This is a genomic window from Blastococcus saxobsidens DD2, assembly GCF_000284015.1.
Taxonomy (GTDB): Bacteria; Actinomycetota; Actinomycetes; order Mycobacteriales; family Geodermatophilaceae; genus Blastococcus; species Blastococcus saxobsidens_A.
Genome location: NC_016943.1, coordinates 1,541,806 through 1,598,827, shown reverse-complemented (window position 1 = coordinate 1,598,827; position 57,022 = coordinate 1,541,806). Strand labels below are relative to the sequence as shown.

At 71.4% G+C, this 57,022-nt stretch carries 55 protein-coding genes, 1 tRNA gene and 1 pseudogene (1 of these 57 cut by a window edge); 26 read left to right on the top strand and 31 right to left on the bottom strand.

The genetic code is table 11. The annotated features are described in order from the left end of the window. Window positions 1–346: 346 nt before the first annotated feature. On the bottom strand, window positions 347–1,483 hold the full coding sequence (locus BLASA_RS07525; protein ID WP_231839572.1) for an aminotransferase class V-fold PLP-dependent enzyme: 1,137 nt from the start codon (window positions 1,481–1,483) through the stop codon (window positions 347–349). Between the two features lie 308 nt (window positions 1,484–1,791). On the opposite strand from BLASA_RS07525, the gene BLASA_RS07520 reads away from it, so the two are divergent. Next, window positions 1,792–2,949 carry an aminotransferase class V-fold PLP-dependent enzyme gene (locus BLASA_RS07520; RefSeq protein ID WP_014375478.1) on the top strand — a complete coding sequence of 386 codons (1,158 nt, stop codon included), beginning with the start codon at window positions 1,792–1,794 and terminating at the stop codon, window positions 2,947–2,949. A 63-nt stretch (window positions 2,950–3,012) separates the two neighbouring features. Further along, window positions 3,013–3,495 carry a GntR family transcriptional regulator gene (locus tag BLASA_RS07515; RefSeq protein WP_166486503.1) on the top strand — a complete coding sequence of 161 codons (483 nt, stop codon included), beginning with the start codon at window positions 3,013–3,015 and terminating at the stop codon, window positions 3,493–3,495. Between the two features lie 234 nt (window positions 3,496–3,729). Here the strand turns inward: BLASA_RS07515 and BLASA_RS07510 are convergent, their stop codons facing one another. Beyond that, window positions 3,730–4,473, bottom strand: a complete 744-nt coding sequence (locus tag BLASA_RS07510; protein WP_231839571.1) for a DsbA family protein — start codon at window positions 4,471–4,473, stop codon at window positions 3,730–3,732. Between the two features lie 21 nt (window positions 4,474–4,494). On the opposite strand from BLASA_RS07510, the gene BLASA_RS07505 reads away from it, so the two are divergent. Next, the gene (locus BLASA_RS07505; protein WP_014374930.1) at window positions 4,495–5,802 is read left to right on the top strand and encodes an IS256-like element ISBsa1 family transposase; all 1,308 of its coding nucleotides are present in this window, start codon (window positions 4,495–4,497) and stop codon (window positions 5,800–5,802) included. A 205-nt stretch (window positions 5,803–6,007) separates the two neighbouring features. Here the strand turns inward: BLASA_RS07505 and BLASA_RS07500 are convergent, their stop codons facing one another. Further along, on the bottom strand, window positions 6,008–6,481 hold the full coding sequence (locus BLASA_RS07500; protein WP_014375475.1) for a MauE/DoxX family redox-associated membrane protein: 474 nt from the start codon (window positions 6,479–6,481) through the stop codon (window positions 6,008–6,010). Between the two features lie 56 nt (window positions 6,482–6,537). Next, window positions 6,538–8,070 carry an MFS transporter gene (locus tag BLASA_RS07495; RefSeq protein WP_014375474.1) on the bottom strand — a complete coding sequence of 511 codons (1,533 nt, stop codon included), beginning with the start codon at window positions 8,068–8,070 and terminating at the stop codon, window positions 6,538–6,540. Between the two features lie 349 nt (window positions 8,071–8,419). On the opposite strand from BLASA_RS07495, the gene BLASA_RS07490 reads away from it, so the two are divergent. From BLASA_RS07490 to BLASA_RS07475, 4 genes are all read left to right on the top strand, one after another. Next, window positions 8,420–8,629 (top strand): heavy-metal-associated domain-containing protein, encoded by a 210-nt coding sequence (locus BLASA_RS07490; RefSeq protein ID WP_014375473.1) that lies wholly within the window; start codon window positions 8,420–8,422, stop codon window positions 8,627–8,629. Between the two features lie 79 nt (window positions 8,630–8,708). Continuing rightward, the gene (locus BLASA_RS07485; RefSeq protein ID WP_014375472.1) at window positions 8,709–8,990 is read left to right on the top strand and encodes a metal-sensitive transcriptional regulator; all 282 of its coding nucleotides are present in this window, start codon (window positions 8,709–8,711) and stop codon (window positions 8,988–8,990) included. Between the two features lie 76 nt (window positions 8,991–9,066). After that, a complete protein-coding gene (locus tag BLASA_RS07480; RefSeq protein ID WP_014375471.1) occupies window positions 9,067–10,047 on the top strand; it encodes a hypothetical protein in 981 nt (326 codons plus the stop codon). Between the two features lie 43 nt (window positions 10,048–10,090). Further along, window positions 10,091–12,436: a heavy metal translocating P-type ATPase gene (locus tag BLASA_RS07475; RefSeq protein WP_014375470.1), complete on the top strand. Its 2,346-nt coding sequence runs from the start codon at window positions 10,091–10,093 to the stop codon at window positions 12,434–12,436. Between the two features lie 356 nt (window positions 12,437–12,792). On the opposite strand, the gene BLASA_RS07470 is transcribed toward BLASA_RS07475, so the two are convergent. Both BLASA_RS07470 and BLASA_RS07465 read right to left on the bottom strand, forming a co-directional pair. Continuing rightward, complete coding sequence (locus BLASA_RS07470) at window positions 12,793–13,350, bottom strand: NUDIX hydrolase (RefSeq protein ID WP_419761016.1); 558 nt, start codon at window positions 13,348–13,350, stop codon at window positions 12,793–12,795. 216 nt (window positions 13,351–13,566) lie between these two features. Next, the gene (locus BLASA_RS07465) at window positions 13,567–14,634 is read right to left on the bottom strand and encodes an LLM class flavin-dependent oxidoreductase (protein WP_014375468.1); all 1,068 of its coding nucleotides are present in this window, start codon (window positions 14,632–14,634) and stop codon (window positions 13,567–13,569) included. Between the two features lie 95 nt (window positions 14,635–14,729). Here BLASA_RS07465 and BLASA_RS07460 point away from each other — a divergent pair, with 95 nt between their 5' ends. The 6 genes and pseudogenes from BLASA_RS07460 (at window position 14,730) to BLASA_RS07440 (ending at window position 18,437) form a co-directional block, all read left to right on the top strand. Next, complete coding sequence (locus tag BLASA_RS07460; RefSeq protein WP_014375467.1) at window positions 14,730–15,320, top strand: CGNR zinc finger domain-containing protein; 591 nt, start codon at window positions 14,730–14,732, stop codon at window positions 15,318–15,320. Window positions 15,321–15,447: 127 nt separating this feature from the next. Continuing rightward, a complete protein-coding gene (locus BLASA_RS07455; RefSeq protein WP_014375466.1) occupies window positions 15,448–16,053 on the top strand; it encodes an MBL fold metallo-hydrolase in 606 nt (201 codons plus the stop codon). Window positions 16,054–16,650: 597 nt separating this feature from the next. Further along, a pseudogene (locus BLASA_RS26555) lies at window positions 16,651–16,833 on the top strand (rhodanese-like domain-containing protein); the annotation flags it as partial. Between the two features lie 47 nt (window positions 16,834–16,880). Next, window positions 16,881–17,168 carry a YgaP family membrane protein gene (locus BLASA_RS25525; RefSeq protein WP_014375463.1) on the top strand — a complete coding sequence of 96 codons (288 nt, stop codon included), beginning with the start codon at window positions 16,881–16,883 and terminating at the stop codon, window positions 17,166–17,168. Window positions 17,169–17,172: 4 nt separating this feature from the next. Continuing rightward, window positions 17,173–18,063 carry a sulfite exporter TauE/SafE family protein gene (locus BLASA_RS07445; RefSeq protein ID WP_014375462.1) on the top strand — a complete coding sequence of 297 codons (891 nt, stop codon included), beginning with the start codon at window positions 17,173–17,175 and terminating at the stop codon, window positions 18,061–18,063. Between the two features lie 107 nt (window positions 18,064–18,170). Continuing rightward, entirely contained in the window at window positions 18,171–18,437 is a 267-nt protein-coding gene (locus tag BLASA_RS07440) for a metal-sensitive transcriptional regulator (RefSeq protein ID WP_014375461.1), read from the top strand. A gap of 381 nt (window positions 18,438–18,818) precedes the next feature. Here the strand turns inward: BLASA_RS07440 and BLASA_RS07435 are convergent, their stop codons facing one another. Continuing rightward, window positions 18,819–20,852 carry an NADH:flavin oxidoreductase gene (locus BLASA_RS07435; protein ID WP_014375460.1) on the bottom strand — a complete coding sequence of 678 codons (2,034 nt, stop codon included), beginning with the start codon at window positions 20,850–20,852 and terminating at the stop codon, window positions 18,819–18,821. Between the two features lie 165 nt (window positions 20,853–21,017). Between BLASA_RS07435 and BLASA_RS07430 the strand changes: the two genes are divergently transcribed. The 6 genes from BLASA_RS07430 (at window position 21,018) to BLASA_RS07405 (ending at window position 29,661) form a co-directional block, all read left to right on the top strand. Next, entirely contained in the window at window positions 21,018–22,598 is a 1,581-nt protein-coding gene (locus tag BLASA_RS07430) for an FCD domain-containing protein (protein ID WP_014375459.1), read from the top strand. Between the two features lie 203 nt (window positions 22,599–22,801). Then, window positions 22,802–24,613, top strand: a complete 1,812-nt coding sequence (locus BLASA_RS07425) for a BCCT family transporter (RefSeq protein ID WP_014375458.1) — start codon at window positions 22,802–22,804, stop codon at window positions 24,611–24,613. A gap of 116 nt (window positions 24,614–24,729) precedes the next feature. Beyond that, entirely contained in the window at window positions 24,730–26,007 is a 1,278-nt protein-coding gene (locus BLASA_RS07420; RefSeq protein WP_014375457.1) for a M24 family metallopeptidase, read from the top strand. 190 nt (window positions 26,008–26,197) lie between these two features. Further along, window positions 26,198–27,463, top strand: a complete 1,266-nt coding sequence (locus tag BLASA_RS07415) for an aromatic ring-hydroxylating oxygenase subunit alpha (protein WP_014375455.1) — start codon at window positions 26,198–26,200, stop codon at window positions 27,461–27,463. Between the two features lie 41 nt (window positions 27,464–27,504). Next, window positions 27,505–28,362, top strand: a complete 858-nt coding sequence (locus BLASA_RS07410; protein ID WP_014375454.1) for an IclR family transcriptional regulator — start codon at window positions 27,505–27,507, stop codon at window positions 28,360–28,362. Window positions 28,363–28,554: 192 nt separating this feature from the next. Beyond that, a complete protein-coding gene (locus tag BLASA_RS07405; RefSeq protein WP_051004888.1) occupies window positions 28,555–29,661 on the top strand; it encodes a hybrid-cluster NAD(P)-dependent oxidoreductase in 1,107 nt (368 codons plus the stop codon). A 72-nt stretch (window positions 29,662–29,733) separates the two neighbouring features. Here the strand turns inward: BLASA_RS07405 and BLASA_RS07400 are convergent, their stop codons facing one another. From BLASA_RS07400 to BLASA_RS07390, 3 genes are all read right to left on the bottom strand, one after another. After that, complete coding sequence (locus BLASA_RS07400; RefSeq protein WP_041775665.1) at window positions 29,734–30,483, bottom strand: IclR family transcriptional regulator; 750 nt, start codon at window positions 30,481–30,483, stop codon at window positions 29,734–29,736. Window positions 30,484–31,199: 716 nt separating this feature from the next. Then, window positions 31,200–31,982 (bottom strand): phospholipase, encoded by a 783-nt coding sequence (locus BLASA_RS07395; protein WP_014375450.1) that lies wholly within the window; start codon window positions 31,980–31,982, stop codon window positions 31,200–31,202. Next, a complete protein-coding gene (locus tag BLASA_RS07390; RefSeq protein ID WP_014375449.1) occupies window positions 31,979–32,158 on the bottom strand; it encodes a hypothetical protein in 180 nt (59 codons plus the stop codon). Before BLASA_RS07390 ends, BLASA_RS07395 begins: the two co-directional genes overlap by 4 nt. Window positions 32,159–32,428: 270 nt before the next feature. On the opposite strand from BLASA_RS07390, the gene BLASA_RS07385 reads away from it, so the two are divergent. The 3 genes from BLASA_RS07385 to BLASA_RS26550 all read left to right on the top strand — a co-directional run bounded on the left by BLASA_RS07385 (window position 32,429) and on the right by BLASA_RS26550 (window position 35,044). Next, on the top strand, window positions 32,429–33,415 hold the full coding sequence (locus tag BLASA_RS07385) for a site-specific integrase (protein WP_014375448.1): 987 nt from the start codon (window positions 32,429–32,431) through the stop codon (window positions 33,413–33,415). Window positions 33,416–33,503: 88 nt separating this feature from the next. After that, a complete protein-coding gene (locus BLASA_RS07380) occupies window positions 33,504–34,811 on the top strand; it encodes an IS256-like element ISBsa1 family transposase (RefSeq protein ID WP_014374930.1) in 1,308 nt (435 codons plus the stop codon). After that, the gene (locus BLASA_RS26550; RefSeq protein ID WP_083877960.1) at window positions 34,808–35,044 is read left to right on the top strand and encodes a tyrosine-type recombinase/integrase; all 237 of its coding nucleotides are present in this window, start codon (window positions 34,808–34,810) and stop codon (window positions 35,042–35,044) included. Before BLASA_RS07380 ends, BLASA_RS26550 begins: the two co-directional genes overlap by 4 nt. Window positions 35,045–35,255: 211 nt before the next feature. On the opposite strand, the gene BLASA_RS07375 is transcribed toward BLASA_RS26550, so the two are convergent. Further along, window positions 35,256–35,328, bottom strand: a tRNA-Asn gene (locus BLASA_RS07375). A gap of 138 nt (window positions 35,329–35,466) precedes the next feature. Between BLASA_RS07375 and BLASA_RS07370 the strand changes: the two genes are divergently transcribed. After that, window positions 35,467–35,676: a hypothetical protein gene (locus BLASA_RS07370; protein WP_014375446.1), complete on the top strand. Its 210-nt coding sequence runs from the start codon at window positions 35,467–35,469 to the stop codon at window positions 35,674–35,676. A gap of 13 nt (window positions 35,677–35,689) precedes the next feature. Here the strand turns inward: BLASA_RS07370 and BLASA_RS07365 are convergent, their stop codons facing one another. The 6 genes from BLASA_RS07365 to dusB all read right to left on the bottom strand — a co-directional run bounded on the left by BLASA_RS07365 (window position 35,690) and on the right by dusB (window position 43,386). After that, window positions 35,690–36,247 carry a hypothetical protein gene (locus BLASA_RS07365; protein WP_014375445.1) on the bottom strand — a complete coding sequence of 186 codons (558 nt, stop codon included), beginning with the start codon at window positions 36,245–36,247 and terminating at the stop codon, window positions 35,690–35,692. After that, window positions 36,244–38,130 carry a DNA primase gene (gene dnaG, locus BLASA_RS07360; RefSeq protein ID WP_014375444.1) on the bottom strand — a complete coding sequence of 629 codons (1,887 nt, stop codon included), beginning with the start codon at window positions 38,128–38,130 and terminating at the stop codon, window positions 36,244–36,246. The genes BLASA_RS07365 and dnaG overlap by 4 nt, the downstream gene beginning before the upstream one ends. A gap of 14 nt (window positions 38,131–38,144) precedes the next feature. Continuing rightward, complete coding sequence (locus BLASA_RS07355; RefSeq protein WP_014375443.1) at window positions 38,145–38,768, bottom strand: YdcF family protein; 624 nt, start codon at window positions 38,766–38,768, stop codon at window positions 38,145–38,147. A gap of 77 nt (window positions 38,769–38,845) precedes the next feature. After that, complete coding sequence (ppdK, locus tag BLASA_RS07350; RefSeq protein ID WP_014375442.1) at window positions 38,846–41,578, bottom strand: pyruvate, phosphate dikinase; 2,733 nt, start codon at window positions 41,576–41,578, stop codon at window positions 38,846–38,848. A 166-nt stretch (window positions 41,579–41,744) separates the two neighbouring features. Beyond that, a complete protein-coding gene (locus tag BLASA_RS07345; RefSeq protein ID WP_014375441.1) occupies window positions 41,745–42,188 on the bottom strand; it encodes a hypothetical protein in 444 nt (147 codons plus the stop codon). Window positions 42,189–42,225: 37 nt separating this feature from the next. Further along, window positions 42,226–43,386, bottom strand: coding sequence for a tRNA dihydrouridine synthase DusB (gene dusB, locus BLASA_RS07340; RefSeq protein ID WP_014375440.1), 1,161 nt, complete (start codon window positions 43,384–43,386; stop codon window positions 42,226–42,228). Window positions 43,387–43,551: 165 nt separating this feature from the next. Here dusB and BLASA_RS24530 point away from each other — a divergent pair, with 165 nt between their 5' ends. Continuing rightward, window positions 43,552–44,634, top strand: a complete 1,083-nt coding sequence (locus BLASA_RS24530; RefSeq protein WP_014375439.1) for a type IV toxin-antitoxin system AbiEi family antitoxin domain-containing protein — start codon at window positions 43,552–43,554, stop codon at window positions 44,632–44,634. 87 nt (window positions 44,635–44,721) lie between these two features. Here the strand turns inward: BLASA_RS24530 and BLASA_RS07330 are convergent, their stop codons facing one another. Continuing rightward, window positions 44,722–46,140 carry a glycine--tRNA ligase gene (locus BLASA_RS07330; RefSeq protein WP_051004883.1) on the bottom strand — a complete coding sequence of 473 codons (1,419 nt, stop codon included), beginning with the start codon at window positions 46,138–46,140 and terminating at the stop codon, window positions 44,722–44,724. Window positions 46,141–46,275: 135 nt separating this feature from the next. On the opposite strand from BLASA_RS07330, the gene BLASA_RS07325 reads away from it, so the two are divergent. After that, window positions 46,276–46,887, top strand: a complete 612-nt coding sequence (locus BLASA_RS07325) for a carboxymuconolactone decarboxylase family protein (protein ID WP_014375437.1) — start codon at window positions 46,276–46,278, stop codon at window positions 46,885–46,887. Here BLASA_RS07325 and BLASA_RS07320 read toward each other — a convergent pair. The 5 genes from BLASA_RS07320 to BLASA_RS07300 form a co-directional block, all read right to left on the bottom strand. Then, window positions 46,884–47,162, bottom strand: a complete 279-nt coding sequence (locus BLASA_RS07320; protein WP_231839570.1) for an antibiotic biosynthesis monooxygenase — start codon at window positions 47,160–47,162, stop codon at window positions 46,884–46,886. The genes BLASA_RS07325 and BLASA_RS07320 overlap by 4 nt on opposite strands. Window positions 47,163–47,223: 61 nt before the next feature. Then, on the bottom strand, window positions 47,224–47,988 hold the full coding sequence (locus BLASA_RS07315) for an isoprenyl transferase (protein WP_014375435.1): 765 nt from the start codon (window positions 47,986–47,988) through the stop codon (window positions 47,224–47,226). Continuing rightward, the gene (gene recO, locus BLASA_RS07310) at window positions 47,978–48,772 is read right to left on the bottom strand and encodes a DNA repair protein RecO (protein WP_014375434.1); all 795 of its coding nucleotides are present in this window, start codon (window positions 48,770–48,772) and stop codon (window positions 47,978–47,980) included. The genes BLASA_RS07315 and recO overlap by 11 nt, the downstream gene beginning before the upstream one ends. A gap of 2 nt (window positions 48,773–48,774) precedes the next feature. After that, window positions 48,775–49,692: a GTPase Era gene (gene era / locus BLASA_RS07305; RefSeq protein ID WP_014375433.1), complete on the bottom strand. Its 918-nt coding sequence runs from the start codon at window positions 49,690–49,692 to the stop codon at window positions 48,775–48,777. A gap of 62 nt (window positions 49,693–49,754) precedes the next feature. Then, entirely contained in the window at window positions 49,755–49,955 is a 201-nt protein-coding gene (locus tag BLASA_RS07300; RefSeq protein WP_166486501.1) for a hypothetical protein, read from the bottom strand. Window positions 49,956–50,130: 175 nt separating this feature from the next. On the opposite strand from BLASA_RS07300, the gene BLASA_RS07295 reads away from it, so the two are divergent. Continuing rightward, complete coding sequence (locus BLASA_RS07295) at window positions 50,131–50,673, top strand: hypothetical protein (RefSeq protein WP_166486500.1); 543 nt, start codon at window positions 50,131–50,133, stop codon at window positions 50,671–50,673. Here BLASA_RS07295 and BLASA_RS07290 read toward each other — a convergent pair. From BLASA_RS07290 to BLASA_RS07255, 8 genes are all read right to left on the bottom strand, one after another. Then, window positions 50,670–51,002, bottom strand: a complete 333-nt coding sequence (locus BLASA_RS07290) for a hypothetical protein (RefSeq protein WP_014375430.1) — start codon at window positions 51,000–51,002, stop codon at window positions 50,670–50,672. The genes BLASA_RS07295 and BLASA_RS07290 overlap by 4 nt on opposite strands. 6 nt (window positions 51,003–51,008) lie before the next feature. Then, window positions 51,009–52,367, bottom strand: a complete 1,359-nt coding sequence (locus BLASA_RS07285; protein ID WP_014375429.1) for a hemolysin family protein — start codon at window positions 52,365–52,367, stop codon at window positions 51,009–51,011. Next, window positions 52,364–52,900, bottom strand: coding sequence for an rRNA maturation RNase YbeY (gene ybeY / locus BLASA_RS07280; protein WP_014375428.1), 537 nt, complete (start codon window positions 52,898–52,900; stop codon window positions 52,364–52,366). The genes BLASA_RS07285 and ybeY overlap by 4 nt, the downstream gene beginning before the upstream one ends. A 5-nt stretch (window positions 52,901–52,905) precedes the next feature. Next, on the bottom strand, window positions 52,906–53,889 hold the full coding sequence (locus BLASA_RS07275) for a PhoH family protein (protein ID WP_014375427.1): 984 nt from the start codon (window positions 53,887–53,889) through the stop codon (window positions 52,906–52,908). A 288-nt stretch (window positions 53,890–54,177) separates the two neighbouring features. Then, entirely contained in the window at window positions 54,178–54,999 is an 822-nt protein-coding gene (locus tag BLASA_RS07270; protein ID WP_014375426.1) for an enoyl-CoA hydratase/isomerase family protein, read from the bottom strand. Between the two features lie 50 nt (window positions 55,000–55,049). Further along, entirely contained in the window at window positions 55,050–55,409 is a 360-nt protein-coding gene (locus BLASA_RS07265; RefSeq protein ID WP_014375425.1) for a histidine triad nucleotide-binding protein, read from the bottom strand. Between the two features lie 111 nt (window positions 55,410–55,520). Beyond that, window positions 55,521–56,243 carry an ABC transporter ATP-binding protein gene (locus BLASA_RS07260; protein WP_014375424.1) on the bottom strand — a complete coding sequence of 241 codons (723 nt, stop codon included), beginning with the start codon at window positions 56,241–56,243 and terminating at the stop codon, window positions 55,521–55,523. Further along, window positions 56,240–57,022, bottom strand: the end of a protein-coding gene (locus BLASA_RS07255; RefSeq protein ID WP_014375423.1) for an ATP-binding cassette domain-containing protein. Its footprint extends 1,035 nt past the window's final position; the window shows 783 of its 1,818 coding nt (coding positions 1,036–1,818); its start codon lies beyond the right edge, outside the window — the gene reads right to left on this strand; the stop codon is at window positions 56,240–56,242. The genes BLASA_RS07260 and BLASA_RS07255 overlap by 4 nt, the downstream gene beginning before the upstream one ends.

The window sequence follows — 57,022 nt, the reverse complement described above, 5'->3', positions numbered from 1 at the left end:
CCACCCGCGGAGGTCGGCGACCAGCCGTGGCGAGAACCTCTCGGTGCGCGATGAGGTCGTCCGGTCTCCAGACCCGGCCACTCAGCGCCGTAGTCCGGGAAGACCCGCACGAGCGTCAGCTCCGGCTCGTCGTCCACGACCGGCGAGAGTGCGACACCAGGGCAGTCGTCGATGCTGGCGAGCCGACACCACTTAGTCGCCACGCGGTGTGCAGTGACCGCCCATCCACGGCTGTTCTACATCCCAGACGACGATCGCTGAGCGGGGCGGCGTCGTATGAAGGTCTGGTCGCAGGGCGGCTCCCGAAGTGGGTCGAGCAGACGACCTGACGATGGGGTCAAGGTGCTCAGGCGGTGGTGCCCTCCAACGCGCGGAGCGCGACAGCGATCTCTTCGGTGGTGTTGTAGTAGTGCGGCGATAGGCGCACCAGGTCCGGCAGGTTGCGCGCGGCCGCGTCCAGCGGTGTGGAGGTCGGCGGAGTGACCGAGGCGTTGATGCCGCTGCGCGCGAGCGCTTCTTTGACCTGCTGGGCCGGGACGGCGTCGTGGCTGAAGGTAATGATGGCGGACTGGTGCTCACCCAGGTCGCGCACGGTGACGCCACTGAGCTGCTGCAGCCCGGTGCGCAGTTGCTCCGCCAGCTGGGTGCAGCGGCGCTCGATCTGCTCCGGCCCCCAGCTCATCGCGTACTCGGCCGCGGCTCCCAGAGCCAGGCGTGTGGAGTAGTTGGTCTCCCACGTCTCGAAGCGGCGGGCGTCCGGGCGCAGCTGGTAGCCGCCGGGGGCGCTGTAGGGGGCGCCGTAGAGGTCGATGAAGGCCGGTTCGAGGTCGCGCAGGAAGTCTTGCGCCACGTAGAGGAAACCGGTTCCTCGCGGAGCGCGCAGGAACTTGCGGCCCGTGGCGGTGAGCATGGTGCAGCCCAGGGCTTCGACGTCGATGGGCATCTGTCCCACGGCCTGGCAGGCGTCCAGCAGGTAGGGAATGCCGTGCCGTCGTGCGATGCGACCGACGGCGGCGGCGGGGTTGCGCAGACCACCGTTGGTGGGCACCCATGTGATGGAGATCAGTTTGACGCGTTCGTCGATCATCGACTCGAGCGCGGCGGGGTCCAACGCACCGGAGGCGTCGTCAGGAATTGTCTCCACGGTGACGCCCTTGGTGCGCATCGCCTGCAGGTAGGAGACGTAATTGGAGGCGAACTCGGCGGTGGTGGTCAGGATGCGGTCGCCGGCGCTCAGCGGCAGGGAGTAGAAGAGTCGCTGCCAGGCCAGCGTGGCGCTGTCGGCCACGGCAATCTCGTCGCGGTGGCCGCCGACGAGGCGGGCCAGGCTGTCATAGACGCCCTCGACGCGGTCGGCGGCCTCGGCGTGGGCTTCGTAGCCCCCGATCGCTGCCTCGCGCTCGACGTGCTCGATCAGGGTCTGGACCACCACGGCCGGCATGAGCGCTGCCCCGGCGTTGTTCAGGTGCACCCGGTTCGCCACGCCAGGGGTGTCCCGGCGCGCTCGCTGCACGTCGGAGTCCGCGAACTCACCGTCCGTGACCATGCCGCGAGTATCCACGGTCCGGTGCAGGCCCGATGTTCCTCCCGAGTTCGGTGGGCACTGGCCCGCAGCGTGGCGGCTGCTGCATGGACACGTGTGGGCGGGCCAGGCACCAAGCCGCCGTCCTACTGCCCGTCCAGCAACGTTCGTCCCTGGGGAGCGGCTTCGGAGACATGGAGAGCTGGCCGCGAACGTGCTTCGGGTAGACGCCCCTGGCCAAACTGCTCGGCCAGGTAGGTTCCGCGGTCATGACCAGTCCCGACAGTGAGCCGCCGCCGCTGACCTGGGAGCAGGTGCGGACGCTCTATCCGGGGACGGCGGACGTGTCGTACCTCGATGCGGCGGCCGTCGGCTTGATCTCGTCCCGCGTCCGGGAAGCCATGACGGGGGTTCTCGTGGCCCACGAGCGAGGAGGCATCGCGGCTGCGCCGGGCTGGCGTGTGCACGCCGAATCAGTGCGTGCCTCCGTGGCCCGTCTGGTCGATGGCCGAGCCGAGCAAATTTCCTTCACGCAGAACACCAGCACCGGCCTGGCGACGGTGACCAACGGCGTGGACTGGCGCGACGGCGACAACGTCGTCGTTCCCGCCGGCGAGTTCCCCAGCAACTTCTATCCGTGGTTGCAGCTGCGGCGTCGAGGTGTCGAGGTCCGCGAGGTGCCCATGACAGGTGGCCTGGCCGCGGTGGACGACGTGCTGACGGCCTTGGACGACCGCACCAGGGTGCTGGCGATCAGCGCGGTGCAGTACTCCTCAGGTCATCGCTACGACCTGGCCGCGTTTGGGGATGCCTGTCAGAGCAGCGATGTGCTGCTGGTCGTCGACGGCACCCAGGCCGTAGGAGCAGTCACCGTGGACGTCGAGCGCCTGGGCATCGACGTGCTCGCCGTGAGCGCGCACAAGTGGATGCTGGGCCCCTTCGGCATCGGCTTCATCCACCTGTCGCGGCGGGCCATGCAGCGCCTGAACCCGTCCACGGTGGGATGGCTCAGCGTCGAGGACCCGTTCGCATTCGACCACGAACCGCGTCTCGCCGAGGACGCCCGCCGCTTCGAGTCCGGCACGGAAAACAGCGCTGGAATCGCGGGCCTCGGCGCCACCGTCGACCTGGTGCACGAGCTCGGTCGGCAGCGGGTCGAGAACCGGATCCTCGAGCGGGCCGAACACCTCGCGGCACTTCTGGAGGAAGCTGGGATGGACGTCCACCTCCCACAGGAGCGGGACCGCCGCTCGGGCATCGTCATCGCCAGCAGCCCCACCGATGCGCCCCACGTTCTGCACGAACGTCTGCTGTCGCGGGGCGTCCGCTGCTCACAGCGCGGCAATGGCCTGCGTTTCTCGCCTCACTACTTCACAGACGATTCGGACCTGCACCGGGCCGCACACACGCTCCGCCACGGCAGCTAGCCCCATCGCGCTCGTGGCCCTGAGTGGCCGCCTTCGGCGCCGCCGATTACGCCTGGCGGCTCAGTGCCCGGGGCTAGACATTCGAGCCGACGGCATGTTCGCCGTTGTCCTGGCCTGGAGAAGTCGACACCGCTGTTCCACCTGGAGCGGCTCGGGCTGGCCGACGGTGTGCCGCCCGCGCTGGGCCGGGTGTGGATGCCCGCGGCGATCGGTGAACCGCTGACGACCGTCGGCTTCACGGACACCAGCGTCTACGACCAACTCCAGGCCACCGGCATCGTGGTGACCGGCGGAGACGAGACGGTCCGGGCGGTCGTTCCTTCCCACGCGGAGCACGCGGCCCTCGGCCTGACACCCTCGTCCGCCGCGTTCTCCGTCCGCCGGATCGCCACGAGTCAGAGTCAGGGGGTCGCTATCGAATGCCGGCACACGTTGATCCGTGGGGACCTCTTCTGCCTCACGAATCCGATGACCGTGCCCGTCGGTCGCGACCGCGACGAGTCGGGCCCCACGCCACCGCTCGCCCTCGCGCCCACGGTCGGTTGAGTCCGGCGTCGCTGCCCGTCAGCCACCTGCCCACGCTTCGAGGAAGCGAAAGCGCGTGAGGGACGGCCCGCGCGATCTTCCACCGCGGGAGCGTCTCGACAGCCCGCGCCGGCCGCGCCGGATCCCATTTCCCTCACGCGGCCGGAGCGTCGCGGCCGACTGCCGGAGCGGATCTCCGACGTTCCGCACCTTCTGGGAGCGGGGGAAGCTCACGACCGGAACTGCTCCTGCAACTCAGTCCGCTGCGGCGGCCCGGACGGCGTCCTCGAGTCCTTGGGGCGTCCGCACGTCGAGCACCTGGCCGTCGACGAACACGGTCGGCGTGCCGTTGACGCCGTCGCGGCTGGCTTCCTCGGTCACGCGCTCGGTCCAGTCCTCGTAGACCAGCCCGCTGATCCCGGACTCGACGGCCTCACCGGTGGCGCCGGCACGCTCGGCGAGGGCGATCAGGTCCTCGTCGGAGAGGCCCGGGCCGCCCTCGGTCGGCTGGTTGGCGAAGAGCAGGTCGTGGAAGTCGAGGAACGCCTCGGGGCCGGCGGCGTCGGCGACGACCCCGGCAGCGTTGAGAGCGCGCGTGGGATAGGCGTCGGGCGACATGCGGTCGAGGATGGCGATCGGTCGGTATTCGACCGCGGTGGCACCTTCCGCCACGAGGTCGGCCAGGGTCGGGCCCAGGACGTCCTCGAAGGACTTGCAGGCCGGGCACAGGAAGTCCTCATAGACGGTCACGGTCACCGGTGCGTCGGAATTCCCGATGCGGACGGCGGTGCCATCGGCGACGGTATTGCCCGGCACGGCGGCATCAGCGGAGGTGGCCGTCCGCTGACTCTGCACAACGCCGACGACGATGATCGCGACGAGCACGACGACGGCGGCGATCGCCCCGCCGAGAGGTTGTCCCGGGTCTCGTAGAAGTTGAGGTGGCGGTCCCCCGCCCGCACCGGCCGTGAGGTAGGTGTTGGGCGTCCGCCAAGACACCACTTCGAGCAGGGGACCGCCGTGACCAAGAAGTACCAGAAGGACAAGATCGACACGCCTACCGGCGACGGAGTCGTCGTGCCGGAGCGGGTGAATGTGGCGATGGCCGAGATCGCCGGCACGATGCGTGAGGGCCTGCTCGCCCTCGCGGTCGGCGCCGGCCTGCAGGTGATGCAGGCGCTGATGGAGGCCGACGTGACCGGGATGGCCGGGCCGAAGGGCAAGCACGATGCCGGTCGGACCGCGGTCCGGCACGGCTCCGAGCGCGGGTCGGTGACCCTGGGCGGGCGGCGGGTGCCAGTGAGCCGTCCGCGGGTGCGCGCCGCTGACGGCTCCGGCGAGCTGTCCGTGCCCACCTACGAGCTGTTCAGCGGCACCGAGATCCTCGGGTCGATGGCGATGGAGCGGATGCTGGCCGGCCTGTCCACCCGCCGCTACCGGGTTGGCCTGGAACCGGTCGGCGACCACGTCAGCGCGGCGGCGAAGGCGACGAGCAAGTCGGCGGTGTCCCGGAAGTTCGTGGCGATGACCGAGACCGCCCTGGCCGAGCTGCTTGCCGCGGACCTGTCCGCATTGGACCTGGTCGCGCTGATGGTCGACGGGGTGCACTTCGGCGAATCCTGCTGCGTCGTCGCGCTGGGCATCGACTCCGAGGGGGTCAAGCACCCCCTCGCCCTGGTCGAGGGGGCGACGGAGAACGCCACGGTGGTCACCGACCTGCTGGTCGGCCTGCGCGATCGGGGGCTGGACGTGAGCCGGCCGATCCTGGTCGGCATCGACGGGGCGAAGGCGCTGCGCAAGGCCGTGGTCGACGTCTTCGACCACCCGGTGATCCAGCGCTGCCAATTGCACAAGATCCGAAACGTTCAGGACCGACTACCGCAGCGGCTACGCGGCCCGGTCGGCACGAAGATGCGCGCGGCCTACCACGCCGACTCGGCGCTAGAGGCCGAGGCGGCGCTGACCGGGCTGGCCCGGGAGCTGGACAAGACCCACCCGAGCGCGGCTGCCAGCCTGCGCGAAGGCCTGCACGAGACGCTGACCGTGCTGCGCCTGGGGGTGCCGCCCACGCTGGCCCGCACGCTGCGCTCGACCAACGCGATCGAGTCGATGATCTCCATCTGTCGTGATCACGCCCGCAACGTCAAGCGCTGGCGGGACGGGCAGATGGCCCTGCGCTGGTGCGCCGCCGGCATGGTCGAGGCCGGCAAGCAGTTCCGCCGGGTCAACGGCCACCTGCACCTGGCGAAGCTGCGCGCCGCGCTCGACGCCGAGATCACCGGAACTGTCACACCCGCCGTGCATGATGAGGAGGTCGTCGCAGCCTGACGCACAACGGGCCGCCACCGAAGTTCTACGGAACTCGGGACATCCTCCCCCGCCGATGAACGTGCGGCTGCGCCGCTGCGCCGATGCGCGCGCCGCAGCCTCGACGGCACGGCGAGCCTCCTGGCGCTGACGGGCGGCGGTGTTCGAGCGGGTGCGGGTGTTCTCAGTGGGCACGAGGAAGCTCCGTTTCAGTGCGGTTAGCGGTTCAGTGGGTGTCGTAGGTGGTGCCCAAGGCCAGCCGCGATCGGGGCCAGCGGACCAGGGCCAGGGCGAGCAGCAGGAGTGCCAGGTCGCGGACGATCTCGCTGCCGTACTCGGTCTCACCGGCCGCGACCTGACCGCCGTCGCCGAAGCAGCCGCAGTCGATCTGCAGGCCTCGCGCCCAGGCCGCCGCGATGCCGGCGATGAAGACCACCAGCAGGACGCCCGACGCCAGCGCGGCCGTGCGCACGAAGACGCCAGCCAGCAGAGCCAGGCCGACGGCGATCTCCAGGACCGGCAGCCCGAACGCGACCGGCTCGACCAGCGCCTCGGGGAGCGCCTGGTAGGCGCGGACCGCGCGGACGGCGGCGGCCGGGTCGGGGATCTTCAGCGCTCCGGCGACGATGAAGACGCCACCGAGGAGAACGCGGGCCGCCGTCGCGACCCACGGCCACGCCGCCGCCAGAAGAGTGCGCACCCCCTCAGAGTCGGTTCGCGACGGCCGCCGGTTCCCGTCAGTGGCTGTGGGGTCGCTCACTGCCCGCTGCCTCCACCCCGCCCGGGACCCTGGCGGGTGTCGGCGGCCCGCTGGGTTCCCCGGGTGGTCACCGTGACGGCGACGAGGCCAGCGGCGGTCAGGAGCAGCCCCGCACCGGTGAGGAAGCCGCTGGTGTAGCCCTGCGCCAGCGCCTCGCTGGCCCTCGCCACGGCGCCGGTGTCCGCGCCCGCCACACCTTCCTGCAGCACCTGTGCGGCATCGGGCAGCCTCTCGGCCGCGGCGGCGGTGGAGACGGTGGTGAACACCGCCAGGCCGAGTGCGGCGCCGATCTGCTGGGCCATGTTGACCAGCGCCGAGGCGACCCCTGCCCGATCCTCGGCGACGCGGTGCACGGCGGTGAGGGTCAGCGGCACGAACGCCAGGCCGAGACCGAACGAGGTGAAGAACAGCGCCGGCACGACGTGCCAGGCGTAGGAGGAGTCCACGGTGAGCGTGGACAACCAGAACATGCCGCCGGCGGCCAGTACGAGGCCGGGCGCGGCGACGACCCGTGGCGCGAGGCGCGCCACCAGCGTGGAGCTGATGCCCGACGCCAGGATGATGCCAACGGCGAACGGCAGGAGGGCCAGACCGGTCTTCAGAGCGCCGAACTGCAGCACCTGCTGCAGGAACAGCGCCAGCAGGTAGAAGGAGCCCATCAGCCCGGCACCGATGAACAGGATCGTGGCGTAGGAGCCGGCCCGGTTGCGGTCGGCGAACAGGCCCAGCGGCAGCAGCGGCAGGTCGGCGCGTGACTGCAGCACCAGGAAGACGGCCAGCAGCACTGCGGCGACGGCGAATGCGGCCAGGGTCAGCGCGTCGGTCCAGCCGTGCTCGCCGGCGCGGGTGATGCCGTAGACCAGGGCGACCATCGCCCCGGTGCCGGTCAACGCGCCCGGGGTGTCCAGCCGGCCGCGCCCGCGCCCGCCCTCGGCCAGCGCGCCGGTGCCGGCGAGCACCGCCAGGCCGATGGGGACATTGATGAAGAAGACCCAACGCCAGTCGAGCAGCCCGGTCAGCGCCCCGCCGAGCAGCACACCGGCGACGATGCCGACCGCGGACATGGCGCCGTAGACGGCCATCGCGGAGTTGCGCGGTTTGCCGGTCGGAAAGGTGGTGGCGATCAGCGCCAGCGCGTTCGGGGCGGCCAGCGCCGCGCCCAGACCCTGCAGGGCGCGGGCGGCGATCAGCAGCCCGGTGTTCGGCGCCAGGCCGCCGAGGAGCGACGCGGCCACGAACACGACCAGGCCGATCCGCAGCACCCGGCGCCGGCCGAACAGGTCACCGACCCGGCCGCCGAAGAGCAGCAGCGCCCCGAAGACGAGGACGTAGGCGTTGATCACCCACGGCAGGTCCGCCGCGGAGACGTCCAGGTCGGCCTGGATGCTCGGCAGGGCGATGTTGGCGATGCTGTCGTCGAGGACCAGCATCAGCTGCGCCGTGGCGATCACGAGCAGCGACAGACCCAGCCGACGACCGTCGGGTGGAGCCGCGGAGATCTGAGACCGGGCGCACGATGCGGCAGACATGAGGAAACTCCTGGCCCTCGTGAGACGTCGTGAGGTCCCCTAAGCGGGACCCCTCAACAGGTGTACCCCCTAGGGGTATCTTGTGCAAGGAGCAGTGAGCGGCGTCACCGGCGGGGCGCCGCCCCTGCTCGCGCGGCCGCAGCGACCGGCACCGCGGCCGAGCCGAGGGCGTCGTCGACGACCTCGAGCAACGCCGCCTGCATAACCCCATTGCCACTGCACTCACCGCGACTGAGCCCGGGCGCCGCCGTGAGAGAGGTCACGTGGCATTGCGGAAGATACCCCCCAGGGGTAAGGCTTGTACCGCATACCACGAGGGGTCACGCCCCGTGCCGAGAGGAGCACCACCATGAGCAGCACTGAATACACCGTTCGCGGCATGACCTGTGGGCACTGCGCGGGTTCGGTGACCGCCGAGATCACCAAGATCCCCGGCGTCACCGGTGTGCAGGTCGACGTGGCCACCGGCCGTGTGAGCGTCGAGTCCGACCAGCCAATCTCCGCCGACGCGGTCGCCGAGGCGGTCGACGAGACCGGCTACGAGGTCGTTTCCGCCTGACCCGGATCCGGGGCGGGCGCCGATTCAGTAGCTGCCCGCCCCGGCTCCACCTCTACACACCAGCCACGAGGAGAACGACATGGCCGGCTACACGCACGCCAAAGATGAGCACCTGAAGCGGCTGCGCCGCATCGAGGGCCAGGTCCGCGGCCTGCAGCGCATGGTCGAGGACGACAAGTACTGCATCGACATCCTGACCCAGGTGTCGGCGGCGACCCGCGCCCTGCAGTCGTTCTCCCTCGGCCTGCTCGACGAGCACCTGGCCGGCTGCGTTGTCGACGCCGCGCAGAAGGGCGGGCCCGAGGCCGACGAGAAGGTCCGTGAGGCCTCCCAGGCCATCGCCCGTCTCGTCCGTTCCTGATCCCGCCGCTTTGCCCACACACCCGACGCCGGCGCACTCGGAGCCGAACGGGCGCGACCCAAGAAGGGCAACCCGGATGAACACCCCCGCCAAGCTCGGCGCCTTCACGCTCGGCCTGGTCGCCGTCTTCGGCGCCACGGCCGGCCTCGGGAACGCCGTCGGCCCGGTCGGCCCCGATGCAGCCCACGACACCGCCACCCCCCACGACGCGGACACGGAGTCCCCCATGAGCACCACCCGCCAGCACACCGCCACGACCGGCGCACACCGACCGGGGGGCCTGCAGATCTCGGAGAACGGCTACACCCTCGACGTGGCCCGCCGGCTGCCGGCCGGCGCCGCCACCCCGGTGTCGTTCCGGATCCTCGGTCCCGACGGCCGGCCGGTGACCGCCTACGACACCGCCCACGACGAGGACCTGCACCTCATCGCGGTGCGCCGTGACCTGACCGGCTACCAGCACGTGCACCCCCAGCTCGCCGCCGACGGCACGTGGTCGATCTCGCTCGGCCTGACCGCCGGTGACTGGCGACTGTTCGCCGACTTCGACCCGGCCGGTGAGGACGCCGCGCTCGTCCTGGGTGCCGACGTCGCCGTCGCCGGCGACTACACCCCTCAGCCGCTGCCCGAGCCGTCGACCACGGCCGAGGTCGACGGGTACACCGTCACCCTCGCCGGCGCGATGGCCACCGGCCAGGAGTCGCAGCTGACCCTGTCGGTCAGCCGGGACGGGCCACTGGTCACCGACCTGCAGCCCTACCTCGGCGCCTACGGGCACCTGGTCGCCCTGCGCGACGGTGACCTGGCCTACCTGCACGTGCACCCGGCCGGTGAGCCCGGCGACGGCACCACCCCACCCGGTCCGGACATCACCTTCTACGCCACCGCGCCATCGGCCGGGACCTACCGGCTGTTCCTGGACTTCCAGCACCACGACGTCGTGCGCACCGCCGAGTTCACCGTCCGCGCCGGTGACACCGTCGCCGCAGCCACCAGCGGGGCTCCGACCTCCGGCGGCACGGGCGAGCACGGCGACGCCGGCCACGCCCACGACTGACATCCCCCTCCCCCACCTCGAGCACGATCGAAGGACGACGACGATGAGCTCCGCACCACCCGACACAGCCGGGAAGGCGACGGCCGGCGACAACAGCATCGAGCTGGCGATCGGCGGGATGACCTGCGCCTCGTGCGCCGCGCGTATCGAGAAAAAGCTGAACAAGCTCGACGGCGTCACCGCCACGGTCAACTACTCCACCGAGAAGGCGAAGGTCATCTTCTCCGGTGACGTCACCGCCGAGGACCTCATCTCGACGGTGGAGAGCACCGGCTACACCGCTGCCCTCCCCCGACCGAAGGCCTCGGCGGACGGCGACCAGGCGACCACACCGGCTGCCGAGGACCCGGTCAGCAGCCTCCGGCAGCGGACGCTGATCTCCGCGGTCCTCACCGTCCCGGTCATCGCGATGGCGATGATCCCCGCCCTCCAGTTCGACTACTGGCAGTGGCTCTCGCTCACCCTGGCCGCGCCGGTGGTCGTCTGGGGTGCGTGGCCGTTCCACAAGGCGGCCTGGACCAACCTGCGTCACGGCGCGTCCACGATGGACACCCTCGTCTCGATGGGCACCATCGCCGCGTTGGCCTGGTCGCTGTACGCGCTCTTCCTCGGCACCGCCGGGATGCCCGGCATGACGCATCCGTTCGAGCTGACCATCGCCCGCAGCGACGGGTCGGGGAACATCTACCTCGAAGCCGCCGCCGGAGTGACCACGTTCATCCTCGCCGGGCGCTACTTCGAGGCCCGCTCCAAGCGCCGCGCCGGCGCCGCCCTGCGTGCCCTGCTCGAACTGGGCGCGAAAGAGGTGTCGGTGCTGCGCGCCGGGACCGAGCAGCGCATCCCCACCGACCAGCTCGCCGCCGGTGACCTGTTCATCGTCCGCCCCGGCGAGAAGATCGCCACCGACGGCGTGATCACCGAGGGCTCCTCGGCAGTCGACACGTCGATGCTCACCGGCGAGTCCGTGCCGGTCGAGGTCGGACCCGGCGACACCGTGGTCGGTGCCACCGTCAACGCCGGCGGCCGGCTCGTCATCCGCGCCACCCGCATCGGTGCCGACACCCAGCTCGCCCAGATGGCCAGGCTGGTCGAGGACGCCCAGAACGGTAAGGCCGAGGTCCAGCGCCTCGCCGACCGCGTCTCGGGCATCTTCGTCCCGGTGGTCATCGCCCTGGCCGTCGGCACCCTCGGCTTCTGGCTGGGCACCGGTGGCGGGCTGGCCGCCGCGTTCACCGCCGCGGTCGCCGTTCTGATCATCGCCTGCCCCTGCGCCCTCGGGCTGGCCACGCCGACCGCGCTCATGGTCGGCACCGGCCGCGGCGCCCAGCTGGGCATCCTGATCAAGGGCCCCGAGGTCCTCGAGAACACCCGCAAGGTCGACACCGTCGTCCTCGACAAGACCGGCACCGTCACCACCGGCCGGATGACCCTGATCGATGTCGTCGTCGCGCCGGGTGAGGACCGCGAGCAGGTGCTACGGCTGGCCGGCGCGCTGGAGGACGCCTCGGAGCACCCGATCGCCCAGGCCATCGCCAAGGGCGCCACTGAGCAGGTCGGCGATCTGCCGCCGGTCGAGGGCTTCGCCAACATCCAGGGCCTCGGAGTGCAAGGCGTCGTCGACGGGCACGCCGTGCTCGTCGGGCGCGCCCGGCTGCTGGCCGACTGGTCGATGCACCTGGGCATCGACCTGGAGCGGGCCATGGCCGCGGCCGAGACCGAGGGCAAGACCGCGGTCGCGGTCGGCTGGGACGGCGCCGCGCGCGGCGTCCTCGTGGTCGCCGATGCCATCAAGGAAACGTCCGCCGAGGCCATCCGACAGCTGCGCGGCCTGGGTCTCACGCCAGTGCTGCTGACCGGCGACAACGCGGCCGTGGCCCGTTCGGTGGCCGGTCAGGTGGGCATCGACGAGGTGATCGCCGAGGTGCTTCCCGCCGACAAGGTGGACGTCGTCAAGCGACTGCAAGGCGAGGGCAAGGTCGTGGCGATGGTCGGCGACGGCGTCAACGACGCCGCTGCACTCGCCCAGGCCGACCTCGGCCTGGCCATGGGCACCGGCACCGACGTGGCCATCGAGGCGAGCGACCTCACCCTGGTCCGTGGTGACCTGCGGGCCGCCGCCGACGCCATCCGGCTGTCCCGCAGGACGCTGGGCACCATCAAGGGCAACCTGTTCTGGGCCTTCGGCTACAACGTGGCCGCCTTGCCGCTGGCCGCCGCGGGCCTGCTCAACCCGATGATCGCCGGCGCAGCGATGGCGTTCTCCTCGGTATTCGTCGTGGCCAACAGCCTGCGGCTGCGACGCTTCACGGCGTTCACCGCCGATCGGGCCGACGGCGGTCCCACCAGCGCCGAGCCGGTCACCGGCGCCCTCACGAGGGCCACGCGCTGACCGCCGAGCCCCGCTCCATCACCACCGGTGATGGAGCGGGGCTCGGTCGCCGCGCCGCCGTAATCGGCGTTCGGATCAGCGGCGAATGAGTCTGGCCAGCCAGCCGCCGGTGCGTTCCGCGCGTGGATGACCCGGGCAACGCCGGGTCGAAGGCACGCCTGCCATCACCTGGTCGACGTGCTGACCGCAGCCCGTCCAGGTCGTCTTCCCGCAGGTCTTGCAGGCAAGAGCTCGACACATGGGTCCTCCTCGTCAGTTCCGCCGGGCGGCGGCGTTGGTGTGGTGTCTCTCGTGGCAGGCGTGGAGCGCAGAGCTGGTCGGCAGCCGGACGGCGGCCGATCAGGTCGGTACGGGGCTCACTGCATGGCCGGCACCCCGCCTGCGCGGGAGCTCGTCCCTGGTGCCACCCGGTGCAGACGGGACCTGTTCCAGGGGCGGCTCCAGTGCAGCTCGTCGAGCAGCCAGTCCAGGACGTTCGCGGTGAAGCCCCAGATGCACGAGCCGTCCAGCAGGAACCCAGGTCCGGTCCAGCTCTCGCCGTCGGTGATGGTGGTGCGGTGCTCCGGGTCGGCGAGGTGTCCCCTGGGCACCCAGTGGGTCGAATGCGTCTCCCGGTCGAACCATCGACCCTGCTGATGATCGCGAGCCCCGTCCCCGGCCCAGGCGAGCACCGGGGTGACGACATTGCCGCTCGCCTCCAACGCCAAGGCTGGCAGGACACCCAGGACCTGCCGGGGTTCGACGAGCAGCCCCGTCTCCTCGTGGCATTCCCTGATCGCGGCCGCGACCGGGGTCTCGCCCGCTTCGATGCCGCCGCCGGGGAAGGCGAACTCGCCGGGGTGGTGGCGCATCGTCCAGGCACGCCGCAGCAGCAGGAAGGCGACGTCGTCGGTGACCGGTCTGGCCACAACCATCACCGCACTCGCTCGGAATGCGTGCCGAGGCGTGGCGCGCGGCAGCCCGGCCCAGCCCCACGGACGCGTCCCACCCCGTCGGACCAGATCGGCCAACTGCTCGCCCGCCTTGCTCGCCCACACGGGCCCCTCCGCTCCCCCGGTCAGCACGTCGCGGTGGTCTGCGCGCCCTGAGCAGCCCTCACCGACACGAGCGGTGCCACGCATGCCCGAACCTCAGCGCGCGGGGAGCTCGTAGTGGTCGGCGATCACCTCGAGCGTCCGCGCCTGCGCGCGACGAGAGTGCCCCATGACCACGAGCATCACCTCGTCCACCTCGGCCTGGGCGTGGAGTCGCTCGAGAGCTGTCGCCACCTCTGGCCCGGTGCCGTTGAGGAACCGGCGGGTGTACATCTCGAGGACCTCTTGCTCCTGCGCAGTCGCCACGTATCCCTCGACCTCCTCGGGAGGGAGCAGGCTGTAGGGCTTGCGCTGGAACATCCGCAGCATGGCCATGGCCGATGACGCCGCCTGGCGTCGGGCTTCGGCCGGATCGTCGTCCGCCACGACGCCGACGCTGAGGAGCACGTACGGCTCGGACAGGACGGCGGACGGCTGGAAGCTCTCCCGGTACAGCCGCATGGCCGAGACCACGTCCGCGTCGCCGAACTGCAGGGCGAAGGCGTACGGGCGGCCGAGCTGGCCCGCCAGGCGGGCAGAGTACGGCGACGATCCCAGGACCCAGACGTCCGGCGCCGTCGTCGAGCGAGGCACGCGGTTCTGGTCGGCCTGCCACGGTCCCGGGACCGCGTGGACGTTGCGGTAGGGGTGGTCGTCCGGGAACTCCTCACCGAGGAACCCGAGCAGTTCCAGCACCTGCTGCGGGAAGTCGTCATTGGCGCCGTGGTGCCGGCGGAGTGCCATGGCGGTGGGCAGGTCGGTCCCGGGTGCACGACCCAGCCCCAGATCGATCCGCCCGGGCGCCAGGGCGTCCAGCATGCCGAACTGCTCGGCGATGACCAGCGGCGCATGATTGGGCAGCATCACTCCGCCTGCACCGAGCCGGATGCGGTCCGTCTCGCCGGTCAACCGCGCCACCATCAACTGAGGCGACGACGTCGCCGCGGCCGGCATCGCGTGGTGCTCCGACATCCAGAACCGTTCGTACCCCCGCCGCTCTGCCAGCTGGGCCAGCGCGATGATCTCCCCGAAGGCTTCCTCGACGGTCTGCCCGACTGCGGTGTGTGCGTTGTCCAGCACCGACAAGACGAACGGAGCAGTGCCCGACGGGCGTGCGGGGATCATGGAACTCCTGGCTCTCATGGGAAACAGCGCGGTTTCGCGTGATTCCGACGCTACCAGGCTGCTCATGGAGAACGTGCACTGTTACCGTGAGGGAGATGGCGATCACTCCACTCCCACCGGCGCCAGGCGCAGACGAGCACGTCAGCCTGTCGCTGATCAACAGCATCGTCACCCTCCCCAGCGGGCAGCAGGCGGACGAACTGGGCAGCCCCGAGCAGGCCACCCGCTGGCTCATCAGCCACGGCCTCGTCCCGGAGCACACGTCGCTCCTCGCGTACTGCCAGAACCAGCTCACCGGCCTGCGGGGTCACCTGCGCTCCCTCTTCGCGGCCCACGTGGCCGGCACCACACCCCCGCAGCACGCCTTGGACGCGGTCAACCGGACCCTCACGAAGGTGCCGAGCGCGCCCTTGCTCCGCTACCACCCGACCACGGGACTGTGGCGGGAACCGGAGCATCCCGTGACCCAGCTCGTCGAGCACGCGATGGCCCAGGTCGCCGAGGACGCCGCCGGCCTGCTCACGAGCAGCACGTCCGCCCAGATCGCGCGCTGCGACGCGCCTCCGTGCAATCGATTTCTGCTGCGCACACATGCACGCCGGCACTGGTGCTCCACCCGATGCGGGGACCGCGTCCGTGCAGCCCGGTCCTATGCGCGCAGGCAGATTGGGGCCCCTGCGTCCTGACCGGGACGACGGCCGGCGGCGGCAACCGAGCGACGGACCCGCCGACCGGCTGGATGGATGGCCCGCGGCCCGGCGCAGCCACTGCGATCGAGTAGTGCCACCGAGTGGACGCGAGCAGGATGACCGGATGACGACCGACTCATCTCGACCTCCGTCGACCTCCGCCGAGGTGCACGTGCTGACCGACGGGTACGCGGACATGAGCCCGACCCCCTGGTCGGTGGCCTCGACCGTCACCTACGTCCGGGACGGCGACACCCACCTGATCGTCGACCCCGGCCTGGTCCGCGGCCGCAGTTCCATCCTGGACCCCTTGCGGGACCTCGGCGTGGCACCCGAGGACATCACCGACATCGTCTTCTCCCACCACCACCCCGACCACACCGTCAACGCGGCACTGTTCCCGCGGGCCCGCATGCACGACCACATGGCGATCTATCGCGACGACACGTGGCTGTCCCGGCCCGCCGAGGGGTTCGAGATCTCGGGTTCGATCCGACTGATCGAGACCCCCGGGCACACGCCGCAGGACATCACCACGCTCGTCGACACGGCCGAGGGAACGGTGGCGCTCACGCACCTGTGGTGGTTCCAGGCGGGCCCGCCGGAGGACCCGTTGGCCACGGACGGCGCCGCCCTCCGAGCCGGTAGGGAGCGGGTGCTGGACATCGCCACGCTGATCATCCCCGGTCACGGCGCGTCCTTCGTGCCGGACGCCAGCACCCCGCGCTGACCTAGCGACGACGCGCCGCGGCCCCGCGGACAACGGCGGGGCGGCGCACCCTTCGCCGACCTTGGGCATGAGCTCGATCGAGTTCCCCTGGACGGACACTCTCTGCCGATTCGCCGTCGCGCCATGCGGGCTGAAACCGCTGTCGAGGTCATTCGGGCAGCCCGCGGCGGCGGTCGCCCAGCACCCGTCTGACCGAGGCCCCCTGGTCGGCCGGCAACGGGTCCTCCTTCGGCAGGGCGCGGCTCGCGTCCTCCCGCGTCCGGACCGCCTCCTCAACCGGGAGTCGATTCCCGCCCGAAGGCCGTCGCGCGGCTCGTCAGGACGTCCCTCTGCGGCGCGGCGGTGGTCAGCCGCGGCGCTCGGACTCCGACCACGCTCCGCACCCCGTCGGCCGACGTGTCGGCCATGCCTCGATCGGTCCGCGCGCGACTCCCGGCTCCGAGCACGGCCGGATGCTCGTGCGTGCCGGCGTGTCGGCGTGCCAGACGTCAGCGCGTTGACGTCGGCGCGCCGATGGCGGCGCGCGCCACGTCCTTGGCCGCGCGGACCAGGACGGCGTCGACGTGGACGCCTCCCCGTGCGCCCGCCGCCCGGGACATGGGAGCAGAGCTGATCGACGTCCGCACGCCGGTGGAGTTCGACGCCGCGCACGTTCCCGGGGCGGTCAACATCCCGCTGGACGAGCTCCGCGGTCAGCTGGACGAGCTGCACGGCATGCTGCACTACTCCGACGTCGTCCTGGTCTGCCGCTCCGGCGCCCGCGCCGGACAGGCGCAGCAGGCCCTCAGGCGGCCGGCCTGGCCGACAGCACTGTGCTGTCCGGCGGCATGGTCGACGGGGAGAAGACCGGGGGCGCGCTCAACCGCGGCCGACAGGTGTGGGACCTCGAGCGTCAGGTCCGTTTCGCCGCCGGCTCGCTGGTCCTCACCGGCATCCTCGGCAGCCTCGTCGCGCCCCGGGCGAAGTGGCTGTCCGGCCTCGTCGGCGGCGGCCTCGTGTTCGCCGCGGCGACCAACACCTGCGCGATGGGGATGGCCCTCGCCAGGATGCCATGGAATCGCCGCGGCACCGCATCCGCTGCCTGCTCGATCGACCGACCGTTCCTGAAGCGGTGAGCCGGTGCTGATCACGCTCACCGTCGCCCTCGCCGCGGTCGTCGGGGTCACCCTCGGGCTGCTCGGGGGCGGCGGGTCGATCCTGATGGTGCCGCTGCTGGTCTACGTGGTCGGCATGGGCGCCGAGGAAGCGATCGCAGCCTCGCTCGTGGTGGTCGGCGTGACCTCCGCGGTGAGCGTGCTCGGCCACGCCCGCGCCGGCCGCGTCCGGTGGCGCACCGGTCTGCTGTTCGGCGCCGCCGGCATGGCCGGCGCGCTGGCCGGCGGGCTCGTCGGCGGGCTCGTCGGCGGGCACCTGCCCGGGCAGCTGCTGATGATCGCGTTCGCCCTCATGATGGTCGCCACCGCCGTCGCCATGCTGCGCGGCCGCAAGAACAGGGACGCCACGGAGGCGCACGCCGAGCTGCCCCTGGGCCGGGTCCTTCTCGACGGCGTCGTCGCCGGCCTGGTCACCGGCCTGGTCGGTGCGGGCGGCGGCTTCCTGGTCGCCTCGGCGCTGGCGCTGCTCGGCGGGCTGCCGATGGGCGTGGCCGTGGGCACCTCGCTGCTGGTCATCGCCATGAAGTCGTTCGCCGGCCTCACCGGCTACCTGGCCACCGTGTCGCTCGACTGGCCGCTGGTCGGGGCGGTCACCGTCGCCGCCGTCATCGGCAGCCTGCTCGGGGCGCGGCTGATCGACCGCATCCCGGCCGATGCCCTGCGGCGGTCCTTCGGCTGGTTCGTCCTGGCCATGGGCGTGTTCGTGCTCGTCCAGGAGGCCCCCGACGGCGCGCGACTCCCGGCACTGGTCGCAGTGCTCGGCGTGGCCGGAGCGATTGGGACCTGCACGGCTTTCGTGCCCCGCTGCCCGCTCCGCCACGCCGGGATCGTCGGCCCCCGTGCCGCCGGGGCCTGACCCAGGCTGCCCCGAGGTACGTCCGGGAATGCCCAGGCACCGCGCGGCGCTCGATGACGCAGTACCCGCCGGGGTATGACGCCCGGCGGCGGGAGAGGATGAGGGACATGCGGCTCGAGAACACCGAAGTCGTCGGCGACGTCATCAGGCGGCTCCGGCGCGCCGAGGGACAGCTCGCGGGTGTGATCCGCATGCTCGAAGCGGGGCGGGACTGCGAGGACGTCGTCACGCAGGTGGCCGCCGTCTCCCGGGCGCTCGACAAGGCCGGGTTCGCCATCATCGCCACCGGCCTCGAGCAGTGCATCACCGCCGGCGAGAACGGCGACGCCCTCGACCGCGCTCGGCTCGAGAAGCTGTCCCTCTCCCTCGCCTGACCACCGGCCCCTGCGGCCCACCCGGTACCCCCCGCGCGGGCCGGCGTCGTCTCAGCGGCCGACGGTCCACGAGCCGATCGACGAACTCGTGCAGGACACTGCGGTGGAGGGTGCGTCGGTACTCCATGCGCAGCACCGCCCGGGGCGCCGCCCGACGACGGTCAGCGACCCACGGCTGGTTGGTGCGACGAGGTCCCGCCGTCTCGCCGTCGGTATCCCTGCCCCCATCCCGCCGGGAATCGCTCCGACGCGACACGACAGCCTCCGCAGCCGACCTGCGGCGTTGCCCCGCATGCCGTCCTCTGCATGATCTCGACCTGTGTTCTGGGGTAACGGCATCTCCCCGTCGCGCTACCGGGCCAGCACTCGCCGCGCCGACGGTCAGATCGCACTGCAGAGGCGGAAGGAGTCCAGCACGGCGGCGTGGATGTTACGGCTGCTCACCGCGTCGCCCACGCGATACAGGCGGAACCGTCCGTCTTGGTTGTGGATCGGCGACTGAGGCGACAGCGTCACGAGCTCCCTGGTGTCGATCTCGCCGCTGTTGATCGACGCGTCCACAAGTGCGTCGTAGAGGTCGGTCACAGGTAGCGTTCCGTGCTCGATGACGATCGTGTCGGCGTACCGCTCGATCGCGCGGCGGGCGCCGTCCACGGCGAACGTCGCCTTGAGTCGTCCGTCGGATCTCTCGACACGGATCAGACGATGAGCAGGCGTCATGGTCACGTCGTGCTCGGCCAGCATCTGCAGGTACCCGGCCATCGTCAGCGCACCGACGTCGGGTGAGATGGTCCGCTCGGGCGTGATCAGCCCGACCGATGCCGCGGCCGGCGCCAGGATCTCGATGGCGTCGAGTGCCTGGTGGCCGCCGTGGTCGTCGTAGACCAGCACGTCGCCGGTGGGCTTGACCGCTCCGGACATGACGTCCCAGGTGTCGATCGCCAGGTGGCTGCCCTCGGCGACGTCCACGTCCGGCAGGCCACCGGTGGCGACGACGATGACGCGGAAGTCCCCGTGGGTCAGTTCGTCCGGTTCGACGAAGTGGTTGAGCTCGAGGTCGACACCGAGCCGTTTGCACTCGGCGATCCGCCAGTCCACGATCCCGACCAGGTCACGTCGCCGCGGGGACTTCGCCGCGAGGGCGATCTGGCCGCCCAGACTCGGATTCGCCTCTAAGAGGACGACCTCGTGCCCGCGTTCGGCGAGGGTCCGAGCGGCCTCCAGCCCTGCGGGTCCCCCGCCGACGACGGCGACCTTCTTCGGCTCGGCCGCCTTGCGGACCGTCTGCGGGAGGCGCAGTTCCCGGCCGGTCGCCGGATTGTGGACGCAGTAGGCGGCCCCGGAGCTGTAGATGCTGTCGATGCACATGTTCGCGCCGACACAGGGGCGGATCCGGTCGGTCTGCCGTGCGGCGACCTTGTTCGGCAGATGCGGGTCCGCCATCAACGCCCGGGTCATCCCGACCAGGTCGACGAGGCCCTCCGTGATCGCGTACCGCGCGGTGGCCACATCCCCGATCTTGGCCGCGTGCATGACCGGTACGTCGACGTTCTCCTTCACCCAGCCGGTGAACGCGAGGTGTGGTGCTGCCGGCGTGCCCATCGGCGGGATCATCCGCGCCAGGCCGGCGTCGGTATCCATAAAACCCTTGATCACGCTGAAGAAGTCGATGCCTGCGGCGGTCAGCGCGTGCGCGATCCGCAGGGCTTCGTCGGTCCGCAGACCGTCGCTGCGGCCCTCATCGAAGGTCATGCGGACGCCGACGACGAACTCCTCGCCGACGGCGGCGCGGATGGCACGGACCACCTGGAGCGGGAAGCGCATGCGGTTCTCGAACGATCCGCCGTACTCGTCGTCGCGACGGTTCCGGACCGGCGTCCAGAAGGCGTCCAGCAGGTGCCCGTACGCCATGAGCTCGATGCCGTCCAGTCCTCCTTCCTGGCATCGCACGGCCGTGTCGGCGAAATCGCGGACGATGCGCTCGAGGTCCCACCTGTCCGCCGGCCGCGTGAACGCCCGGTGCGCCGATTCGCGCAGAGCACTGACGGACAGAGCCGGCAGCCAGTCGTCGGTGTAGTTGCTGGTCCGGTGACCGAGATGGGTCAGCTGGGTCATGACGGCAGCCCCGTGCCCGTGCACCTCGTCCGTGAGGCGACGGAGCAGCGGGACCGCTTCGTCCTTGAACAGCTGGAGGTTGCCGAAGGCAGGTGCGCTCTCCGGGCTGACGATGGCGCTGCCACCGATCATGGTCAGTCCGACCCCACCTCGCGCTTTCTCGACGTGGTAGGCCCGGTACCGGTCCCCCGGCAGCCCGTCCTCGCTGTACGCGGGTTCGTGAGAGGTGCTGACGATCCGGTTGCGAAGCGTGATGTTCTTCAGCGTGAACGGACTCATCAGCGGGTCAGCGGACTGCATGGGTGCCTCCATGAGCAGCGGCGGCCGGTGGCGTCTTCACGGCCTTCCTCGGTCCCGTCCCGACGAAGAGTGCAGCGGCGGCCGGTGGTCCGGTAGTACCGTGCCCGGACTCACACCGCGTTCGAGTCGATGAGTCGGACTGTGCACCCACGTGCGAGGAGCCAGGTGAGCGATCCCCAGCTCGAGGACCTGTCGCGAGACGCCGACGAGGCGGTACGTCTGCGGGCACGACTGGTGCGGGACGTGTTGTCACTCGGGCCCACGCGCGCCGCCAGGGAACACGGCGTCACCCGGCAGACCGCCGCCAAGTGGGCTCAGCGCTACCGCACCGGCGGCGCGGCGCAGCTGAGCCGGCCCGCTCACCGCCGCCGGTCGACGCAGGAGCTGAGGCGGGCCGCTCTCACCGCGCCGCTCTGGATGCCCACCACCAAGTGGTCCAGTCGCTCGATCGCGGAGGCCCTGGGCGTCAGCCAGTCCTTCGTGGCACGCGCATGGGAGGAGATGCGGTCCGGCACCCCGCTCGGCGACGACCTGACCGCCGCGATGATCGGGCGGCAGCCGGCGATCCTCGGCCTCCTGGTGACGTCGGAGGCCGCCGTCGTGGCCTTCCAGCTCACACCCGTCACGCGGCAGGAGACCCCTGACCCGCCGACACGGGGCGACCCGGCGGTGCACCGGTCACTGCGCACTCTCCTCGCCGCCGATCTCGTCCGCCCGGAGCTTCCGGCGACTCCCGCCGCCGCCCCCCGGGCGTTCTGGGAGGAGGTGAGGAATGCGGCGGACCCCGACGCAACCGTGATGGCTCTCGCCTCCGACGCGGCTCCCGTACCGGCCGAGGTGTCGGTTGGCGGGGTGTGCCGGGACGCCCACGAGTGGCTGTCCCTCTTCCCTTTCCTGCTCGATCGGGGGCCGCTACTCTCTCCCGCCGCGGCACTGCAGCTGGAGGCCGGGCTGCGCACGTGGGCGCGCACGCCCCGCCACGCGTTCACATGGGTGCGTCCCCCCACGCCGGCCGGAAGCAGCCGCGGCCCCGCGATGCGAGCCGCGGTCCGTCACCTGGGGCCGGAACGAGCTCTCGCCGACGAGGTCGTCCTGACGATCCGGCAGGGCATCGCGGAAGGTCGGCTCGCCGGTGGAGACCGCGTCACCGAGAGGTACCTGTCGGGTCGGCTGCGGACGACGCGAGCCCAGGTGAGGACGGCAATGCGGCTCCTGGAGCGGGACGGGCTGCTCACGATCACGACGGGGCACGCGGCGGTGGTCCCCGTCCTGACGACGAACGACGTCGTCGAGACGTACGCCGCGCGGCGCGCGCTGGGAGCCCTGGTGATCCGGGCCGCCGTCCGGTGGTCCCCACAGAAGCGGCAGTCGGTCGCGGAGTCGCTGGACGCGCTGGAGCGGTGCGCCGTCACCGGAAACGTGCACCGGACCGGCGACGCGGACATCGCGTTCCAGGACGCCCTCGCCCACGCCTCCGGGCTGGTGCGCATCGCGCCCATGCTGGAGGTCCTGGCCGACCACCTGCGCATGTTCATCGCCGTGATGGGGCTCGATTACGCCTATCCGATCGATGCCATGGTGCGTGACGACCGCGCCCTCTTCGAGGCCATCGACTCCGGGGACGCCGACGCAGCGGTGCACCGGTGGCGCATCAAGATCGACGACGCCGCCGCGTACATGCTCGGACAGCTCCCTGCCCCCGGGCCCCGGCCGACCGGGGGAAAGCTGCCCGGTTCGCGGACCTGAGGCCGGGGACCGACGCCTCCCCGCAGACGCTGGCCGGATCGCCCGGTCGGAGGACGGAATCCCGTCAGGGCGGCTCGTCCGATCGACCGGCGCGCCGGAACGCGGCGTCACCGTACGGCTCCGCAAGTGGCCGTTGACAGTGGTCCAGATCACACTGTTTCGTGTGGCGATACCGAAGCGCTGTGCGCAACGAGAGGTGTGCCATGAGCCCCGAAGATCCCCAGCCCGAGCCCCCCGCCGGTGCTGGTGACCACCGACTGTCTCCCGGAAGCGCCGACGGTGACGTGGCGGTCGAGGAGACGTTCGTGGTCACCCGGCGCTTCGTCCACGCCGCACCCAATGACGACCGGACGCATCCGCGGGCCGCCGACGTGGACCGGCCGGTCGACAGAACCGTCTTCATCGCCGGGATGGCCCTCACCCTGGCCTTCGTGCTCTGGGGCGTCATCTCGCCCACCTCGCTGGCCGCGACGGCGTCGGCGGTCCTGGACCGGATGATCGACGCCACCGGCTGGGTGTACGTGGCCGTCACCGCCGGTTTCGTGCTGCTGATGCTCATGCTCGCGCTCTCGCGGTACGGGCGGATCCGGCTCGGTCGCGACGACGAACGGCCCGAGTTCAGCACCTTCTCGTGGATCTCCATGATGTTCGCCACCGGGATGGGGATCGGGCTTATCTTCTGGGGCGTCGCCGAGCCGCTGTCCCACCTGCTCACGCCGCCGATGGACATGGCCGAACCCGGGACCCCCGAGTCCGCGGAGCTCGGTCTCGAGTACACGATCTTCCACTGGGGACTGCACCCGTGGGCGCTCTACGGCGTCGTCGGCCTCGCCCTGGCCTACGCGACGTTCCGGAAGGGCCTGCCCAACCTGCTCAGCTCTATCGTGTTCCCGCGGAAGGACCCGTCGCACCCCGCCCGCCGGGCCGTCGACATCTTCGGACTCTTCATCACCACCTTCGGAGCCGCCACGTCGCTCGGTCTCGGTGCGATCCAGATCAACAGCGGGCTGACACGGGTGTTCGACGCACCCACCAGCAACACCGTCTCCATCGTGGTCATCGTCGTGCTGACCGCGCTCTTCGTGCTCTCGGCGGTCAGCGGGACGGAGCGGGGCGTCAAATGGATGGCCAACATCAACGCCGGGTTGGCCGTCGGCTTGCTGATTTTCGTCTTCGCCTTCGGACCCACGATCTTCCTGCTGAACACGTTGGTCGAGTCCTTCGGCGGCTACCTGGCTCAGGTCGTGCCCATGTCGTTCCGCACGGGCGCGTCCGGCGGCGGCGAATGGCTGGCCGGCTGGACGATCTTCTACTGGGCGTGGTGGCTGTCGTGGGCGCCGTTCGTGGGCACCTTCATGGCGCGGATCTCGCGAGGTCGGACCATCCGCGAGTTCGTGATCTGCGTGTTGATCGTGCCGACACTCGTCAGCACCGTGTGGTTCGTCGTGATGGGTGGCACCGCCATCCGGTTCGAGCTCACCGGAGTCACCGACATGGCTGCGTCGCTGAGCAGTGGCGTGGAGAACACGCTCTTCACGATGCTCGATGCGATGCCGCTCTCGACGGTGGTCGCGGTGCTGGTGGTCGTCCTGATCATGCTCTTCTACGTCGCCGGAGCGGACGCCGCGTCCCTCGTGCTCGGCATGCTCTCGCAGGGCGGATCGCTCCACCCCCGGACCTGGCTGGTCGTCACCTGGGGATCGATGATCGGCGCGGTCGCGATCGCCCTGCTGCTCGCCGGAGGCCTGGACGCGATCCAGACCACCGTGATCGTGTTCGGGGTGCCGTTCCTGGTCGTCATGCTCGGCGTCTGCTACAGCCTGGTCAAGCAGCTGCGCGACGAGCCGGTGGTGACCACCGTTCCGCCGGGGGTGCGCACCGTGATCGCCGAGATGCGACCGAACACCGTCCAGGAGCTGCCGGCGAACGTCGTCCAGCAACCGGCCCCGGACGGTGCAGGCAACGGCGTGGCCGCTGACGCCCGCCAGTCGAAGCAGCCTCAGCCGTCCAGCTGATCCGAGACCTCCGCCGGTGCGCGTCGAGGGGCAACGTCCCGGCTGGACGGTGCCCCTCGACGTCGCTAGTGCACTCGTCAGTGCTACACGGTCAGTCGACACGAGGAGTGCCACCGATGGCGAGGGTGACGGGAACGGCGTCGCGCACGTCCGGCGGACCGAGGTACGACACTCCTCGGTCGGTCGCCTCGGGCCAGACGCGGGAGACGCGACTTGAGGTCGACGTCACGCTCGTCCGAGGGGCCGTCGAGCATGCGATCGCGCGGACCCGCGACTCGCTGCACCGGCATGATCTGGCAGCCGCGCTGCTGGCCGATCCCGTCAACATCAGGTACGTGACAGGGACGTCCACCATGCCGGTCTGGACGCTGCACATGATCGACCGCTACATGCTGGTACCGGCCGAGGGCCAGCCGGTCCTGTGGGAGTACGCCTCCGCGCCGGCCGACCTCGTGTCGCCGTATCCGCATCTCGAGACGCGGACGGCGACGAGTTGGTCCGCCTTCGGGTCCGGGGATCGGGCCCATGACCGAGCCGCGCGATTCGCCGCCGAGGTGGCCCGCGTGCTGCAGGAGTGGGCGATCCGGGACGCCCGGATCGGCGTGGACCGACTGGACACGTATGGGTTCCTGGCCCTGCAGGAGGCCGGCCTCCACCTCCGGCCGGCACAGCTCGCCATGGAGGAGGCGCGCGCCAGAAAGGGTGCGGCGGAGATCGAGCTCATCCGGCGATCGGTCAGCGCCTGCGACGAGGCGGTCACCCACCTGCACCACGTCCTCCGGCCCGGTATGACGGAGAACGAGGCGTGGGGCGAGTTCACCGGCCGCGCGTTCGCGCTCGGTGGCGAGTACGTGGAAGCGCGCTTGCTGTCGTCAGGACCCCGGACGAACCCCTGGTTCCGCGAGGCCGGGGACAGACGCATCCGATCCGGCGACCTGGTGTCGTTCGACACCGACCTCATCGGCCCGGCCGGCTACCTCGCCGATGTGTCCCGCACGTACCTAGTCGGCAGCACGAAGCCCACCGCGCGGCAACTACGGCTCTACGCCGATGCAGAGACCTTCCTGAGCGAGATCATCGGCGAGCTGAGGCCCGGGGCCGCCTTCGACGACGTGGGGCAGAAGCTCGGCCGCCGCCTTCCGCCGGCCTATCGCGCCCAGCGGTATCCGTTCATCGCTCACGGCAGCGGCCTCAGCGACGAGTACCCGGTCATCCGCTTCGAGGACCACCACGCCGGCGAGATCGAGGCCGGGATGGTCTTCAGCGTCGAGGCCTACATGGGCGCAGAAGGGGATGACGAGGGACTCAAGCTGGAGGAGCAGATCCTGGTGACGGACGAGGGCGTGGAGCAGCTCAGCCGTGCGCCGCACGATGACCAGCTGTCCGGCGCCTGACACCTGCCTCTTCCCAGCGCACCTTGACCCCGGTGCGGCAGCGTGATAGATATCACATCATCTAGTGGACACCCCCGCCCACTAGATGATCACGGCCTGGGCATTCGTCGCGCCGAGCACCTGGAGCCGTGCCCGCACTGACGGCTCGTCCCCGCCGGCGAGCCGTTCCCGCCATCCCTGGAGGCGCACCATGACGGTGCAGCTCGAGCGCCCGACGGATGCCCACGGCTTGATCGATCTGGTGAACGCTCGCGTTCCTGGATACAGCCTGGAGGCGCCCTTCTACACGAGCCAGGAGTTCTTCGACCTGGACGTGGACGCCATCTTCGCCAGGCACTGGATCTTCGCCGCCACGGAGGCCGAACTGCCCGAACCCGGTGACTACGTCACCGTCGAGGTCGGCCGCTACTCGGTCATCGTCGTGCGGGACGACGACGAAGACGTACGGGCCTTCCACAACGTGTGCCGGCACCGGGGATCGCGTCTCCTCGACGAGCCGCAGGGCAGTGTCGGCAACCTGGTCTGCCCGTACCACCACTGGACGTACGGAGTCGACGGACGCCTGATGCACGCCGACAACCAGCCGGCAACGTTCGACCGCAGCTGTTTCAGCCTCAAGCCGGTCCACGTCCGCAGCGTCGGAGGTCTCGTCTTCCTGTGTCTCGCGGACGATCCGCCGGCCGATTTCGACGAGGTGGCCGCCCGCGTCGAACACTTCCTCACCCCGTACGGGCTGCGCCAGGCCAAGGTGGCGCATCAGGTCGACCTCGTGGAGAGCGGCAACTGGAAGCTCGTCATGGAGAACAACCGTGAGTGCTACCACTGCGACGGGCACCCCGAGCTGCTGAGCGCCTATTTCCCCTTGTTCGGCTACACCGCTGAGGACGTTCCGCCACGCCTGCGCCCGGTCTTCGAGCGCTTCACCAAGGCCGCCGCGGATCTCCAGACGGCGTGCGTCCGGCGGGGCTTCCCCGTCGAGGGGCTGCGGGAACTGGACACCCGCGCCACCGGATTCCAGCTCTCCCATGCCCCGCTCGACGGCGCGGGCAAGTCGTTCAACACCGACGGCGAATCGCTGTGCAGCAGGCTCATGGGATCCATGACCACGGACCGGTTCGGCGACTTGTCAATCCACATGCAACCGAACTCGTGGTTCCACCTGCTGGCCGACCACACGGTCGTGTTCTCGGTGCTCCCGCTCGGCCCGAGCACCACCTTCCTGCGTACCACCTGGCTGGTGCACCCGGACGCGGTGGAGGGCGTGGACTATGACGTGGCGACCCTGACCAAGGTCTGGCAGGCGACCAACGAGCAGGACGGGACCCTGGTGGCGCGCACCCAGAAGGGCGTCACGGACCCCGGCTACCAGCCGGGCCCGTACTCGACGGTCGAAGGTGACGTCGAGGCCTTCGTCAACTGGTACATCTCCCGGCTGGCCGCTCACCTGTCCCGCTAGGCCAGGTCGACGATCGAGACCGCAGAACCGGAGAGGTGGGCATGGACGAGACGGAAGGCCGGGCGAGGCCGTCGGCCCTGCTGGGGCCGGTACCCCGTGGCCGTGCGACGGCTGGCGACGACGGAGCCAAGCTGAACCAGTCGGTCAGGAAGGCGATCACACTCCTCCGCGCCACCGCTGACGACCCCGGGGCGAACGTCTCGTCGCTGGCTCGGGCGGCGGGGCTCCCCCGGGCCACGGCGCTGCGGATGATCCAGACACTGGAACAGGAGGGCTTCCTGCTGCGGGTCGCGGGGGACGACCGGGTGCTGATCGGGCCGGAACTGCTGCGCCTCGCGCGGGGCAGCGACGCATCACTCGTGCTCCTGGAGGCAGCCCGGCCGGTCCTCGGCGATCTCGTGGCCGCGGTCAAGGAGACCGGGACGCTGAGTGTGGTGGCCCCCGACGGAGGGCTGGACCTCGTGCACCAGGTCGATGCACCCCATCATCTTCGCCCGCAGTCGTGGGTCGGGCAGCGGTTCCCCCTGCACGCGAGCGCGAGCGGGAAGGTGCTGCTCGCCACCTTCGACGACGAGCAGCTCGAGCACTTCCTCCGCGAGCCGCTCGAACGTCTCACCCCGTCGACGATCGCGACGGCCACCGAGCTGCGCGTGGACCTCCGCCGCGTACGCGACCGCGGGCACGCCCTCTGCATCGACGAGGCGGAAGAGGGCTTGTCGGGCGTCGCGACGGGCATCTACGGGCCGGCGGAGGAGCTCGTCGGCGTCCTGACCGTCAGCGGCCCCACCCAGCGGCTGTCCGGGCACCGGGCCACACAGGCGGCCGACCAGGTGGGGCTCGCGGCCGGCCGCATCGAGTCAGCACTCCAGCGGGGGCGGGATCGCGCCCGGGCCCTCTGAGCCGACGTCATGAGGAACCGCCACGAGACGGCCCGGACAGGGCTTTCGCAGGCCCTCCACAACCAGCCCGCCGGCTGACCGAACCGGCGTCCCAGCACGACCTCGAGAGGCTTGACGATGACCGCGCCCACCAGTTCCGTGGCGGTACTGGACGCTGTCCCGGTGCCGTGCCCCGCTGAGGTACACGTCGGCATGACGGCCCACCCGTCCGCACTCCCGGTCTGGGGAGAGTCGGACAACTACCCGCTGGTGTGCCGCCGGGTCCTGGACATCACCCACGACGTGAAGACGTTCCTCTTCGAGTCCGAGCACCCTGCGCTGTTTCACTTCGACCCCGGCCAGTTCATCACCCTGCGCCTGCAGATCGGCGGCCGCGAGGTGGACCGGTGCTACACCATCTCCACGCCGCCCACGCGGCCCCATCTGATCGGCATCACGGTCAAGCGGCAGCCCGGAGGACTCGTGTCCAACTGGTTGCACGACACCATGCGCCCTGGGCAGCGCATCACGGCCGACGGACCGTTCGGGCGCTTCTCGGCCGCCCGCCATCCCGCAGGCAAGTACCTGTTCCTGTCGGCCGGCAGCGGCATCACCCCGCTGATGTCCATGACGCGCACCCTGTACGACCTGGGCTCGGACATCGACATCCTCTTCGTGCACAGTGCGCGGACCCCGTCCGACATCATCTTCCAGCGCGAGCTCGACGTGATGGCGAGCGTGGCGCCGACGATCCGCGTCGGCCACGTCTGCGAACGGGACTCCCCTCGGGAGCCGTGGGTCGGCCTGCGGGGCTTCCTGAGCGACGAGATGTTGCGGGTGCTCGCGCCTGACCTCCACGAGCGCGACGTGTTCTGCTGCGGACCCTCCCCGTACATGGCCGCGGTCCGCCGGATGCTCGTCGCGGCCGGCTTCGACATGGCGCGGTACCACGAGGAGTCCTTCTCGTTCGAGGATCTGACGGGCGAGGACCGCTCCGCGCCCGTCGAGACCCATGGTGGGGACGAATCCCAGCCGCCGAGTGCTGGAGCGCAGATGGCGACCTTCTCCGTCGAGTTCGTCCGTAGCGGTCGCACGTTCCGCTGCGGTGCCGACGAGAACGTCCTCGACGCGGCGTACGGAGCCGGCTTGACCCCTCCGTCGTCCTGCGGTCAGGGCATGTGTGGCACATGCAAGACGACCATCCTCTCCGGCACCGTGGACATGCAGCACCAGGGCGGGATCCGGCCGCGTGAGATCGCGCAGGACAAGCTGCTCATCTGCTGCTCGAAGCCGCTGAGTGACCTGCGGATCGACGCCTGACCCACCCGTCCGCGTGGTTGACCGGGCCGGTGCCCGGGGCGGCCGAGCGGAGAAGGAAGGCGTACCGGCCGGTCAGCCGCGCTTGGGATGGCCGTTGCGCTGCGAGATCTCGCCGGCCGCCGCGATCACGTGCTTGGCCAGGCCGGGCATCGTGTCCTCGTTGACCCTGAACGTGGGCCCGGAGACGGTGACGGCTGCGACCACACCGCCGTCTATGGAGCAGACCGGAGCCGCGATGGCTGCCAGGCCCATCTCGTGCTCCTCGCTGGTAGAGGCGAAGCCCCGTTCGCGGACGATCGCGAGCTGATGCCTGAGGACGTCCTGGTCCACCACGGTGTGCGGGGTGTACCTCTCCAGGTCCTCGGCGATCGCGGCGTCCAGCTGGTCCGGCGACATGTGCGCCAGGAACACCTTGCCGGCCGACGTGGCGTGCATGGGGCTGCGCTGGCCCACCCAGTTCACGGTCGTCACGGCCGCGGCGCCGATCACCTGGTCGACGCTGACGACCCACCGTCCGTCGTGCACCGCCACGTTCACCGTCTCGCCCACCGTCTCCGCCAACTCTCGGCAGATGGGGAGTCCGAGCAGGGCGAGTCCCGCGGACTTCGTCGCTCCCGCAGCCAACTGCACCACCCCGTAGCCGAGCTGATACCTCCCGCGCTCGGCGTTCTGCTCGACCAGCCCGCGGGCCTCCAGGGTGGCGAGGAGCCGAAAGGCGGTCGACTTGTGCATGCCCAGCTCGCCGGCGATCTCGGTGACGCCGACGCTGCCACGGCGCGCAAGAACCTGAAGGATCGATACAGCTCGATCGACGGACTGCACGGAATTGACCCGGGCTACGCGACTGTCTTGCATAGCGGAACCGTAGTAGGAGCCGCGGTGCAGGAGCCACCAGCAACGGACGCGGGACACGATGGCACGCACCCGAGCGCCTGCCCCTCGCTTGCGCCCCCCGCCCGGGAGCCGCCCACATGAGAGAAGACGACGAACGATTCACGAGCTGGAGACCGCGGCTGCGGTGACCGCTGACGTAAAGCACGTCACGGCGCCCACGTTCCCGCAGACGCATCCGGTCCAGCGCGCCGGCGGCATCCGGGACGACCGGTGCGGCAGCGCTGACTGTTGCCGGGCGATCATAAGGGGGCGTTCCCGGACGAACGCCGGAGCAAGTCCCCGAGATCCAAGGAGTCGCGATGAAGGCGATCGCTCAGGAGGTGGTCGACCCCACGGACGTCCTGCAGTTCGTGGAGACCGATGCTCCTCGAGATCGACTCAGCGAACGTCATGCCTTGCGTGCTTCGGGACGCTGTCGGCCGCTCCGATCGCCAGTCCTCCGCGGCGCTGAATGGAGAGCCGTGGGGACCGCACGTCTGAAGGTTCGAGGCCGACCCACCGACGGATGCGGCCATGACCGTCGCGCGCCTTCTCGTCTACAAAGGCATGTAGGAGGCACGGACGGGGGCAGAGACACCTCTGACCAGCCACAAGGGCGCGAGGAGCCCGCGCCTTCCAAGCTGACTGTGCGGGTTCGATTCCCGTCACCCGCTCCACTGCGATGTTGCCCCGCGCAGCTCCACCTGCACGTCGTGCCAAGCCGGGCATGGCCCGTAGGGCGCGCTGAACGCCGTGGTCTGCGGATCGCCGGCGTGCTGGTGGTCGTCACCACGGCTGTGTGCGAGGTCGATGCCGCCGCCGAACGCGACGTCGTCGCGGGGATTCCGACGGTGGCGGATGACGACGAGCTTCTGATGATGGCTCCCCCGGGATCGGATTCGCTGGTCGAGCAGCACCTGCCCACCGGCAGCCCCGACGACCGCCGACAGGCGCCGGTTCACGGTGGCCGAGTAGTCCAGAGCAGTCAGGTGCGACCGCCACAAAAGCCCCCGCACCAGCGCGCTGCGCCGCGCTGCACAGGACAGTGCGTCACCGACCGTGAGCCCGGCCTCGGTCAGTCGCTCGTCGCTGTCCCCGCGCCAGCCGCCCGTCGCGGCACGTAGATACTCGTAACGGACCAGCGGTTCGCCGGCGGCCTTGGCGCCGGCATAGACCTTGACGGCTGACTCATCCACAGCGAGGTACTGCCCTGGGCTGTCCCACACGCAGTAGTACTCAGCCGTGAGGTTCAGGAGCGGAGCTCCATCGACAGTGAGCGGAATCCCCGTACGAGGCTCCTGGCGAACACTTACGTGGTCAAGGCCTTGACGGTGGAGCGCCCGGGCACCGAACGCCTCGACATGGCCGCCCACCACGGCTTTAACAGTGGCGGTGAGGTCGGCAGCGAACCGCTGCGCTTCCGCTACGAGGGCGTCCCCGGTGGTCACTCAGACAGGAGGTAGTCGAGCTCGTTCAGCTCGGTGAGGGCGGCAAGCTCCTCGGCATTGAGCATGTAGCGGGCGGCGCGGTCGCGCAGGTCGGACTCATCCCCGCCTACGCAGGCGAGAACCTCCGCGCGGCGACGCCTCGCCTCTTCTACGGACAACGTCTCGACAACCGGCACGCCACTCCCCTCCCTCGATCATGGTCCACCGGGGTGAACGGCTCCACTATGCCCATCGGCACCGACAGTTTCGAGATCAAGCCCACCACGGCCGCTCTCCCCACGACCGGAGGACGACTGGAGCCTGCACCCGGCTTTAGGCGCAACCCGTCATGCACAGGCCGGCGTGCTGTCCCCAGACGCGCAGCTTCGCGCCCCGGCATGCCGACGGCCGTGATGATCCTTACGGTCGGGCACCGAGCCCGAGCGAACTTGAGAGGAGGAGCTGACATGGGAAGGCCGCCACTGCCGGTGGGGACCTTCGGCCAGATCCACTTCCTCGAGTCCGGCAAGCACCGCGTCGGCGCCCGCACGTACTTCCGCGACCTCGACGGTCGTCGTCGACTGGTCACCCGCTACGGCGATACCCGAGCGCAGGCGGAGCGACGACTGCGGGAGGCACTGCGCGACCGTGCCACGGGCGCCACTCCCCCGGTGCCGGTCGACAGTCGCCTGAGCGTCGTGGCCGCCCAGTGGCTGGCCGACATCGACGACAGCGATCTGGCAGCCGGCACGAAGCGTCTGTACCGCTTCGTCAGCGAGTCCTACGTCCTTCCGAGGCTCGGTGAGCTCCGCTTGCGCGAAGTCACCGTTCCCGTCATCGACCGTCTGCTGACCTCGGTCAGCCAGGCACACGGACCCGCAGCCGCGAAGTCCACCCGAAGCGTCGTCTCGGGCATTCTCGGTCTTGCTGTCCGGCATGGTCTGCTTCCGATGAACCCCGTCCGCGAGACCCCGGCCCGCCGAGCGACACGCGGCTCCCGCCGCCCGCGGTCGCTCACCGTCGAGGAGACGCGCCAACTGCTGGCACGGCTGGTCGATGACCCTGCCGCGGTGCTCCAGGACCTCCCCGACCTGGTCGCCTTCATGCTCGGCACCGGCCTGCGCATCGGCGAGGCCTGCGCCGTCCGCCCGACCGACATCGACTCCGCTGCGAGCACACTGTCGGTGGGCGGCACCGTGACCCGCGATCGGCTACGCGGTCTCTTCATACAGGAACGACCGAAGTCCGACGCCGGCCGGCGCACCATCGCGCTGCCGCCGCAGACGGTCGACCTCCTCCGGCGCCGCCTGAACGATCCGCCCGGGGCATCCCACCCGCAGGTGGTCTTCCCCAGCAGGAAGGGTCTCCTACGCGACCCGAGCAACACCAGCGGCGATCTCCGCCAGGCTCTTGACCGAGCCGGCTTTCCTTGGAGGTTGTCCCGGGTCTCGTAGAAGTTGAGGTGGCCGGTCCCCCGCCCGCACCGGCCGTGAGGTAGGTGTTGGGCGTCCGCCAAGACACCACTTCGAGCAGGGGACCGCCGTGACCAAGAAGTACCAGAAGGACAAGATCGACACGCCTACCGGCGACGGAGTCGTCGTGCCGGAGCGGGTGAATGTGGCGATGGCCGAGATCGCCGGCACGATGCGTGAGGGCCTGCTCGCCCTCGCGGTCGGCGCCGGCCTGCAGGTGATGCAGGCGCTGATGGAGGCCGACGTGACCGGGATGGCCGGGCCGAAGGGCAAGCACGATGCCGGTCGGACCGCGGTCCGGCACGGCTCCGAGCGCGGGTCGGTGACCCTGGGCGGGCGGCGGGTGCCAGTGAGCCGTCCGCGGGTGCGCGCCGCTGACGGCTCCGGCGAGCTGTCCGTGCCCACCTACGAGCTGTTCAGCGGCACCGAGATCCTCGGGTCGATGGCGATGGAGCGGATGCTGGCCGGCCTGTCCACCCGCCGCTACCGGGTTGGCCTGGAACCGGTCGGCGACCACGTCAGCGCGGCGGCGAAGGCGACGAGCAAGTCGGCGGTGTCCCGGAAGTTCGTGGCGATGACCGAGACCGCCCTGGCCGAGCTGCTTGCCGCGGACCTGTCCGCATTGGACCTGGTCGCGCTGATGGTCGACGGGGTGCACTTCGGCGAATCCTGCTGCGTCGTCGCGCTGGGCATCGACTCCGAGGGGGTCAAGCACCCCCTCGCCCTGGTCGAGGGGGCGACGGAGAACGCCACGGTGGTCACCGACCTGCTGGTCGGCCTGCGCGATCGGGGGCTGGACGTGAGCCGGCCGATCCTGGTCGGCATCGACGGGGCGAAGGCGCTGCGCAAGGCCGTGGTCGACGTCTTCGACCACCCGGTGATCCAGCGCTGCCAATTGCACAAGATCCGAAACGTTCAGGACCGACTACCGCAGCGGCTACGCGGCCCGGTCGGCACAAAGATGCGCGCGGCCTACCACGCCGACTCGGCGCTAGAGGCCGAGGCGGCGCTGACCGGGCTGGCCCGGGAGCTGGACAAGACCCACCCGAGCGCGGCTGCCAGCCTGCGCGAAGGCCTGCACGAGACGCTGACCGTGCTGCGCCTGGGGGTGCCGCCCACGCTGGCCCGCACGCTGCGCTCGACCAACGCGATCGAGTCGATGATCTCCATCTGTCGTGATCACGCCCGCAACGTCAAGCGCTGGCGGGACGGGCAGATGGCCCTGCGCTGGTGCGCCGCCGGCATGGTCGAGGCCGGCAAGCAGTTCCGCCGGGTCAACGGCCACCTGCACCTGGCGAAGCTGCGCGCCGCGCTCGACGCCGAGATCACCGGAACTGTCACACCCGCCGTGCATGATGAGGAGGTCGTCGCAGCCTGACGCACAACGGGCCGCCACCGAAGTTCTACGGAACTCGGGACATCCTCTTTCCTTGGGTCACCTCGCACACGTTTCGCAAAACCGTGGCGACCCGTCTCGACGATGCCGGTCTCTCCGCACGCCAGATCGCCGACCACCTCGGGCACAGCCGTCCCAGCCTGACCCAGGACGTCTACCTCGGCCGCGGCACGGCCAGCCCCGAAGCGGCTGATGCACTGCACCGCAGCTTCTGATCATCAGGCTGCACGGCGCGCAAGTCGTGCGGCGCACCGCCCCTCGCCGGCACGTATGACCCCGCCGTCTCCGCACAAGGCGGCCCGCGGACGTGGGCTGACATGACCAGCCATACCCGCCGCCGAACTCTTAGGTGGTGAGTTTGTGATGTGTCGCAGCAAAAGTTTATCGCCCCGACACAGCTCCACAGGCCGGTGATCTGCGGCTTTGCTCCCCCGACTGGACTTGAACCAGTAACCCTGCGATTAACAGTCGCATGCTCTGCCAATTGAGCTACGGGGGATCAGCGGTGCGACCCGCTGGCCCGACGAGAGTACCCCACGCTCAGGACGGGTCCGCGTGCGGCTCGCAGGGCGCGACGCGTTGTGCGCCACAGGTAGCGTGTCCGTCGTTCACCGCCCGTCCACCCTGGAGGTTCCCCGTGGCCAAGCTGTCGTTCCTCGCCGGATTCGGTGCTGGCTACGTCCTCGGGGCGCGGGCCGGCCGCGAGCGTTACGAGCAGATCCGCCGCGCCTGGGAGCAGGCCAAGGATGATCCGCGCCTGCAGAGCATCGCCGGGATGGCCCAGGCCAAGGCCGACGACGCCGTCTCGACGCTCAAGGCCCAGCTGGGCAGCGAGCCCCCGCGCTGAGCGTGCGCCCGGCTCAGTCGGGCTGATCGGCGGCCAGCGCCTCGGCGAGCTTGCGCCGCGCCGCCTCCCGCGCCACGGGGTCGTCGCGGTCGGCGTCGTCGTCGAAGACGACCGTCCACTCCCGGGCCGCCTGACCGGGCACCCGGCGGGCGACCAGCAGCAGTCCTCCCCGGCCGGGCAGCGGAACCCGCCGGCTGGTCACGATGGTCTGGTCCACCCGCCGGCGCACGATCGCCGGCAGGTCGCCGGCGTCGGTGAGCACGTGCCGGACCACGGGCAGCCGGGCCTGCACACCCGGCTCCACCTCGGTCAGCGGGGTGACGGCGAAGGTGCCGCCGCCGTCGGTGGTGGCGGCCCAGCGGGCGTGCCCCACCTCGTGCCACGGCAGCAGCTCGTTACCGTGGCCCGTGCCCACCCGGCGCAGACCGCGCGAGGTGGCGGCCAGCCACCCGGCGTCGCGGGCGAGCACCCCCCACGTCAGCACCCGCTCGTCCGGATCGGCCGCCATCGCCGCCCGGACCTCCTCCGGCGGGCGGGCGAACCGGCGGCGCACCTGGGCGAGGAAGGTCACCCGAGGCCGCCGATGGCCCGCTTGCGCAGCGAGATGGCCAGCTGTTCGAGGTCCATCAGCTGCTTGAACGCCTTCATGTAGTCGTCGGCCTGCTCGACCGGGTTCATCCGCTGCAGCCGCCCCTTGAGCGCGGCGATCTCCCGGACCGTCGCCATCTCCTGCAGCCGCGCCATGATCGCGTTGACGTACGAGGGGTCGGGCTCGCCGGTGACCGACCGCATCGGCTCCACCGCCAGGGCCGTGAGCAGCGCGCGGGCGCTCTCCCGCCCGCAGTGCGCGCCGACCTGGTCCAGCCATGCGGCCCCGGTGACGGTCGCTGCAGCGGCGCCGCCCGCCCCGGCCACCGCCTCGGCCACGGCGGCGTAGTCGGGGTCGGTGTAGGCGCTCGGTGGGACGGCGTCGAAGGCGGGGCCGGCGTACTCGGGGGCCTGCAGCGCGGCCTTGATCGCTTCCCGTTCGACGGCGATCGCGGCGTCGTCCGGGGTGCGCCTGGGCGCGCGCGAGCGGCCCCGGGCCGACGCTCCTCCCCCGTCGCCGGTCAGCCGCCGGACGCGCTCGAGCACCTCCGCCTCGTCGGTGTTGCCGATCATCCCGGCGAGCTCCCGGGCGTAGGCCGGGCGCAGCGCATGGTCCTTGATGCCGGCGACCAGCGGCACCGTCTTCTCGAGCGCGGCCACCCGCCCCTCGACGGTGTTCAGGTCGTAGCCGGCCAGCGTCGTCTTCAGCACGAAGGCGATCAGCGGGGTGCGGCGAGCGACCAGGTCGCGGACGGCGGTGTCGCCGTGCTCCTGCCGCAGCTCGCAGGGGTCGCGCCCCTCCTGCTCGACCGCGACGAAGGTCTGCCCGACGAAGCGCTGGTCCTCGGCGAAGGTCTTCATCGCCGCGGCCTGGCCGGCGGCGTCGCCGTCGAAGGTGTAGACCACCTCGCCGCGGAACTCGTCCTGGTCCATCAGCAGCCGGCGGAGCACGCCGATGTGCTCCGCGCCGAACGCGGTGCCGCAGGATGCCACCGCCGTCGTCACGCCGGCCAGGTGGCAGGCCATCACGTCGGTGTACCCCTCGACGACGACGGCCTGGTGCCGCTTGGCGATGTCGCGCTTGGCGCGGTCGATGCCGTAGAGGACGCTGCTCTTCTTGTAGAGCGGCGTCTCCGGGGTGTTGAGGTACTTGGGGCCCGGGTCGTCGCCCATGAGCTTGCGGGCGCCGAAGCCGATGACGTCGCCGGTGATGTCGCGGATCGGCCAGACCAGCCGCCGGTGGAACCGGTCGATCAGCGTGCCCCGGGATGACTCCTTGGCCAGCCCGCCGGTGACCAGCTCGGCCTGGCTGAAGCCCTTGGCGCGCAGGTGCCGGGTGAGCGCATCCCAGCCGCCGGGCGCGTAGCCGCAGCCGAAGTCGAGCGCGGCCTGCCGGTCGAAGGCGCGGTCGGCGAGGAACTGGCGGGCCGGGGCGGCCTCCGGGGTACCCAGCTGATCGGCGTAGAAGGCGGCCGCGGCGGTGTTGGCGGCGACCAGCCGGGCCCGCTGGCCGACCGAGGCACGATCCGGGCCCGCCGTCGGGCGACCGCCGTCGTCCTCGTACTTGAGCTCGACGTTGGCGCGATGGGCCAGCAGCTCGACGGCCTCGGAAAAGGTCAGATGGTCGATCTGTTGAATAAAGGAAATGACATCTCCGCCTACCCCACAACCGAAACAATGAAAGAGGTTTCGTGAAGGCGTCACTTGGAAGGACGGCGTCTTTTCGTCATGGAAAGGGCACAGCCCCTTGAGGCTGCCGCCGCCGGCCCGCTTCAGCTGCAGGTGCTCACCGACGATCTCGTCGATCTTGCTCCGGTCGCGGACCAGCGCGATGTCCGCGGCCCGGATGCGTCCCCGCCCGGCCATGTGCCTCCCCTTCCTCAGCCGATGCCGGGTGCGCCGGCGACGCTCTCGCCGGTCACGCGGTAGAGCAGGTAGGCAGCAGTCTCCCGCAGGATGTACCGGAACTGGGTGGCGCGGGTCTGCACCGCCGGGCCCTGCCGGGTCGGGGAGCTGTCCGCGTCCATCCCGGCGTCCTCGGCCATGCGCTCGGCCCGCATCGCGTGCCAGGGGTCGGTGACCAGGACGGCGCTCTCCCAGCCCCGCTCGGCGAAGGCCGCGGCGACCACCCGCATGCTCTCCAGGGTGTCCACGCCCTGCTCGACCGGGAGCAGCGCCTCGGCGGGCACGCCGGTCGCGGCCAGGTAGTCGCGCCCGGCCTCTGCCTCGGTGAACTGGTCCCCGGCCGCCTTGCCGCCCACGGTCACGATCACCGGGGCGACCCCCTGCTCGTACAGGGCGCGCGCGTGCTCGAGCCGCGCCTCGAAGATCGACGACGGGACGCCGTTGTACTGGGCCGAGCCGAGGACGACGATCGCGTCCGAGGGTGGCCGGGCGTCCTGCCGGGCGGTGTACCAGATGGCCAGCGCGGTGGAGACCACGAGCAGCACGGCGGCCAGGAATCCGGCACCGACCGTCCTCGTCATCAGACCCCGCGCGACCACCCGTCATGGGTACCACGCGGGGACGACGGCGCGCGTGCCCCGCGACGGTGTGCCCGGCCACCCCGCCGAGCAGGACCTCAGGAGCCGGCGCGGTCCCCGTCCAGCGCGGCGCGGCCGGCCTCCAGCCGGGCGACCGGCACCCGGAACGGCGAGCAGGACACGTAGTCCAGGCCGACCTCGTGGAAGAAGTGCACCGAGTCGGGGTCTCCGCCGTGCTCGCCGCAGATCCCGAGCTTCAGGTCCGGGCGGGCGGACCGGCCCGCCTCGGCCGCGATCTGCACCAGCCGGCCGACGCCCTCGCGGTCCAGCGACTCGAACGGCGAGATGCCGAAGATCCCCTTGTCCAGGTACTGGTGGAAGAACGCCGCCTCGACGTCGTCCCGCGAGAAGCCCCACGTCATCTGGGTGAGATCGTTGGTGCCGAAGGAGAAGAACTCTGCGGAGCAGGCGATCTCGCCCGCCGTCAGGGCCGCCCGGGGCACCTCGATCATCGTGCCGATCAGCGGCCTGACGTCGATGCCGCACTCCTCGCAGACCTCGGCGAGCACCCGCCCGGACTCCTCGCGGATGGCCTCCAGCTCCTGCACGGCGCCGACGAGCGGAATCATGATCTCCGGCCGCGGGTCGCCGCCGGCCTGCTTGCGCTCGCAGGCCGCCTCGGCGATCGCCCGCACCTGCATGGCGAACAGCCCGGGGACGACGAGGCCCAACCGCACCCCGCGCAGGCCGAGCATCGGGTTGGACTCGTGCATGCCGCGCACGGCGGCCAGCAGCCGCAGGTTGCCCTCGTCGGGCTCGCCGCGCTCCTCGGCCAGCGCCACCCGCACCGACAGCTCGGTGAGGTCGGGCAGGAACTCGTGCAGCGGCGGGTCGAGCAGCCGGATGGTGACCGGCAGCCCGTCCATCGCCTCGAAGATCTCCAGGAAGTCCTGCTTCTGCAGCGGCTCCAGCGCGTCCAGCGCGGCCTGCCGTTCCGCGTCGCCGTCGGCGAGGATCAGCTTCTCCACCAGCTGCCGCCGGTCGCCGAGGAACATGTGCTCGGTCCGGCAGAGACCGATGCCGCGGGCGCCGAAGCGGCGGGCGCGGGCGGAGTCCTCCGGGGTGTCGGCGTTGGTGCGCACGTCCAGGCGCCGCACCTCGTCCGCGTGGGTCAGGATGCGGTGCACGCTGCGCACCAAGTCATCAGCACCGCCGTCGGCGTCCGTCGAGTCGGGGTCGATCTCGCCCTCGAAGTACCGGACCACCGACGACGGCTCCACCGGCACCTCGCCGAGCCAGACCTTGCCGGTGGACCCGTCGATCGAGATGACGTCGCCCTCGCTCACCTCCGTGCCATCGGGCGCGGTGAACTTCTTCTCCTTGGTGTTGACCTGCAGCTCCTCGGCGCCGCAGACGCAGGTCTTCCCCATGCCCCGCGCGACGACGGCAGCGTGCGACGTCTTCCCGCCCCGGCTGGTCAGCACGCCCTCGGCGGCGATCATCCCGGAGAGGTCGTCGGGGTTGGTCTCGCGCCGGACCAGGACGACCTTCTCACCGCGACCGGCCCATGCCACGGCCTCCTCCGAGGAGAACACCGCCCGGCCCACCGCCGCGCCGGGCGAGGCGTTCATGCCCTGGGTGAGCTTGGTGGCCTCCCCGCCCGAGACGAACCGCGGGAACATCAGCTGAGCCAGCTGGTCGCCGGTGACCCGGCGGACCGCCTCGTCCATGTCGATCAGACCCTCGTCGACCAGCTGGGTGGCGATGACGAAGGCGGCGCCCGCGGTGCGCTTGCCCACGCGGGTCTGCAGCATCCAGAGCTTGTTGCGCTCGATCGTGAACTCGATGTCGCACAGGTCGCGGTAGTGCGACTCCAACCGCGCCATCGTCGTCATCAGCTCGTCGTAGGCGTCCCTGTCGATGCGCTCCAGGTCGGCCAGCGGGACGGTGTTGCGGATCCCGGCGACGACGTCCTCGCCCTGCGCGTTCTGCAGGTAGTCGCCGTACACGCCGTGCGCGCCGCTGCCCGGGTCGCGGGTGAAGGCCACCCCCGTGCCGGAGTCGGCGCCCAGGTTCCCGAAGACCATCGAGCAGACGTTGACGGCGGTACCGGCGTCGCTCGGGATGCGCTCGCGCCGGCGGTAGATGATCGCCCGGTCGGAGTTCCAGGAGTCGAAGACGGCGTTGATCGCCATGTCCATCTGCTCACGCGGGTCCTGCGGGAAGTCCGCCCCGGTGTGCTCGCGGACGATCGCGTCGAACCGGGCGACGACGTCCTGCAGGTGCTCGGCGTCCAGGTCGAGGTCGGACTCGGTGCCCTGCTCGCGCTTGACGTCGTCGAAGGCCTCGTCGAAGAGCTCGCCGTCGATGCCGAGCACCGTCTTGCCGAACATCTGGATCAGCCGGCGGTAGGAGTCCCACGCGAAGCGCTCGCTGCCCGACTGGGCGGCCAGGCCCTGCACCGACCGGTCGTTGAGGCCGACGTTGAGGACGGTCTCCATCATTCCGGGCATCGAGGCGGCCGCACCGGAGCGGACCGACACGAGCAGGGGGTCGCCGGCGGCGCCGAGCGTCTTGCCCATGGCCTTCTCCAGCGCCGTCAGGTGCTCGGTGACCTGGGCGGCGAGCTCCTCGGGGGTGCCGCCGTGCTCGAGGTAGTGGCGGCAGGCGTCGGTGGTGATGGTGAAACCCGGCGGCACCGGCAGGCCCAGGTTGGTCATCTCGGCGAGGTTGGCCCCCTTGCCGCCGAGCAGGTCCTTCTGGCCCTTGTTGCCCTCGCTGAAGTCGTAGACCCACTTGGTCCGCGTCGACTGATCAGTACCGATGGTCACCGTTGACACCTCCGTGCTCGAGAGCCGACCCCTCGCATGACCGAGATGGTGCCGCACCGGGAGCCCCCGGTCTGCCCCGTCCCGGCGGTTTCCGGCCGTTACCGGCGAGTAGATCGATCTTGGCGCAGGAGAGGGGAGACCGCGATTCGGCTCTCCCCTGCATGGGTCAGTCGATCCCGCAGACGCGCGGGCCGTCCTCGTTGACGACCGACACCTGCGCCGTGGCGCCGTCGTCCCAGCGGACGGTGACCTGCTGGACCTGCGCACCGGTGACGTCGTCGTCCGCGACGGAGGCCACCTCGGCGACGCCCGGTCGCAGGTACTCCTGCTCCATGCCCGCCACGTCCAGCCGGTCCCGCTGCTCCTCGCAGAGCAGCTGGTGGGCCGTCTCCATGTCGCCGGCGGCGAGTGCGGTGAAGAAGACCTCGGTGACCTCGATGGCCTGCTTCGCCGGTGAGCCCCGGACCAGGTAGAGGGCACCGACCATGCCGCCGGCGAGCAGGGTGATGCCGACGACGACCCCGATCAGCCAGCCCTGGTAGCTGCGCGGCGTACCGGTGTGCAGCGGCGCCGGGCCCTCGTCGTAGAGGAACGGACCTTCACTGCTCAACGCTGCTCCGCAAAGGATCGGAACACCTTCGGTGCGATCATCCGCCGCTCACCTCCAGCTCCGCTCCGACCGGAGGCCGCGGGTCGTCGCGGTCGGCCAGCCATCCCTCGGGCAGCGACACCGGCCGCGGCGTGCTGGTGCGTCCCCGGGGCGCGCCGAGGACCACGGTCGGATAGGGCTGGTCGGGGATGCCGGCGAGCAGCTCGTCCAGCTCGTCCAGGCGGCTCACCATCGCCAGCGCACGCCGGGTGTCCGACCCCACCGAGAAGCCTTTGAGGTACCAGGCGACGTGCTTGCGGAAGTCGGTGCAGCCGTGCAGCTCGCCCTGCTCCTCGCTGAGCAGCGAGGCGTGCCGGTGCATGATCGCGGCCACCTCGCGGAGGGTCGGCAGCGCCCGGCTCGGCCGGCCCGCGAAGGCGGCGGCCAGGTCGCCGAACAGCCACGGCCGGCCCAGGCAGCCCCGCCCGATGACGACGCCGGCGCAGCCGGTCTCGGCGACCATGCGCAGCGCGTCGTCGGCCTCCCAGATGTCGCCGTTGCCGAGCACCGGGATGTCGACGGCCTCGACGAGGCGGGCGATGGGCGACCAGTCGGCCGTGCCGCTGTAGAGCTGGTCGGCGGTGCGCCCGTGCAGGGTGATCGCGGCGGCGCCCTCGTCCTGGGCGATCCGCCCGGCGTCGAGGTAGGTGACGTGGTCGGCGTCGATGCCGATGCGGGTCTTGATGGTGACCGGCACGTCGCGCGCCGCGCACACCGCCGTGCGCACGATGTCGCGGAGCAGGACCCGCCGCCAGGGCAGCGCCGAGCCACCGCCCTTGCGGGTCACCTTGGGCACCGGGCAGCCGAAGTTCAGGTCGATGTGCGCGGGGCGGGTGCCGGCGACGCCCTCGTCGACCAGCATCTCCACCGCCCGGCCGACCGTGGCCGGGTCGACGCCGTAGAGCTGGACGGAGAACGCGTCCTTCTCGTCGGCCGTGGCCCGCACCATCTGCAGCGTCTTCGCGCTGCGCTCGACCAGCGCCCGCGTGGTGATCATCTCGCAGACGTAGCGGCCGGCGCCGAACTCCCGGCACAGCGTGCGGAACGCCGGGTTGGTGATCCCGGCCATCGGCGCGAGCACCACGGCGGGGTCGACCGCCAGCGCGCCCAGCTTCAGCGGCGGCAGGGCCGTCGTCGTCGGCTCGACAGTGCTCGTCACGGTCACCAGCGTAGGTTGACCCGCGCCGAGGGGCGTGGAGCCGTGTTCTGGCGCGGCTCCAGGCCGGTCGGCGCGGCTCGAGCCGCGCCGTCCCCAGGGTGCGTCTCGGTCCACAGATCGCTGCGGTGGCCGTCCGCCGCCGCCGTCGTGCTCCACCGTCGGGCCGTGAGCACACCCCTCGCCGTCCCGCTGACGGTCGCCGAGCCGGCCCGCCGCAGACTCGGCATCTTCACCACGGCTGATCTGACCGAGCGCGGGGTCAGCAACGAGGAGGTACGGACGGCGACGCGTACCGGGGAATGGGTGCGGCTCCGGACGGGGGTGTTCATCGGCCGGACCGACCTGGCCGAGGTCGAGCGGACCGGCCGCCGCCCGGGCCTGGACGCCCTAGCGGTCACGACCGGCCTGGGCCGCTCGTCGGCGGTCCTGAGCGGCACCACCGCCGCCTGGGTCTGGGGACTCCCTCGGCCGCGCACACCCATGACCACCGTCCACCTCACGGATCCGCACCGGTGGCGCCGCGGCAGCGGCTGGGTCATGACGCGCGCGAGCCTCCCCGACGACGACGTGGCGGTGCGCGGCGCCTACCGCGTGACGTCAGCAGCCAGGACGGTGGTCGATTTGGCGCGCACCTGGCCGGAGGTACACGCCGTCGCCGCCGTCGACGCTGCACTCGTGCGCGGGCTCACCACCACGGACACGCTGACCGGGGTCCTCGACCGCCAGGCCTACGTGCCCGGCATCCCTCGCGCGGTGCGTGCCGTGCAGCTCGCCGACGGCCGGGCCGAGTCATGGCTCGAGAGCTGGGGCCGGCTGACCTTCGCCGCACTCGGGCTGCCTCCGTTCGTGCTCCAGGTGGAGCTCTGGGCGGACGGACGGCTGCTGAAGGTGGCCGACGGCTGGTACCCCGACGCCGCCCTGGCGATCGAGTTCGACGGGCGGGTGAAGTACCGGGCGCCGCGATCCGGTCGAACACCCGCGGACGTGCTGTGGGAGGAGAAGCGCAGCGAGGACCTGCTGCGCTCGCTCGGCATCCGGTTCGTCCGCGTCGCCGCCGAGGACATGCCACCGGCACGCCGCGCGCGACTGGGCGCCCTCGTGCGACGCCAGCTCGCCGTCGAGGGGCCTTGCGTACGCGACTTCCGGGAAATCCCCCGCGCTGCGGGCCGATGGCGCGGCGACGACGACGGCGACGACGGGTGGCTGGCCCGTGCCGACGACGGGGTGGGCGCACCTGGCATGGGTTGAGCCGCGCCGAGGGGCGTGGAGCCGCGTCATGGCACGGCTCCACCCCACCCCTGTCGGGTTGAGCCGCGTCGGAGCTGCCAGACCAGGTCAGCAGCCGGGGAGGCGGGCCGCCAGGTAGGCCTCGACCTGGCCCAGGCCGATGCGCTCCTGGCTCATCGAGTCGCGCGCCCGCACGGTCACCGCCTCGTCCTCGAGGGTGTCGAAGTCGACGGTGAGGCAGAACGGCGTGCCGATCTCGTCCTGCCGGCGGTAGCGGCGGCCGATCGCGCCGGCGTCGTCGAAGTCCACGTTCCAGTTCCGCCGCAGGGTCGCGGCCAGGTCCCGGGCCTTCGGCGAGAGGTCGGCGTTGCGCGACAGCGGCAGGACGGCGGCCTTCACCGGCGCCAGCCGCGGGTCGAGCTTGAGCACCGTGCGGACGTCGACGCCGCCCTTGGCGTTGGGCGCCTCGTCCTCGGTGTAGGCCTCGACGAGGAACGCCATCAGCGAGCGGGTGAGCCCGGCCGCGGGCTCGATGACGTACGGCGTCCACCGGGTGTTGCTGGCCTGGTCGAAGTAGGACAGGTCCGTGCCCGAGTGCTCGGTGTGCGTGGAGAGGTCGAAGTCGGTGCGGTTCGCGATGCCCTCCAGCTCACCCCACTCCGAACCCTGGAAGCCGAAGCGGTACTCGATGTCGACGGTGCGCTTCGAGTAGTGCGACAACTTCTCCTTGGCGTGCTCGTAGTGCCGCAGGTTCGCCGGGTCGATGCCGAGGTCGGTGTACCAGCGGGTGCGCTCGTCGATCCAGTACTGGTGCCACTCCTCGTCACTGCCCGGCTCGACGAAGAACTCCATCTCCATCTGCTCGAACTCGCGGGTGCGGAAGATGAAGTTGCCCGGGGTGATCTCGTTGCGGAACGACTTGCCGATCTGGCCGATGCCGAACGGCGGCTTCTTGCGCGCGGCGCCCATCACGTTGGCGAAGTTCACGAAGATGCCCTGCGCGGTCTCCGGGCGCAGGTAGTGCAGGCCCGACTCGTCCTCGACCGGGCCGAGGTAGGTCTTGAGCATCATGTTGAAGTCGCGCGGCTCGGTCCACGCGCCCTTCGTGCCGCAGTTCGGGCAGGAGATGTCGGCCAGCCCGTTCTCCGGCAGCCGCCCCTTCTTCTCCTCGTAGGCCTCTTCCAGGTGGTCGGCGCGGAACCGCTTGTGGCAGCTCTGGCACTCGGTCAGCGGGTCGGTGAAGACGCCGACGTGCCCGGACGCCACCCAGGTCTGACGCGGCAGGATCACCGAGGAGTCCAGGCCGACGACGTCGTCCCGGCTCTGGACGACGGTGCGCCACCACTGCTTCTTGATGTTGTCCTTGAGCTCGACGCCCAGCGGCCCGTAGTCCCACGCCGACCGCGTACCGCCGTAGATCTCGCCGGACGGGAAGACGAATCCCCGCCGCTTGCAGAGGTTGACGACCTTGTCGAGGCGGGCGGGGTCGGGCTTGGCGGTGCTGTCGCTCACGGCGAGAGGCTCCATCCGGCTGGCGGTCGGCGGTTGACCGCTCCACGGTAGTCGGCCCGGCGTCGTCGCCTCCCGGGCGCATGACCGTCGACGACGACGTAGCATCCCTCAGCGCTGAGCGAGTTGGCGTTCCGACGAAGGGAAACCACCGTGCCGAGGGTCGAGCCGCTGCCGCGTGAGTCACTGCCCCAGTACGAGGACACCTTCCGCGCGGTGGAGTCGGCACTGGGCGTGCTGCCCAACAGCACGCTGACCATGGCTCGTCGGCCGGCTGTCATGGAGGCCTTCGCGCGGCTCAATGCGGTGGTCATGGCCGAGGGCGGCGTCGACGGGGTCCTGAAGCAACTGGTGGCCGCGGTCGTGTCCGGTGCCGCCGGATGCGCGTACTGCCAGGCCCACACGTCGCACGTGGCAGAGCAACGCGGCGCCGACGCAGAGAAGCTCGCCGCGGTCTGGGAGTTCGAGACGAACCCGCTGTTCACCGCCGCCGAACGAGCCGCCCTCCGGGTCGCCCGCGGCGCCGGCCTCACCCCCAACGCCGTGACCGATGAGGACATGGCCGAGTTGCAGCGGCACTTCGACGACGAGCAGGTGGTCGAGATCGTCGCCGTCATCGCCAACTTCGGATTCCTCAACCGGTGGAACGACACCATGGCCACCGAACTCGAGCGTTCGCCCATGCGCTGGGCGACCGACAACCTGCAGCGGCACGGCTGGGACGCCGGCAAGCACACAGCCGGTGAGCCGACGTCCGGTCGCTAGATCCCCTCGGCAGCGCCGAGGTAGGTGCCGGGCTCGTCCAAGGCGAACACCCAGACCGGGGCGCCGGCGATCTTGACCTCGGCCGCCGAGAGCGCGCGCCGGTAGGTGCCGACGCCGTCCCAGCGGGTCACGAGCGCCCAGAGGGTCGGGTCGTCGGTCGAGCGCCCCAGCTCGCCGTCCCGGAATCCCGGCCGGGCAGCGAGCGCGGCCAGCAGCGCCTCGACCTGCTCGGCGAGCACCGTGGCCTCATCCGTGCCCACGCGCAGTCGTGTCACTGCGAACACCGGACCTCCCGTCGTCGGCGCCTGTCACCGTGCGCAGACGATCTCACGCTGCTCAGGCGGTGCCGAAACGGCGCTGCCGGGACGCGAACTCCTCGCAGGCGGCCCACAGGTGCCGGCGGTCGAAGTCGGGCCAGAGCGTGTCGAGGAAGACGAACTCCGCGTACGCCGACTGCCACAGCAGGAAGTTGCTGGTGCGGTTCTCCCCCGAGCTCCGCACGAACAGGTCGACGTCGGGCATGTCCGGCTCGTCGAGAAACCGGGCCACGGTGGTCTCGTCCACCTTCTCGGGGTGGAGCCGCCCGGCCGCGACCTCACGGGCGATCGCGGCGGCGGCGTCGGCGATCTCGGCCCGCCCGCCGTAGTTGACGCACATGGTCAGCGTCAGGACGTCGTTGTCCTTGGTCAGCTCCTCGGCGAGCTCGAGCTCGCGGATCACCGAACGCCACAACCGGGGACGACGGCCCGCCCAGCGCACCCGCACCCCGAGTTCGTGCATCTCGTCGCGCCGGCGCCGGACGACGTCCCGGTTGAAGCCCATGAGGAAGCGCACCTCCTCCGGGCTGCGCCGCCAGTTCTCCGTGGAGAAGGCGTAGGCGCTGATGGCCGTGACGCCCAGCTCGATGGCGCCCTCGACGCAGTCGAACAGCGAGGACTCCCCCGCCTCGTGCCCGGCGGTCCGCGGGAGCCCGCGCTCCTTGGCCCATCGCCCGTTGCCGTCCATGACGATGGCGACGTGCCCCGGGACCTTGTCCTTCGGCAGCTGCGGCGGGCGGGCGCCGGACGGGTGCGGGTTCGGGGCCTTGACCTCACGCCTCACTGAGCAGGCTCACTTCCCGGCGCAGTGCCGACGGCTCGGATCGGTCGACCAGGGGCAGCGAACGCAGCCCGCGCTCCAGGTGCCACTGCAGGAGCGCAGCCACGAGGCCGCTGCCCTCGCGCCGGTTGGTGCCCTGGCTGGCCTCGGCCACCGCCCAGTCGCCGGTGAGCAGCGCGTCGAGCAACTCGATGGTGACCGGGCTGGGCATCGCCGAGCCGGTGGGCCGGCAGGCGGGGCAGACGGTGCCGCCGGCCGGGACGGAGAAGTGCCGGTGCGGGCCGGCCTCCCCGCAGCGCGCGCACTCGGACAGCGCCGGTTCCCAGCCGGCGACCGACATGGCGCGCAGCAGGAACGCGTCGAGCACCAGCGGTGCCGGGTGCGTCTTCTCCCCCAGCGCCCGGAGCGCGCCGACGACCAGCAGGAACAGCCGCAGCGACGGCTCCTTCTCCTCGGCGGTGAGCCGGTCGGCGGTCTCCAGCACCGCGGTCCCGGCGGTGTAGGAGGGGTAGTCGGCGACGATCTCCTGGCCGTAGGACCGGATCGACTCCGCTTGGCTCACGATGTCGAGGTTGCGCCCGGTGTAGAGCTGCAGGTCGACGTGCGTGAACGGCTCGAGCCGGGCGCCGAACTTGCTCTTGGTGCGGCGCACCCCCTTGGCCACGGCCCGCACCTTGCCGGTCCGGCGAGTGAGCACGGTGATGATCCGGTCGGCCTCGCCGAGCTTCTGGTTGCGCAGGACGATGCCCTCGTCCCGGTAGAGCGCCTTCGGGGTGTGCGCGCTCATCGTCAGTAGCCCAGCCGGTTGAGCTTCTTGGGGTCGTCCTGCCACTCGCCCAGCACGGTGACGTGCAGCTCCAGGTGCACCCGGGCGTCCAGCAGCGTCTCCATGCCGACCCGGGCCTCGCTACCGATGGCCTTGATGATCTGCCCGCCCTTGCCCAGCAGCATGGGCTTCTGGCTCGCCCGCTCGCAGTGCAGCAGGGCGTGCACCTCGACCAGCTCGCCGCCGGCCCGCTTGGGATCGGGGCGGCGGTTCAGCTCCTCGATGGTCACCGCCAGGGAGTGCGGAACCTCCTGGCGCACCTTCTCCAGCGCCGCCTCCCGCACCAGCTCGGCGAGCTGCCGCTCGACGTCCTCATCGGTGGTCTGCGCGTGCGGGTACAGCGGCGGCCCCTCGGGCAGCAGCCCGATCAGCAGGTCCTCCAGCAGCGCCACCTGGTCGCCCCCCACCGCGCTGACCGGCACCACCTCGGCCGCCTCGACCAGCCGGCTGGCGGCCATCAGCTGCTCGGCGACCTGCTGCTTCGACGCGGCGTCGGTCTTGGTGACGACGACGACCACCGGCGCCTTCACCTCGGCCAGCTGCCGGGCGATGAACGTGTCGCCGGTCCCCACGGGCTGGTCGGCCGGGATGCAGAACACGATGACGTCGACGTCGGACAACGTGTCCCGGACGACGTCGTTGAGCCGCTTGCCGAGCAGGCTCTTGGGCTTGTGCAGCCCCGGGGTGTCGACCAGCACCACCTGCCCCCCGGGCCGGTGGACGACGCCGCGGATGGCGTGCCGCGTGGTCTGCGGGCGGTTGCTCACGATGCCGACCTTCGCGCCGACCATCGCGTTGGTCAGCGTGGTCTTCCCGGCGTTGGGGCGGCCCACGAGGGCGACGAAGCCGCTGCGGTACGGCGTCGGGTCAGGGCTGCTCACGGCTCCAGTCTCCCACCGGCGACCGACAGCCCCGCGCGCCGGAGCTCCGAGGCGCGCGGGCGTCAGGACCAGGGGCGACCGGCCCGGTCGCGGCGGACGGCGTCGAGCCGGCTGAGCAGGCGGACGCCGGCCAGGGCGTCGCCGGCCAGCCGGCGCGCCACCTCGGACCAGGAGGTGGCCGGAGCGCGGACGCGCCCGGCGGCGGGGCGCCCCAGCGACTGCAGGACGAGCAGGAGCAGCAGGAGGAACAGCAACGTCGTCACGCCTTCGAGCATCCGCCGTCCCCGCCGCCACGGACAGTGGCAGGAACGACGGCGTGCACAAGAAACCTGCCAGTCCGCCACCGGGAGGCACGAAGAACACCGGGACCGGCGGGCTGGGATGATCGCCGCCGTGGCAGGACGAGAGCGGAGCCGGTCGCGACCCCCGCAGTCCGTGGTGGCGCGAGAGCGACGGTCGCACGTCGAGCAGGTGCGCGGCCACCGCTTCGTGGCCGGCTGGGGGCCGAAGCGCTCGGCGACCGTCGTCCCCGCACCGCTGCGCTACTGGCAGTACCGGCCCGGGGGGCCGGTCGCCCTGGGGCTCGCCGTGGCCGTCGCCGTGGCCTGGCCCGCGGTGTTCGGCTGGATCGCAGGCTGGCCGGCCGCCCGCGAGGAGGTGCCGCTGGCGCTGGCCGCGGGCATCGCTCTCTACGTGCTCAGCACCGGGCGGGTCACCGTCTCCGACCACGGCGTCTCCTTCGACGTCGCCGGCCGGCGGACCGACGAGGCCACGGTGCTGCCGTCGGTCCTCGTGCGCGAGGTGCGCGCCGGCCGGGCACCCGGGGAGTGGTCGCGTCCCACGCGCCGCGGCGGCTGGTGGCCGGGACGGACCCGCGTCGCCGTCCAGTACCTCGCCGACGACGGCGAGCACGCCCTGACCGTCTGGGCGCGGGACCCCGACGCCTTCGCCGCCGCGCTCGACGTGCCGCTGGCGCGTTAGACGGTGGTGCGCAGCGCCCCGTCGGGGCCGGCGAGGTGCACCGGCGCGCCCGGCGCCAGGTCGTGGACCGCGGCCAGGCCCTCCTGCTCCACCGCGTCGGCGACCGAGACCACGACCGCGGCCTCCAGGCCCTCCACCCCGCTGGAGACGGCGGCGGCGACGGCGGCCTGCAACGCCGACAGCTGCAGCGACGGCAGGGCGACGCTGGCCGCGACGTAAGTGCGGCCGTCGGTGTCGCGCACCGCAGCCCCCTCCGCCGCGCCGGTGCGGCCGCGCGCCGAGCGGGCCAGGGTGACGAGCTTCGCGTCCTCGGGATCCAGGTCAGCCACGAGGCGTCAGCCTTCCACCACGCCGGCCGGCAGCTCCGCCCGGGTGGACCCCGACGCCGACTGCCCGTCCCTGTTCTCCTCGCCGTCCTCCGACGGCTCGGGGAGCCGGGACACCAGCAGGGTGTCGATCCGGTTGCGCCGTCCACCGGTGCTCTCCGCCACCAGCCGCAGCCCGCCGACCTCGGCCGCGGCGCCCTCGATCGGCACCCGCCCCAGCTCCCGGGCCAGCAGCCCGCCGACGGTCTCGACGTCGTCGGTCTCGGGCAGCTCGACGTCGAACAGCTGCGCGAGGTCCTGCACCGGCAGCCGCGCGGTGATCCGCATCGAGCCGTCGTCGAGCTGCTCGACCTGGGGCCGCTGGAAGCGGTCGTGCTCGTCGGCGATCTCGCCCACGATCTCCTCGAGGATGTCCTCGATGGTGACCAGACCGGCGAAGCCGCCGTACTCGTCCACCACGATCGCGATGTGGATGCGCTGGGCCTGCATGTCCCGCAGCAGCTCGTCGACCGGCTTGGACTCCGGCACGAACGACGGCGCACGCATCAGCTCCTCGACCCGCGGACCGCGCTGGTCACCGGAGTACTGGGAGCGGCGGACCAGGTCCTTGAGGTAGACCACGCCGACGACGTCGTCGACGTTCTCGCCGATCACCGGGATCCGGCTGAACCCGCTGCGCAGGGCCAGGGCGAGCGCCTGCCGCACGGTCTTGGTGCGCTCGATCCAGACGACGTCGGTGCGCGGCACCATGACCTCCCGCGCGATGGTGTCGCCCAGCTCGAACACCGAGTGGATCATGTTCCGCTCGCCGGACTCGACCACGCCGCGCTCCTCGGCCATGTCGACCAGCTCGCGCAGCTCCACCTCGGAGGAGAACGGGCCGTCGCGAAAGCCGCGGCCGGGGGTGATGGCGTTCCCGACGAGGATGAGCAGGGTCGCCACCGGGCCGAGCACGCGGCCCAGCAGCTTCACGACGCCCGCGGTGGCCAGCGCCGTGCCGTAGGCGTGCTGGCGCCCGAGGGTGCGCGGGCCGACGCCGACCAGGACGTAGCTGACGACGGTCATGACCCCCGCTGCGGCCAGGACCGCCTGCAGCGTGCTGTCCCACAGGTCGAAGAACAGCAGCGCGACGATCACCGCGGCGACCATCTCGCAGACGATCCGCAGCAGCAGGAGCAGCGAGACGTGCCGGGCGCGCTCGGCGACCACTTCCTCCAGGGCGGCCGCCCGCTTCACGCCGTCGCGGCGCAGCTCCTCCACCCGTGCCTTGGACACCCGCTGCAGGGCGGCTTCCATGGCGCCGAAGAGGCCGGCGAGGGGCACCAGGCAGATGGCGATCACCAGCGAGATGATCCCGCTGGGACTCATCGGGACCCGGTCTCCCGACCCCCGGCCGGCGCGCCCGGTGCCGCGGCTCGTGCGGCCGGGGCGCCGGTCACCGGTTCGCGGGGCGCCGCGCGCCAGGCGTCGATGAGCGTCGACTGGAGGCCGAACATCTCCTTCTCCTCGTCGGGCTCCATGTGGTCGTAGCCCAGGAGGTGGAGCACCCCGTGCGTGGCGAGCAGCACGAGTTCGTCGTCCATCGTGTGGCCGGCGGCGCGGGCCTGCCGGACGGCGACCGCGGGGCACAGCACGATGTCGCCGAGCAGCGCGGGGCCGGGCTCGGGGTCGTCGGGCCGCCCGGTGTCGAACTCGTCCATGGGGAAGGCCAGCACGTCGGTGGGTCCCTTCTCGCCCATCCACCGCTCGTGCAGGCTGCTCATGTAGTCGACGTCGACGCAGAGCACGGACAGCTCCGCCATCGGGTTGATCTCCATCTCGCCGAGGACGAACCGGCAGATGCCGGCCAGCTCGGCCTCGTCCACGGCGATCTCGGACTCGTTGGACACCTCGACGGGCACGGCGGTCAGCTCCCCTGGCGGCGCGGTCGGGCGGTCCGAGCCGGCGCGCCGGCGGCCGGTCGGGTCGCGGTGGGCTGCCGGGTGGCGTCCCACCGCTCGTAGGCGTCGACGATGTCGCCGACCAGCCGGTGCCGGACGACGTCGGAGCTGGTCAGGTTGGCGAAATGGACGTCCTCGATCCCGTCCAGGATCTCGCGGACGATCTTCAGCCCGCTCTGCGCGCCGCCGGGCAGGTCGACCTGCGTGACGTCGCCGGTGACCACGACCTTCGAACCGAATCCGAGCCGGGTGAGGAACATCTTCATCTGCTCGGCGGTGGTGTTCTGCGCCTCGTCGAGGATGACGAACGCATCGTTCAAGGTTCTACCCCGCATGTATCCCAGGGGCGCCACCTCGATCGTGCCCGCCTGCATCAGCCGAGGAATGGATTCCGGGTCGACCATGTCGTGCAGCGCGTCGTAGAGCGGCCGCAGGTACGGGTCGATCTTCTCCGAGAGGGTGCCGGGCAGGTAGCCCAGCCGCTCCCCCGCCTCGACCGCCGGCCGGGTCAGGATGATCCGGTTGACCTGCTTGGTGGTGAGCGCCTGGACGGCCTTGGCCATGGCCAGGTACGTCTTGCCGGTACCGGCCGGGCCGATGCCGAAGACGACCGTGTGCTGGTCGATGGCGTCGACGTAGCGCTTCTGGTTGAGCGTCTTCGGCCGGATGGTGCGGCCGCGGCGGCTGATGATGTCCAGGCTCAGCACGTCGGCCGGCCGCTCGGAGCCGCCCGCCTTGAGCATGGCGATCACCCGGCGCACCGAGTCGGGCCGCAGCTGCTGACCGGTGCCGATCAGCGCGATCAGCTCGTCGAAGACGCGGACGGCGAAGGCGTTGTCGGCCGGCTGCCCGGTGACGGCGATCTCGTTGCCGCGCACGTGCACGTCGGCGTCGACCCCCGCCTCGACCAGCCGGAGCAGCTCGTCGGCGGAGCCGAGCAGCGCCACCATGGGCACGTTGTCGGGAACGGTGATGGTCGCCCGGACGGCGGCGGGGACGGACCCCGCCGGACTCGCGGCGGAGGGGGCCGGTGACCCGGTCGGGCCGTCCGCGGCAGCGGCCTGCGCCGATGCCTCACGGGAACTCGGGGCACCTGGCACGGGGACGTTCGGGGAGGTGTCGGGCAAGAACCCTCGACCCTGCCTTCCTGCGACGGCGGTGTGCGACCAGCGCACTCGGAACCCGCTCGACTCTACCCGCGCCCGACCCACCGAATCCCGGTTCGCCCGTTGGGGGGGTCACCGCCCGCGGTAGGTGGCCTTCCCGGGTCCCTCGCTCAGGAACGACGCGACCGCCCCGCGCAGGTCGTCGGTGGCGAACAGCGGTCCGGAGATCTCCGGCACCAGGGCGTCGGCGGCGCGCGCGCCCTCCCGGACGGCGACCGTCGCCAGCCGCTTGGTGGCCGCGTGCGCCACCGTGGGACCGGCGGCGACCCGGCGGGCGTACCCGCGGGCCGTCTCGGCGAAGCCGTCGTCGGGCAGCACCCGGTTGACCACGTTCCACCGCTCGAGGACGGCGGCCGGGTAGCGCTCGCCGGTGTAGACGAGCTCCTTGGCCCGCGCCGGGCCGGCCCGTTCGGCGAGCCGCTGCGGCCCACCCATCGACGGCGTCAGCCCCACGACGATCTCCACCAGGCCGAAGGACGCCTTCTCCGCGGCCAGCAGGATGTCGCAGGACAGCGCCAGCTCGAACGCGGCGGTCAGCGTCAGGCCGTGGGCGGCGAAGACGGTGGGCACCGGCAGGTCCTCGAAGGTGTTGGCCACCCGGAGCAGCCGGGCCCACAGCTCCCCGCCGACCCGGGCGGGGTCGGGGCCCTCGGCGACGTCGCGGAAGTAGGTCACGTCCACGCCGCCGGAGACGACCTTGCCGCGCGCCTCGACCAGCACCGCGCGGGCGCGGTCGGCCCGGGCCGGGTCGGTGAGCTCGACCAGCTCGCCGGCCACCGCCTCCATCGCGTCGAACGTCGCCGCGTCGAAGAGGTTCAGCGGCGGGTTGTCCAGCACGACGACGGCGACGTCGCCGTCGCGCTCGATGCGGAGGGGCGCGGTGCTCTCGGTCATGGGTCCACCTTCCCAGGCGGCGCGGCCGTCGGCGACGACGGTTCCCTGGGTCAGCCCGGAGGCCAGCCGAGGTCGCGCCCGCCGAGGACGTGCAGGTGGACGTGGTGGACGGTCTGGCCGGCGGCCGGGCCGGTGTTGGCCACCATCCGGTAGCCCGGCTCCGCGCCGTCCCCGGACACCAGCCCCTCCTGCCGGGCCACCGCGTGCGCGGCGGCGACGATCTCGCCCATCAGCGCCGGGTCGGCCTCGGCCAGGGCACCGGCGGTCGGGTGGTGGTCGGTCGGGATCACCAGCACGTGGGTGGAGGCCTGGGGGTTGATGTCCCGGAAGGCCAGGACCCGGTCGGTCCGGTGGACGACGTCGGCGGGGATCTCACCGGCGACCATGCGGCAGAACAGGCAGTCGGTCACCCGCCCGACCCTAGCCGCGGCGGCAGCTGCGCACCGAGATGCGCCCGGAGCCGGTCTCCCACCGCTCCGAGAGCCGCTTCGGGCGCATCTCGGCGCAGCCGTCCCCGGCCGTCAGCTGCTGCTCTCGACCCCGAGGTAGGCCTGCACGATCCGCTCGTCGGCGAGCAGCTGGTCGGCCGGGCCGGAGTGCACGACCTCCCCGCTCTGCAGCACGTACCCGTGGTCGGCCGCGCGCAGCGCCCGCCGCGCGTTCTGCTCCACCAGGACGACCGTGGTGCCCGAGGCGCGGATCTCCTCGATGACGCGGAAGACCTCGTCGACGATCTTGGGCGCCAGCCCCATGGACGGCTCGTCCATGAGCATCACCGTGGGCGCGGCCACGAGCGCGCGGGCGATGGCCAGCATCTGCTGCTCACCACCGGAGAGCGCCCCGGCGGGCAGGGCCCGCCGCTCGGCCAGCACCGGGAACCGGTCGTACATGGCGTCGATCGCGCGGGCGGCGCCGTTCCCGGTGTGCCAGGTCCCCATCTGGAGGTTCTCCTCGATGGTGAGCGTGGCCAGGATCTGCCGTCCCTCGGGCACCTGCACCAGGCCCCGGCTCACCAGCTTGTGGGCGGGGGTCCGGGTGATGTCCTGGCCCTGGAAGGTGATCCGCCCACCCGCCGGGCGCAGCATCCCCGAGACGGCGTTGATGACCGAGGACTTGCCGGCCCCGTTGGCGCCGACGAGCGCCACGAGCGAGCCCTGCTCGGCACGGAAGGACACGCCGCGCACGGCCTCGACCCGTCCGTAGCTCACCCGCAGGTCGTCCACGGTGAGGATGGGGTCGCTCATGGGGCGTTCCTCCGGGTGGTGTCCGGCGTCTCCAACGTGCCGGCCGCGGCCGGGTCCACGTTGACGGCGGCGGGCGGCGGGACCCCGTCCGGGCTCGCCGCGGTGGGGTCCGCGGCGGTGCCGGCAGCGAGGGAGCCGCCGTCCGCGTCGTCCTCGGCCGAGCCGAGGTAGGCCTCGATGACCGCCGGGTCGGCGGCGATCTCGTCCGGCGTGCCGCTGGCGATGACCTCGCCGAAGTTCAGGACGACGACCCGGGTGCAGGTCTGCAGGACCATGCCGACGTTGTGCTCGATGAACAGGATCGTGAGCCCGTCCCGCGCCAGGGAGGTGATCAGCTCCGACAGCCGCGCCGCCTCGACGTGGTTCATCCCGGCGGCCGGCTCGTCGAGGATGAGCAGCGACGGGTCCGACGCCAGCGCGCGGGCGATCTCCAGCCGGCGCTGGTCGCCGTAGGACAGCGCCTCGGCCCGGCTGGCCGCGAGGTCCGCCAGGCCCACCCGTTCCAGGCAGCGGGCCGCCTGCCGCAGCGCCGCCCGCTCGTCGCGGCGTGCCGAGGGCAGCCAGAGCAGCCGCCGCAGGAAGGTGGGCCGGCTGACCAGGTGGGCGCCGACCAGGACGTTCTCCAGCGCCGACAGCCGGTTGAACAGCTTCGAGTGCTGGAAGGTGCGGCTGACCCCGGCCGCGGCGATCCGGTGCACCGGCGTGCGGCCGATCGTCGTCCCGAGCACCGTCGCGGTGCCCGAGCTCGGCGGGACCAGGCCGCTGATCATGTTGACCAG

Bases quoted from the DNA above. Each gene is read 5' to 3' on its own strand.
- BLASA_RS07520 (WP_014375478.1), top strand. From the start codon at position 1,792: ATGACCAGTCCCGACAGTGAGCCGCCGCCGCTGACCTGGGAGCAGGTG.
- BLASA_RS07495 (WP_014375474.1), bottom strand. From the start codon at position 8,070: ATGTCTGCCGCATCGTGCGCCCGGTCTCAGATCTCCGCGGCTCCACCC.
- BLASA_RS07490 (WP_014375473.1), top strand. From the start codon at position 8,420: ATGAGCAGCACTGAATACACCGTTCGCGGCATGACCTGTGGGCACTGC.
- BLASA_RS07485 (WP_014375472.1), top strand. From the start codon at position 8,709: ATGGCCGGCTACACGCACGCCAAAGATGAGCACCTGAAGCGGCTGCGC.
- BLASA_RS07480 (WP_014375471.1), top strand. From the start codon at position 9,067: ATGAACACCCCCGCCAAGCTCGGCGCCTTCACGCTCGGCCTGGTCGCC.
- BLASA_RS07475 (WP_014375470.1), top strand. From the start codon at position 10,091: ATGAGCTCCGCACCACCCGACACAGCCGGGAAGGCGACGGCCGGCGAC.
- BLASA_RS07470 (WP_419761016.1), bottom strand. From the start codon at position 13,350: ATGGTTGTGGCCAGACCGGTCACCGACGACGTCGCCTTCCTGCTGCTG.
- BLASA_RS07465 (WP_014375468.1), bottom strand. From the start codon at position 14,634: ATGATCCCCGCACGCCCGTCGGGCACTGCTCCGTTCGTCTTGTCGGTG.
- BLASA_RS07460 (WP_014375467.1), top strand. From the start codon at position 14,730: ATGGCGATCACTCCACTCCCACCGGCGCCAGGCGCAGACGAGCACGTC.
- BLASA_RS07455 (WP_014375466.1), top strand. From the start codon at position 15,448: ATGACGACCGACTCATCTCGACCTCCGTCGACCTCCGCCGAGGTGCAC.
- BLASA_RS25525 (WP_014375463.1), top strand. From the start codon at position 16,881: ATGGTCGACGGGGAGAAGACCGGGGGCGCGCTCAACCGCGGCCGACAG.
- BLASA_RS07440 (WP_014375461.1), top strand. From the start codon at position 18,171: ATGCGGCTCGAGAACACCGAAGTCGTCGGCGACGTCATCAGGCGGCTC.
- BLASA_RS07435 (WP_014375460.1), bottom strand. From the start codon at position 20,852: ATGCAGTCCGCTGACCCGCTGATGAGTCCGTTCACGCTGAAGAACATC.
- BLASA_RS07425 (WP_014375458.1), top strand. From the start codon at position 22,802: ATGAGCCCCGAAGATCCCCAGCCCGAGCCCCCCGCCGGTGCTGGTGAC.
- BLASA_RS07420 (WP_014375457.1), top strand. From the start codon at position 24,730: ATGGCGAGGGTGACGGGAACGGCGTCGCGCACGTCCGGCGGACCGAGG.
- BLASA_RS07415 (WP_014375455.1), top strand. From the start codon at position 26,198: ATGACGGTGCAGCTCGAGCGCCCGACGGATGCCCACGGCTTGATCGAT.
- BLASA_RS07410 (WP_014375454.1), top strand. From the start codon at position 27,505: ATGGACGAGACGGAAGGCCGGGCGAGGCCGTCGGCCCTGCTGGGGCCG.
- BLASA_RS07405 (WP_051004888.1), top strand. From the start codon at position 28,555: ATGACGGCCCACCCGTCCGCACTCCCGGTCTGGGGAGAGTCGGACAAC.
- BLASA_RS07385 (WP_014375448.1), top strand. From the start codon at position 32,429: ATGGGAAGGCCGCCACTGCCGGTGGGGACCTTCGGCCAGATCCACTTC.
- dnaG (WP_014375444.1), bottom strand. From the start codon at position 38,130: ATGGCCGGGCGGGGACGCATCCGGGCCGCGGACATCGCGCTGGTCCGC.
- BLASA_RS07330 (WP_051004883.1), bottom strand. From the start codon at position 46,140: ATGGAGCCTCTCGCCGTGAGCGACAGCACCGCCAAGCCCGACCCCGCC.
- recO (WP_014375434.1), bottom strand. From the start codon at position 48,772: ATGAGCGCGCACACCCCGAAGGCGCTCTACCGGGACGAGGGCATCGTC.
- BLASA_RS07285 (WP_014375429.1), bottom strand. From the start codon at position 52,367: ATGAGTCCCAGCGGGATCATCTCGCTGGTGATCGCCATCTGCCTGGTG.
- BLASA_RS07275 (WP_014375427.1), bottom strand. From the start codon at position 53,889: ATGGTGGCGCTGCTCGGCTCCGCCGACGAGCTGCTCCGGCTGGTCGAG.
- BLASA_RS07270 (WP_014375426.1), bottom strand. From the start codon at position 54,999: ATGACCGAGAGCACCGCGCCCCTCCGCATCGAGCGCGACGGCGACGTC.
- BLASA_RS07260 (WP_014375424.1), bottom strand. From the start codon at position 56,243: ATGAGCGACCCCATCCTCACCGTGGACGACCTGCGGGTGAGCTACGGA.